A 57671-nucleotide genomic window follows, 5' to 3' on the forward strand; every position below is an offset into this window, starting at 1 on the left:
GGACAACCTGGAAAAGTTCGATCGACGTCGGAATTGGATGTTGAACAAGTTTCAGTCAGGATTGCTTCGGTTTTATAACTGGGTGATCAGGACGGATGCTGATGAACTGATCTGCGTAGATCCGCAAATGCACGGTAATATCAGGCAACTGCTTGAAAGCCAGCATGATGACGCGGTGTTTTCGATGGGTCTCAACCTGTTTGAGGCGCCCAACGACAGCGAGATTGATCGAGACACTTCGGTGTTTGATCAGCGGGATGCGGCAGTGATCTCCGGTCACTACAGCAAAGCATGGGCGGTGAAAGAACCCATTCCTCTTGTGAGGCATGGTGTTGCTATAGCAACCGATGGAAAGCCAACGCATTCATATGCGTTTCCAAAGGGAGTTTATCTGGTTCACCTCAAGTTTTCCTCGATGCAGGAGCTTACTGAGGTTAACGAGACGCGTACTGCACTAGGTCGCACTGACTTGCCGGGTATGCCTGGACTTGCTTGGCAACGAGCAGGCACTCACGCCAAAAAGTTCTTTGAGACAGCTGAAAGCCTGCAGGTTCAACCCTGGAGCAAGGCAGTCAGCGACGCATATGACATCATAACCTCGGATATGAAGTTCAGCGACAATGACGGCGTTATCCGGTCACCCGGCATACACCATATCGCGCGGACAACGCTTCCGGAATGGTTCAAGACAGTTGATGGATCAGATCAGTAAGAGCGCTACGGCGCTTTTACTCGTCCGATCCGGGCGAATTGACATCGTATAGAGAGATACAAGTTACTTTGAGAGCAATCTCAAAGTAACAATCAACACTGTTTGATCGCGCCGAGTGTGGCGATGATCTCAGTTTGGTTCCACTTCGGTGGAAGGTATGTAACCCGGTGCTTCCTCGCTGCGTTACGTATATCCCTGCTGAAACAAACAGAGTTGTCCAAGTCAAGTACACTAACCCGAACAGCACAGTCTGCCTCCCGCACGGATGGTAGACACACGTGACTGTTCAATTGTCAGCATGGTTACAAAACATGCTGGCGGGAAAGTATGCTTTTGATACCAGAAGAATGGATGCATTAAGTTACCAGCTGTGCATCCGCGTTTGACGCAAGTCTTACTTTTTCTGGATCAAATCAAGCGCGAGAAGGGCGTTTGGTGAATGCCTTGGCAGTAAGAGGCGATGAAAGACGTGATACTCTGCGATAAGCCATGAGGAGCTGAGAATAAGCTTTGATCCATGGATCTCTGAATGGGGCAACCCACCTGACAGTTTCATATAATTGGCGCAAGCCAGCTTATATGTCGCTGAAACAGGTACTTTTAGACTGAATACATAGGTTTAAAAGAGCAAACCCGGGGAACTGAAACATCTAAGTACCCGGAGGAAAGGAAATCAATTGATACTCCCCTAGTAGCGGCGAGCGAACGGGGACCAGCCGAGCCATGATTGTGACAAGAACGACCTGGAAAGGTCGGCCATAGTGGGTGACAGCCCCGTATTGGAAGCATGATTGGACGTATTAAGTAGGGCGGAACACGTGAAATTCTGTCTGAAGATCGGAGGACCACCTTCGAAGGCTAAGTACTCCTTACTGACCGATAGTGAACCAGTACCGTGAGGGAAAGGTGAAAAGCACCCCGACGAGGGGAGTGAAACAGCTCCTGAAACCGAACGCCTACAATCAGTTGGAGGGCCCTTGCGGCCTGACAGCGTACCTTTTGTATAATGGGTCATCGACTTGGTCTATCTAGCAAGCTTAAGCCGTTAGGTGTAGGCGCAGCGAAAGCGAGTCTTAATAGGGCGTCGAGTTAGGTGGATCAGACCCGAAACCGAGTGATCTAGGCATGATCAGGCTGAAGGTAAGGTAACACTTACTGGAGGGCCGAACCCACATCTGTTGAAAAAGATCGGGATGAATTGTGCCTAGGGGTGAAAGGCCAATCAAACTCGGAGATAGCTGGTTCTCTGCGAAATCTATTTAGGTAGAGCGTCATCCGAATACCCCGGGGGGTAGAGCACTGGATGGGTAATGGGGCCCCACAGGCTTACTGATCCTAACCAAACTCCGAATACCCGGGAGTACTAGATGGCAGACACACGGCGAATGCTAACGTCCGTCGTGGAGAGGGAAACAACCCTGACCTACAGCTAAGGCCCCCAATTCATGGCTAAGTGGGAAAGCAAGTGGGACGACCAAAACAACCAGGAGGTTGGCTTAGAAGCAGCCATCCTTTAAAGATAGCGTAACAGCTCACTGGTCTAAATAAGTTGTCCTGCGGCGAAGATGTAACGGGGCTCAAGCCATGAGCCGAAGCTTAGGATGCCGTAAGGCATGGTAGCAGAGCGTAGTGTGACATAGTTTCATTCCTCCTTAGCGGGTTCGCCCGCATTGGAGGAGAGAAGCTTTCAGTGAAGCCGGCGCGTGAGCGATCCGGTGGAGAGATCACTAGTGAGAATGATGACATGAGTAGCGACAAAGAGTGTGAGAGACACTCTCGCCGAAAGTCCAAGGGTTCCTGCTTAAAGCTAATCTGAGCAGGGTAAGCCGACCCCTAAGGCGAGGCCGAAAGGCGTAGTCGATGGGAACCAGGTTAATATTCCTGGGCCATGGAGTGGTGACGGATCTCGAAGGTAGTTCATCCTTATCGGATTGAATGGGCTGCTAAGAGGTTCCTGGAAATAGCCCTCCTATAAGATCGTACCCTAAACCGACACAGGTGGACTGGTAGAGAATACCAAGGCGCTTGAGAGAACTATGTTGAAGGAACTCGGCAAAATACCTCCGTAAGTTCGCGAGAAGGAGGCCCGGTTCCTAGGCAACTAGGGGCTGGGGGCACAAACCAGGGGGTGGCGACTGTTTATTAAAAACACAGGGCTCTGCGAAGTCGCAAGACGACGTATAGGGTCTGACGCCTGCCCGGTGCCTGAAGGTTAAAAGGAGAGGTGAGAGCCTTGAATTGAAGCCCAGGTAAACGGCGGCCGTAACTATAACGGTCCTAAGGTAGCGAAATTCCTTGTCGGGTAAGTTCCGACCTGCACGAATGGCGTAACGACTTCCCCGCTGTCTCCAACATAGACTCAGCGAAATTGAATTACCTGTCAAGATGCAGGTTTCCCGCGGTTAGACGGAAAGACCCCGTGCACCTTTACTACAGCTTCACACTGGCATCAGGCCAAGCATGTGCAGGATAGGTGGTGGGCTTTGAAGCAGAGACGCTAGTCTTTGTGGAGCCTCCCTTGAGATACCACCCTTGCTTTGCTTGATGTCTAACCGCGGTCCGTTATCCGGATCCGGGACCCTGTGTGGCGGGTAGTTTGACTGGGGCGGTCGCCTCCTAAAGCGTAACGGAGGCGCGCGAAGGTTGGCTCAGAGCGGTCGGAAATCGCTCGTTGAGTGCAATGGCAGAAGCCAGCCTGACTGCGAGACTGACAAGTCGAGCAGAGTCGAAAGACGGCCATAGTGATCCGGTGGTCCCGAGTGGAAGGGCCATCGCTCAACGGATAAAAGGTACGCCGGGGATAACAGGCTGATACTGCCCAAGAGTCCATATCGACGGCAGTGTTTGGCACCTCGATGTCGGCTCATCTCATCCTGGGGCTGGAGCAGGTCCCAAGGGTACGGCTGTTCGCCGTTTAAAGAGGTACGTGAGCTGGGTTTAGAACGTCGTGAGACAGTTCGGTCCCTATCTTCCGTGGGTGTAGGATACTTGAGAGGAGTTGCCCCTAGTACGAGAGGACCGGGGTGAACGAACCACTGGTGGACCAGTTGTCGTGCCAACGGCAGTGCTGGGTAGCTATGTTCGGACAGGATAACCGCTGAAGGCATCTAAGCGGGAAGCCCCCCTCAAAACAAGGTATCCCTGAGGACCGTGGTAGACCACCACGTCGATAGGCCAGAGATGTAAGCGCAGTAATGCGTTCAGTTGACTGGTACTAATTGTCCGATAGGCTTGATTTGATCCAGTAGAAGCAAGACTTCGAACGATACATCAAGAGCATACACACACAATCAGTCGTACATGACTTGGACTTAGAGGGCTTTTTCGGTTTGGTGGTCATAGCGCAAGCAAAACACCCGGTCCCATCCCGAACCCGGCCGTTAAGTGCTGTAGCGCCGATGGTACTGCGTCTTAAGGCGTGGGAGAGTAGGTCACTGCCAAACCTAAAAAGCCCTTTAATTGTATCTCTCTGACGATGTTTCATAAATCAACCGCCCTTCCGGGGCGGTTTTTTTGTGCGGTGATGTTCGTGTTGGCGGACCATACAAAGTCAATTCTCGTATACGACCCCTGCCCGTTGGCCCTAACGTCGCGGAATGAGGCTGCTTCTAAGGGCGCCGTACATCGACTTCATCAGAGGTCACCAGATACACCTGATTGCGTGCCAACGCGCGGCTTGGTAGGACGCAGAATGACCAAACAGATCATGTGCATCAATTGGGGCACCCGCTATGGTGCGCCATACATCAATCGCCTGTACCAGATGGTCGCGCGCAATATCACGCCGCCCTTCAAATTCGTTTGTTACACCGACATACGCCAGGGCGTTCGGGATGAAGTGATTTGCCATGATTTGCCCCCCATGCCTGGCGAAATGCCCAAAAACACGCGTGGAAAATGGCCCAAGTCACGACTTTGGGCCGAAACCCTGCCGGATTTGGAAGGCCCGGTTCTGTTTCTGGATCTGGATGTGGTGATCACCGGGTCGCTCGACGACTTCTTTTCATTCGGGGCGCCTGAGGATGTGGTGTTGGCGCGAAATGTCGCGAAACCGTTTCACAAGCTGGGCCAGACATCGATCTATCGGATGCCGGTTGGCGCGCTTGCCGATTTGCAACGCGCGTTTGCCGAAGACCCACAAGCCGTTGCGGACACCTACAAATGGGAACAGGTTTTCGTAACAAAAACAGCGCCGAATGGCGTAAAGTTTTGGCCAAAGCGCTGGGTACGCCATTTTCGGATCGAGTGTATCCCTCTGTTTCCATTGAATTACTTTATTGAACCCAGGCTGCCCCGTGACGCGCGTGTGGTTATCTTTGCTGGCGTGCCCAACCCTGCGGATGCGGCCATTGGCCAGTTCTCGGATAGCCTGCCCTATCTTCCACCGCTGCAGCACATTGCCCGCGCGGCGCGCCAAGCCCGCAAGTTTCAGAGCCTTCGTCGCTATGTTTTGCCATCGCAGTGGGTGAGGGCGATCTGGCAAGACACGGCGGATTGACGCCGAACTGGCATTTGTCGTCAAAAATTCACGCTGCGGTTGTTGCCCCGACACAGACTCTGACCATGCTGGACACCTCTGATCACTGAGAGGTCCGCTATGCAAAAGTATTTTCTGACAACCGCACTGTCGCTTTTAGCCTGTTCGGCACTGGCCAAAGACCCAGCTTACATTGGGGCAGTTGAAACGATCCGCGGCAGTGGTGACGGGGCGGATATGGCGCACGGCACTGTGTTTCTGGACGCCAACCGAAATTCGAAGCTGGACCCGGGCGAGACCGGGTTGTCCGGTGTGCCAGTGTCCAACGGGCGCGAAGTGGTCTTGACCGGGGACGATGGGACATATGCGCTGCCGGCCTATGACGATATGAACCTGATGGTGACCAAGCCCGCGGGATACAGCACCCCTGTGAGCGCCGACATGGTTCCGCAATTTGCCTATATTCACAAGGTTGAAGGGTCGCCGGATCTACGCTTTGGCGGGATCGCCCCCACGGGCCCCCTGCCAGAAGCAATCAATTTCCCATTGATTGAGGATGCGGTCGGGCCCGACTTCAACTGTCTCGTCTTCGGCGATGCGCAGGCTTACACCAATCGCGAGATTGGTTATGTCCGTGATACTGCGGGCCAAATGCTGGCAACCAGCGACCTGAGTGATACCGAATGCCTGATCTTTGCCGGGGATGTGATGGGGGATGACTTGTCCCTGTATCCCCGTTTCAAGTCGATCATCGCCGTCGGGCAAACGCCACAATACTTCGTCGGCGGCAACCACGACATCGATTTCGATGCGGAGGATGACAAAGACAGTTTCGATACGTTTCGACGGGAATGGGGCCCTGAGTATTATTCATTCGACATTGGCGATGTGCATTTTGTCGGACTTGATAACGTGCGTTACCCATGCAACGGCGTCGATCCGCATCCGTTTTGTGCCACCGACGAGAACCACACCTACAACGGTGTGATCACGGGGCGGCAGTTGGAATGGCTGGCCAATGATCTGGCGAATGTGCCCGAGGACAAGTTGATCGTCCTGACCGCGCATATTCCGTTCCAGACATTTACCGACAATACGGCGGCGAAGCACCAGACAGATAACCTGGACGAACTGGTGGCCGTGCTGGGGGATCGCCCGGTTTTGGGCTTGGCTGGCCACACCCATACCACTGAAAACATTGAAAAAGGCGAGCACTTTCACGGATGGGAAGAGAACACGAATGTGGGGCCGGCACCGTTTCATCAGATCATCGCGGGCGGTTTGTCTGGCAGCTGGTGGGCGGGTGACCTGAATGCTCAAGGGGTTCCGCACAGCACGCAGCGGCTGGGTAGCCCGCGTGGTTTCTATGAGCTTGCGTTTAATGGGCCGGAATTTGTCGACACCTACCGCACTTTCCACACCCATGCAGAAGACCAGTTTCACGCGTCGTTCAACACGCCTCGGTTTCGGGAGTGGGCAGACCGTTTGCTGACATATCGTGCGCTGTATGATCGGGAATTTGATCAGACACCGCCGGTTGTGCGCCGTGATCTGGGTGACATGTTGATGTTGACCACGGACGATCTGGCCGAGGGCACATGGTTGACCGTCAATGTGTGGAATGGCTCGACATCTTCCGTCGTCTTTGCCGCTCTGAATGGCGGTGAGGCGATGCAAGCCGAGCGGACCCAATCCGGCACGGGTGAAGAGAAACTGGAAGGGGTCGAGTATGCCGACCCGTTCGCGCTGGCCATGCAATCGACGCAAGGTTCGATCGCCGCACGGTCTGTTGATGGTGGGGATGAAACAGCTGGTTTCACCACTTGGCAGGGCACGTCCTGGAGCGGGAAAGCCAATCCGTTTCAAGGTTGGATGCTGACGGACAACAGCAGCCACTTATGGCGCCTGGATATGCCTGCCGATTTGCCTGTGGGTACCCATACCGTCGAAATTACGGTTACCGATCGCCATGATCGCGTCTATCGCGACACGATTGCCTTTGAAGTTGTCGAAGAACTGCCAAACTTGGAATGGCAGGCGGAGTTCTGGGAGTAGCTGCGCGATTTTATGACGGTTTTCTGACAGCAAATGTGGGGGACGGTCTTGCGGTCCCCCGCGACTCGGCGTACATGACCCAAACCAACTGGCGCGGGATGGAGCAGCCCGGTAGCTCGTCAGGCTCATAACCTGAAGGTCGTAGGTTCAAATCCTACTCCCGCAACCAAAACGCCGCCCTTCTGGGCGGCGTTTCCCGTTTGGACCCTTCGCTTGTCTGCTATGCAGCGGGTTGTTGGTCTTCGCCGCGCCCGGCGGCCTTCTGCACAATGTCCGCAAGTTCATTCAGCATTTCGCCCATCGGATTTGACGCGCGCCACGCGAGACCGATGGAGCGTTGTGGGGCCGGCGCGTCAAAGCGATTGATGCAAACAGGTGCTGATCGTGTTTCCACGTCGATTGCCATTTCCGGGATCAACGTGACCCCGATGCCCGCGCCCACCATCTGCACCAATGTGCCTAGCGAACTGCCGTCCAGCCCGCCGCCGGGGCGGTTTGGATTGATGTTGCAGAACGATATGGCCTGATCGCGAAAACAGTGCCCTTCCTCCAGAAGCAAGAGGCGCATTGATGCCAGTGTGTCCAGTTGAACGGGTGTCGCGTTCTGATCGGTGTTCGGGCGGATCAACACCATTTCTTCGGTAAAAAGTGGCGTTTCGACAAGCGCGGGTTCGTCAAGCGGCAGGGCCACAATGGCCGCGTCAAGTTGGCCATCCAGCAATTCGTCCACCAGGCGCGGAGTAACGGTTTCGCGCACGTGCAAGTCGACCTTGGGGTGGGCTTCCGTCAACGCACTTATGAAATTTGGCAGCAGGTAGGGGGCGATCGTGGGAATGATCCCAAGGCGCAACAGGCTCAACCCACGACCGCGGGCGGTTTGGGCCCAGTCCCCCAGCTCGTCCACGGCTTGCAGAATCGGATTGGCGCGTTCTGCGAACTCCTCACCCCGCTGTGTCAGGCGCAGGGCGCGGGGTTGCCGTTCAAACAATTCGACGCCCAGGTTTTCTTCCAACTCGCGAATTTGGACGGAGAGGGCGGGTTGAGAGATGGCGCAGCGGTCGGCCGCACGACCAAAGTGCAGATCCTCGGCCAGTGCCTTGAAGTATCGGAGTTGTCGCAAAGTGATATTCATAGGTTTTAGTTATGGAGATCATTGGAAAATGCAACTTCTACAAATCGTCAGTTGCTTCTAGGTTTGTCTTTGTAAGTGCGATGGTTCACCTGATCATGGGCGAATCGTGCGCATTGGGATGTATCAGCGGAGGGCGGAAATCATTCTGAAGACAAGTCTAGAATGATTCTTAACTTTCCCTAGATCAGACCTTAGCAACGACACGCAACGCAGCAATGAATGGAGACTGACATGGACGGCAACGACATCGGCAAATGCCCGGTGATGCACGGCGCGAGCCTGCACAGCACCTTTGGTGGGCGCACCAACAAGGATTGGTGGCCGAATGCCCTCAAGGTTGAGGTGCTTCACCAGCACGGCGCCCGGACCAATCCAATGGACCCGGATTTCGACTATCGGGACGCCGTCAAAGGGCTCGACTATGATGCGGTCAAGGCGGACTTGCATGCGTTGATGACCGACAGCCAACCCTGGTGGCCCGCGGACTGGGGACATTACGGTGGCTTGATGATCCGCATGGCGTGGCACGCTGCTGGTACGTACCGGATGCAGGACGGACGCGGTGGCGGTTCCGCCGGTGACCAGCGTTTTGCACCGCTGAATTCCTGGCCTGATAACGCGAGCCTGGATAAAGCCCGTCGCCTGCTGTGGCCCATCAAGAAGAAATACGGCAATGCCCTGTCCTGGGCTGACCTGATGCTGCTGGCAGGGAATATTGCCTATGAATCCATGGGCTTGAAAACCTTTGGCTTTGGCTTTGGTCGTGCCGATACATGGGCGCCCGGCATCGATATCAACTGGGGGGAAGAGGCTGAGTGGCTTGCCCCAAGTGAAAACCGGTACGAAGATTTGGACGATCCGTCGACCATGGCGAACCCGCTGGCCGCCGTGCACATGGGTCTGATCTACGTCAACCCAGAAGGTGTGAACGGCAATCCTGACCCAGCTCGTACGGCACTGCATGTTCGCGAAACCTTTGCCCGCATGGCCATGAACGACGAGGAAACGGCGGCGCTGACAGCGGGTGGTCACACCGTCGGCAAGGCGCACGGCAATGGCGATGCAGGTGCATTGGGTGCCGAACCCGAAGGCGCAGGTATCGAAGCGCAGGGCATGGGGTGGATGAACCCCAACCAGACGGACAAGGCCAGCTCGCTTGTCACATCGGGCATTGAAGGCGCATGGACAACGGAACCGACCAAGTTCGACATGGGCTATTTCAAGCTGCTGTTTGGCTATGACTGGGAGCTGACGAAATCACCTGCCGGTGCGAACCAGTGGCAGCCCGTCGACATCAAGGAAGAGGACATGCCTGTTGATGCGTCCGATCCGTCGAAGCGGGTGATGCCCATGATGACTGACGCGGATATGGCGATGAAGGTCGACCCGATCTATCGCGAAATCTCGGAACGGTTCATGGCGGATGAGGCGTACTTCCGCGACACCTTTGCCCGCGCGTGGTTCAAGCTGACCCACCGCGATATGGGGCCGCGCGCCAACTACATCGGTCCCGATGTGCCTGCCGAGGATCTGATCTGGCAAGACCCGATCCCTGCAGGCAACACCGGGTACGATGTGGATGCTGTGAAGGCCAAGATTGCGGCAAGCGGTGTTAGCCACGGTGACCTGATTGCGACGGCTTGGGACAGCGCCCGCACCTACCGTGGGTCGGACAAACGGGGCGGGGCCAATGGCGCGCGCATCCGTCTGGCACCGCAACGCACGTGGGAAGGCAACGAACCCGAGCGTCTGGACGCCGTTTTGGCCGCATTGGAGCCGATTGCAGCGGAAACAGGCGCATCGGTTGCGGACGTCATCGTGCTGGCGGGCAATGTTGCTGTGGAAGCGGCCGCAAAGGCGGCTGGTTTCGATGTGACCGTGCCGTTCACGCCGGGTCGCGGTGATTCAACGGACGCACAGACCGACGCCGACAGCTTTGATGTTCTCGAACCCCATGCGGATGGTTTCCGGAACTTTGCCAAGGCTGACCTTGCAATCAGCGCCGAAGAACTGACGCTGGATCGCGCGCAGCTGATGGGTCTGAATGCGCAGGAAATGACGGCCCTGTTGGGTGGTATGCGTGTGTTGGGCACCAACCATGGCGGCACTTCGCATGGTGTCTTCACCGACCGGGTTGGCCAGTTGACGCAGGACTTCTTCGTCAACCTGACCGACATGGGTTACAGTTGGCACCCGGCGGGCGACGGCAGCTATGAGCTGCGCGACCGCGCAACCGGTGCGATCAAGTACACGGCCACCAGTGCTGACCTGGTCTTTGGCTCAAACTCGATCCTGCGGTCCTATGCTGAGGTGTATGCGCAGGACGACAATGCCGAGAAGTTCGTGAACGACTTTGTCGCCGCATGGACCAAGGTTATGAACAACGACCGGTTCGACCTGCTGTAAGGCATTATAAACCAATGAAGCGCGGGCCCACGTTGGCCCGCGTTTTTCGTTTCAGACATCGAAAAAGATGGTTTCGTCCGGTCCCTGCAGGTGGATGTCGAATTGAAAAGTTGCTGGTGACGCTTCCTTGGCGATCAGGGTTTGCACGCGGTTCTGATGTTCGATGCGCGTCAGCCACGGGTCGTTTGCCACCATCGGATCGTTCGGGAAATAAATCCGCGTTTGCAGTCCGATGTTGATGCCCCGCGCCACGATCCAGAAGGCGATATGCGGCGCCATCATCCGCCCATCGGGGAAGGGAACCGCGCCGGGTTTGATCGTTTCGAATGTCCAGATGCCCGTGTCGTAGTCGCCCGCGGCACGCCCCCAGCCGGTGAAGTTCGGATCACCCGCGCCGCGTGGATCACCGGTTTTGTAAATGCCGTCGGTATCGGCCTGCCAAATCTCGACCAACGCATCCTTGAGCGGTGTGCCCGTGCCGTCGAACACGGTGCCCGTGACGGTGATCCGCTCGCCCTTGGTTTGGTCGTTGACCATGGTCGATCCAAGGTCTTGGTCATAAACGCCTGTGATACCGCAGAAATTCGGCACGCATCCGATATGAACATAAGGCCCCGCTGTCTGCGACGGGCTTTCCTTGAGGGGGGTCAGCTTTTGCATCAGTTCCCCTCCATCCGGTTTTCGAACATGGTCGACCGGCGCCCGCGCAGCACGATGTCGAACGTGTAGGCGCGCGCGTCCATGGGCACCGTGTTGTTCATGTCGAGCGGCGCGATGAGTTGGGCAACAGCCTCCGGGTCGCTGATCGTGCGCACGATGGGGCAAAGCGGGATCAGCGGGTCGCCTTCGAAATACATCTGGGTGATCAGGCGCTGACCAAAGCTGCGCCCGAAGACAGAGAAGTGGATGTGGGCCGGGCGCCAATCGTTCACGCCGTTGGGCCATGGGTAAGCGCCGGGCTTGATTGTGCGGAAGCTGTATTGGCCGTCGGCATCTGTGATCGTGCGCCCGCAGCCGCCAAAGTTCGGGTCGAGCGGTGCGAGGTACCCTTCTTTCGCGTGGCGATAACGTCCTCCCGCGTTGGCTTGCCAGAACTCCAGAAGCGCGCCCGGAACACCACGCCCGTTTTCGTCCAGCACCCGACCGTGCACGATGATGCGCTGACCCAGCGCCATTTCGCCGGGCTTGGCGAAGTTGAGGATCAGGTCGTTGTCGAGTTCGCCCAGCATGTCGTGCGCAAAGACCGGGCCGGTTTCCTCGCTCAGCGTCGTGTTCATCGACAAGAGCGCCTTTTGCGGTGAGCGCACCACGCTTGTCTTGTAGTCGGGCGACAGTGGTTTCGGGTGCCAGGTGCGATCCCGGTGGAAGAGGGGACCGTCGCTCATGTCTCGGCTTCCATTTCGGCAAAGGTCTCCTTGGCAATTTTCAGCGCGCGGTTGGCGCGCGGCACGCCTGCATAGATGGCGACATGCTGGAATGCTTCTGTCACATCCTGTTTGCTGGCTCCCGTCCGCGCCGTGGCGCGGATGTGCATGGGGATTTCATCGAAGTTGCCGGTTGCTGCCAGCAGCGCGAGGGTCAGCATGGACCGTTCCCGCAGGCTGATCGCATCGCTGGCCCAGACGGTGCCCCAGGCCCCTTCGGTGATCAGTTCCTGAAATGGGGCGTCAAAGGGCGTTTTCACTGCTTCGGCCCGGTCCACGTGGGCATCGCCCAGCACGGTCCGGCGCACGCCCATGCCCCTGGCCCATTTATCGTCCATCGAACCCTCCCTTTTCCTTGGTGATAGCATGGGGCAAACGGCGTTGTCGCCTTGACTTTCCACCCCCTGCCCGGTGTATCTGCGCCGATCAAAAACCGCAGCCCCGAAGGGATTCCACCATGCATGCCTACCGCTCTCACTCCTGCGCCGCTCTGACCTCGGCCAATGTGGGTGATACTGTGCGTCTGTCGGGCTGGGTCCACCGGGTGCGCGACCATGGCGGCGTGTTGTTCATCGACCTGCGCGACCACTATGGCGTGACGCAGGTGCTGTGCGACCCCGATAGCCCGGTCTTTGCCGAGGTCGAGAAGGTGCGCAGCGAATGGTGCATCCGTATCGACGGCAACGTGAAAGCGCGGGACGGCAGCCTGATCAATCCCAAGCTGCCCACGGGCGAGATTGAGGTCTATGTCCGCGATATCGAAGTGCTGGGCCATTCGGCAGAGCTGCCGTTGATGGTGTTTGGCGATCAGGAGTACCCGGAAGAAACGCGCCTGGCCTATCGCTATCTCGACCTGCGCCGCGACAAGATGCAGGAGAACATGAAGCTGCGGTCCGACGTCGTGGCGTCGATCCGCAAGCGCATGTGGAACAAGGAATTCCGCGAGTACCAGACGCCGATCATCACCGCGTCCTCGCCCGAAGGGGCGCGTGACTTCCTAGTGCCGTCGCGCCTGCATCCGGGCAAGTTCTATGCTCTGCCGCAGGCCCCGCAGCAGTTCAAGCAGCTGCTGATGGTGTCGGGCTTTGACAAGTATTTCCAGATCGCGCCCTGTTTCCGCGACGAGGACCCGCGCGCCGACCGCTCGCCCACCGACTTCTACCAGCTTGACCTTGAGATGTCCTTTGTCGAGCAGCAGGATGTGTTCGACACCATCGCCCCTGTGCTGGCTGGCGTGTTCGAAGAGTTCGGCGGCGGCAAGAAGGTTGACGCGCCCGAGACATGGGAGCAGATCAGCTACCGTGATGCAGCCCTGTGGTATGGGTCCGACAAGCCCGACCTGCGCAACCCTATTAAAATGCAAGTGGTCTCCGACCACTTCCGCGATTCCGGCTTTGCGATTTTCGCAAAGCTATTGGAGCAAGAAGGCACCGAGATCCGCGCCATTCCAGCGCCCACAGGTGGCAGCCGTAAATTCTGTGACCGGATGAACGCTTATGCGCAAAAAGAGGGTCTGCCCGGGATGGGCTATATCTTCTGGCGTGATCAGGGCGAGGGCATGGAAGCGGCTGGTCCGTTGGCCAAGAACATCGGTCCCGAACGCACCGAAGCAATCCGTCAGCAACTTGGTCTGGGTGTGGGCGACGCGGCCTTCTTCCTTGGTGGCAAGCCGAAGGCGTTCGAAGCCATCGCAGGCCGGGCGCGCAACGTGATTGGCGAGGAACTCAAGCTTATCGACGAAGATCGTTTCGCCTTTGCCTGGATCGTGGATTTCCCGATCTACGAGGCGGATGAGGAAACCGGCAAGGTCGACTTTGAACACAACCCCTTCTCCATGCCGCAGGGCGGGATGGAGGCGCTGCAGGGTGACCCGCTCAAGGTGCTGGGTTTTCAGTATGACCTGGCGTGCAACGGCTATGAGCTGGTGTCGGGGGCGATCCGGAACCACCGGCCCGAGATCATGTTCAAGGCGTTCGAGATCGCAGGCTATGACGAGGCCGAGGTGCGCAAACGCTTTGGTGGTATGGTCAACGCGTTCCAATATGGCGCGCCTCCTCACGGTGGATGTGCTGCGGGCATTGACCGGATCGTGATGCTGCTGGCGGGCGAGCAGAACATCCGCGAAGTGATCTTGTTCCCGATGAACCAGCGGGCCGAAGATCTGATGATGCAGGCACCGTCTGATCCCACCAGTGATCAGCTGATGGAACTGGGTCTGCGCGTTATTCCGCAGGACTAGGCAAGCAATTGCGCAATGACATCCGGTTGCCCCGTGAAAACGTGGGCAACCGATGCTATCTTGGGACCGTGTTCAGAAAGTCCCATGGTGCGTAGACGTGCGTGATTTTGACCCTCAACTTGCCGAAATCCGGTTTGGATTCGGACTGTCACCTGTGCACGGGCCGCCGGAAAGCATTGGGCAAATGCTGGAGGGTTTGTCAGGTCCTGACGTGATGCAAAGCGCGTTTCCCATTGAAAGCTTTGCCAAGTTCAGGTCACGCATGGTCGCGGCGCAGGATCAAAACGAAATTCGGCGCAGAAATCGTGGGACTGAGCTTGCCGCCGCTGCCCGCAAGCAACGAAACGTGCTGAACAAGGAAGCGCGGATAGCCATGTTTGGCTGGCTGGGCCAAACGATGTTGCGGCGCACACATACGCAAACAGCTTTCCGGGAACGGATCGTTGCGTTTTGGGCGGATCACTTTACCGCGCGCGGCAAGCGTGGCGTCATTCGACGAGGGACGTCACCCTATATTGAAGATGCCATTCGTCCGTTTGTTGCCGGGCGATTTGAAGACTTGCTGCAGTCTGCCGTCATGCACCCGCTGATGTTGGACTATCTGGATCAGACCCGTGCCATGGGTCCCACAAGTGCACGCGCAATCAAACGAGGTCCCAAGAAACCGGCTGGCTTGAACGAAAATCTTGCGCGCGAGGTTCTGGAGCTGCACACGCTGGGGGTCGACGGATCGTATACTCAGGAAGACGTGACGCAACTGGCCGAGCTGTTTACCGGTTTGACCTTTGATGCGCGCAACGGTTTCAAGTTTCGAAAAGATTTTGCGGAACCCGGTGCCGAAAACGTACTTGGCGTGGCGTATGGCGAGCAGCCAAATGTGAAATGGGTGCGCGGCGCTTTGTCTGACCTTGCTGCGCATCCGGCCACCGCACGACACTTGGCCTGGAAGCTGGCGGTTCATTTCGTATCAGACACTCCCGATCCCGAATTGATCGACGCGTTGGAGGCGGCATATGTCGAAAGCGACGGCGCGCTGACGCCGGTCTATGAGGCGCTGCTGGGTCATCCAGCGGTATGGCAGCCTACGTTGTCAAACTTCAAACTGCCCATTGATTTTGTGTCATCAGCATTGCGCGCTCTGGCAATCCCCAAGGAATCCTTTGCGGAGCGTGAGGAAAAGTGGATTGGCCGGTTTTTCAGCCAACCCCTGACACGCATGGGGCAGACATGGGAACGCCCGGTTGGACCGGACGGTTGGGCGGAAGAGGATTTCAAATGGATCACGCCGCAAGGGGTTGCTGCCCGGGTATCTTGGGCCATGGCCGTACCTGTTCGTGTGAAAGATCCGCTGCCTGATCCGCGTGACTTTGCTGAAACCGCGTTGGGGCGTTTCGCGGATGATGCGGTCCGATTTGCCGCGGCATCTGCCGAAAGCCGTCCCGAGGCTGTGGGCCTTGTCCTTATGTCCCCAGCGTTCCAGCGCAAATAGGAGATTACGATGTCGTCGTCCTTATCTCGCCGTGACTTTTTGGCCCGCACTGGGGTGATTGGATGTTCCCTGGCCGCCAGTCCGCTGCTGACACCGGTGAGCTTTGCAGCAGCACCCTGGGATACGCGTTTGGTCGTTATCATCCTTCGGGGCGGCATGGACGGGCTGGATGTTGTGCAGCCCTATGGTGATCCCGCCTTTAACACGCTTCGCGGGTCGTTGGCCCTCGGACCCGAGGGCGGTGCCTATGATCTTGATGGCTACTTTGCAATGCATCCAAGCCTTGGGCCGCTGATCCCGATGTGGGAAGCGGGGCAGCTTTCTTTCGTGCATGCTGTTTCGACGCCCTACCGTGACAAACGCAGCCATTTCGATGGTCAGGACCTGTTGGAGGCCGGAACCACAAGCATGGCCGGCGTCCGAGATGGATGGTTGAACCGCATGCTACAGGCAGTCCCCGGCGTGACGTCACAGACCGCCTACGCCGTTGGGCGCAGCGATATGCTGTTGCTTCAGGGACCGGCAGAAGTGGCAAATTGGTCGCCGGATGCGGACCTGAGCCTGAGCCCGCAAGCCGCGCGATTGCTTGAGATTGTAACGGAGTCGGATCCAGCCTTGCATGCCGCTTTGGCCGAAGCCCAGATATTGTCGGAAGTGACCGACGACATACAGAAACGACGCAAGGGCAGCCACGTGCAAATTGCCGAGTTTGCGGCTGCGCGTCTGTCGGACGAAGCGAGGATCGCAGCCTTTTCATTGAACGGGTGGGACACCCACGGTGGGCAACCGCGCTTCATGAACACCGCGTTAACCCGTCTGGCGGAAACACTGCTGACCCTGCGGGGCAAGATGCGCGGGAACACGTGGCGCAAGACAGCGGTTGTTGCGATGACCGAGTTTGGTCGTACAGCGCGCCAGAACGGAACGCTTGGTACAGACCACGGTACGGGCGGGCTGATGATCCTTGCCGGTGGCGCGATCAAAGGTGGGCGTGTTTTTGGTCAATGGCCTGGCTTGGGTGATGGTGATCTGTACCAGGATCGTGATCTGATGCCGACGGGCGATGTCCGCGCGCATGCGGCTTGGGTGATGCAGAGTTTGACGGGGCTGGATCGGAATGTGTTGGAGAGTGCTGTTTTCCCCGGCTTGGACATGGGTAACGATCCGGGCCTGATCCTCTGATCCATGCGTAATGCCACTTGGACTTGGGCGGTTACTTGCATAACGTCCGGCCATGACTGCGATTTACAAAGTGAATGCGGCCCCTGTCCCGGATTGGACACCGCCGCGCGTACCGGATGCGTCAACCATCTTGACCGGCGTCCATGCCAAGCTCGAGCCGTTGCGGGCCGAGCAGCACGCGGCTTTGCTGCACCGTGCATATGTCGGCCATGACCATGTCTGGGACTATTTGCCTTACGGCCCGTTTTCGTCGTCTGCGCAGTATCATCGTTGGGTGCGCGATGCAGAGCAGAATCCGGCCCTGCAGTTTTATGCAGTCTTCAATCTCGCGACCGGCCAATATGAAGGTGTCGCCAGCTTTCTGCGCATTGCACCCGAAGCAGGCAGTATCGAGGTGGGGCACATAAATTTCAGCCCGGCATTGCAAAAGACACGCGCCGCGACCGAGGCGCTGTACCTGATGATGACCTGGGCTTTTGAAGAAGGTTACCGTCGCTTCGAATGGAAATGTGATGCACTGAACCGTGGTTCGCGTGGCGCTGCACAGCGCCTTGGGTTGAGTTACGAAGGCATCTTTCGCCAAGCGACTGTCGTGAAAGGACGCAATCGGGACACCGCCTGGTTTGCCGCCATCGATGCCGAGTGGCCCGCCCTCAAGGAAGCGTTTGGCGCATGGTTGTCAGATACCAACTTCGATGCCGAGGGTATGCAGATCGAACGCCTGTCCGATTTGACCCGGCTTGTGCGTGTGGCTGATGATCCGATGTTAGCGGGCGGGTAGACCGCTCGTCAGATCGCGATCTTTTCTGACAACCTGTCTTGAACCAAACCAGCGATGGCTGCCGTTTCCGATGCGGCGGCATCGCCCCGCGCGCGCTTGGCGGCCAGTGCGTTCGTGGCCTGCAGCAGTTCCGCATCATGTGCGCTGCGCGCGACGCCCCCAAGAAACTGCACAATGTAGTCAAGCGTGCGTGCGTCATGAACGTCTTCCAGTACATCAGCGACATGTACCATGTCGTCGCGATATGCGATCGGGTCTGGTTCAACATCTCCTTCGGGGAGCGTTCGTGGCCCAAGCGGTTGCCTGTCTTCTGGCAAATGCGTCAGAATCGCCTCTTGGAAGTTGGCGAGCGAGACCACGGGCTTTTCCATGAAACCATCCGCCCCAGCCTCCAGCGCGCGGTGCGCGCTGTCGACATCGCCTGAAATGCCGAGGATCACGTCCGGTCGTTGCCCGGCTGTCGCAAGATCCTGGATGAGATCGGCACCGTTCCCGTCCGGCAGTCCCAAATCGATGATCGCGACGGATGGGCGATATACCTGCAAATGCCGTCGGGCCGCGCGCATCGTATCGGCGCGCCTGATGCGCGCACCGCTGCGCAGACAAAGCAATCGCATCGCTTCGCAGGCATAGCGGCTATCCTCGATCACGAGAACAGTCAGCCCCAAGAGCGGGCGCAAGGCGGTTGGGGCCGGGTAACTTGGTTTGAACGGGTCCGTCGTGTCCATCAGATCCTCCAAAAAAGCTCTTGCGACTCATCGTTACGTCGCCATGCCTAACAGCGCGTTAACGTCGCCTTGCGTGCAGCGTGCACGTTGGCGATAAGGGCGCAGTTGCCAGCCAAAGGAGCCTTACAACATGATCGGTCGCCTCAACCACGTTGCCATTGCCGTCCCCGACCTTGAGGCTGCCGCCGCGCAATATCGCAGCGCGCTGGGCGCGAATGTCGGTGAACCGCAAGATGAACCCGACCACGGCGTGACCGTTATTTTCATCGAGCTGCCGAACACCAAGATCGAATTGCTTTATCCCTTGGGTGACAACAGCCCGATCCAAGGTTTCCTGGACAAGAACCCGGCGGGCGGTATCCATCATGTTTGCTACGAAGTGGAAGACATCATCGCGGCCCGCGATCATCTGAAGGCCAGCGGCCTGCGTGTGCTGGGCGATGGCGAGCCCAAGATCGGCGCCCATGGCAAGCCGGTGCTGTTCCTGCATCCAAAAGACATGAACGGCACCCTGACCGAGCTTGAGCAGGTCTGATGGGCATTACATCCGCCCTTGTCCTCTATGCGGTCATCTGGTGGCTGTGCTTCCTGATCGCCCTGCCCGTTAAGGTGCAGACCCAAGGTGATCTGGGCGAAGTTGAGCCGGGCACGCATGCAGGCGCGCCCGAACATCACCATACGCGCCGCAAGGCATGGATCGTGACGTGGGTGGCACTGGTCCTGTGGATCATCATCGCCGGGATCATCCTCTCGGGATGGATCACTCTGGACGATATGAACTTCTTTGACCGGGCGATTGAGCCGCTGTGACCTTATGAAAGATGTGGGTGAATGTTGCGGCCCCGATGATCGGGATCAGCAGGTTCACCAGCGGTACAGATAGTGGGATCGCCATGAGTGTGCCTGCGAGCCAGATCGTTCCGTTATGCGTGCGCCGCAGTTCCTTGGCGCGGGCGCGACCCACGCGGCGCATGGCAGCGAGGGTGAAGTACTCTCGGCCCAGCAAGAACCCGTTCAGGCCCCAAAAGATGAAGGGCGCAGCGGGCGCGAACATCACGTAGAGGATCAGTGCCAATATGTTGGCGCCGATCAGCACGCCCAGGAAGTTCACCGTGTCCACGACTGCATCCCCAAACGGGACGTTCTGTGCCGGTGGCAGGTTGGGGTAATGCCGATCTTCGACCGCCTGCGCGACTTCGTCGAGAAACATGGAAGTTATGGCCGATGCCACTGGCATCATCAGGAAGATCGATAGCACCAGGAACAGGAAGAATGAGCTCCAGGTGATGATGTCGCCAAGCCACGTGATGGTTCCGATCCACGGCAGGGACACACCATCCGCCGTGAGCCAACCGATGAACCAGACAAAGCCAGATGTGGCCGCGACCAGAAGGGCGATTGTCAGGGCAATGCCCAGCAGCAGCACGCGGCGAAAGCGCGGGTCGCTGATCTGGCCAAGGGCTGCGAAGAAGGCGGTCAGGATCATGCGTCGACCCATGTGGTGATGGCTGGTACGTCGGGGCGGGGGCGTTCCGGCGGCGCAGAGGTTTCGGTGCCGATATGAACGAAACCGGCGATCCGTTCGTTATCTGACAGATGGAGCGCGTCGGTCATGAACCCCCGATCATGGCTCGGCCAACCGCTGAGCCAGTTGGCACCCCAACCTGCGGCAAGGGCTGCGTTGAGCAGCGACAGACAAACCGCGCCCGCAGAGTAAGTCATTTCAAGTGCTGGGATTTTCTCAACGGAGCGTGTGACTTCAATGACTGCGACAGCAAGGTGTCCCTGATCGAATTGTGACCGACCTTTGGTGATTTGATCGGGGTCGAGGCCAAGTGCCATGCCGCGTTTTTCGGCCGCCTCGGCCAATCGGGGCATGGCCGCTTTGCCCAGCACGATGAAGCGCCACGGTTCCAGTTTGCCATGATCCGGGGTGCGTGCAGCCGCCGTCAGAAGCTGTTCGAGCGTTGCCCGATCCGGCACCGGTTCCCGCAGTGTCTTGGCGGGGCGGGACCGGCGGGTCAAAAGGAAGTCGAGGGCCGCTTGGTTTCTTGCGGGCATATGTTACGCCTTTTTACATGTTGAGGGTCATGTCGTGGCGATTGGCTGCGACGTCAAGGGGTTAGAGGCCAAGTTGTTGGGCCATATGGTCGATTTCGGCGCGCAGGAAGGCATCGAAGCGTGGTCCCGGCTGACGGTTGTTCAAGGCGCGGGCCATGGGATCGGGGGCGGTGATCTTGCTGCCGGACAGCGCTTCGAGTGTGGCATGGCCGCAGAAGGGGACGTAGATTTCAGAGTATCCGCCCTCGTGGCTGAGGACCAAGTTGCCGTCGCAGATACGTTCCGCCAAGGCTTTGGTCTTCAACGTCATTTCGCGGAAGGTTTCGGCAGTGGCGAGCATCCGGGCGAGGGGGTCCACGGCGGCGGCGTCAAAGCCGCAGGCCACGATGATCAGGTCGGGGTTGAAGGCTTCGATGGCGGGAGCGGCCACACGGTCAATGGCGTGAAGGTAGGTGGTGTGGCCGGTCCCTGCAGGCAGGGGGAGGTTGATGTTCGCACCTTCTCCGTCGCCGGTGCCGCGATCTGCTAAGTATCCTGTTTCTAAAGGATAATTCCCCTCCTGATGGAAGGAGATCGTGAGTACATCGGGCCGGTTATAGAAAATGGATTCCGTGCCATTGCCGTGGTGCACATCCCAGTCCAGAACGGCGACACGCAGGTCGTGGCGTGTGGCCTTGGCCGCCTCGATCGCGATGGCGATGTTGGCCATCAGGCAGAAGCCCATGGGGGTCGCCGCCTCGCAATGATGGCCTGGCGGACGGGCAAGGGCGTAGGCGTTTTCATGGGTGCCTTTCAGCACGGCTTCGACCGCTGCTGTGGTGAGGCCTGCGGCCAGTGCTGCGATCTGGTATCCACCAGTGGCGAAGGGCGCGTGGTGGCCGATCTCGCCCCCTTTTGCATCGGATAAGGCCTTGAATTCGCTCAGGTAGCTGTCGGGGTGTACGCGTAGCAACTGGTCATGTGTCGCGGCGTCAGCCGTGGTGACATGCAGGTCATTTGTCAGACCCGTGACATCCATCAAGTTCTTCATCCGCCGCTTGGTTTCAGGGCTTTCGGGTAGGCCACCGGCGGCGAGCGGCTGCACCAGTCCACCCAATGGAACGGTGAAGGCATAATTGCCGCCGCCGTGCCACATGGTGCGTTCGTCCCAGTAGAATCCAGTGCTCATCTGCGCCCCTCCCTTTGCGGTCGAAGGTGGCGAAGCGGTCCGGGATTGTCCATGCCAGCGTGCGGTCTGTTAACCATGACGTCTGCGCAGGATTGGCGGCGTCCTTGACGGGCGCCTTGTGTCAAAACTGCATGTTTTCCCCGCGAAACTACGACATTTGAGGCGGCCATTTCCGGCGTCCTTTTGCCTGTTTCCGGAGAACTGCGTCATTTGACGGGCAAACTGCGACGTTTCGGTGCGCAGACAGAAAACCACGCTCAGAAACAGTTAACGGGGGTGATTATGCCGCACCTTCGGCCAGCAGTGCGGGTACATCCAACGGGGTGTTGACCATGGCAAGTGCGCCATCGGATGTTCGGGGCCATTCCGCCTCTGGCCGGTCGCGGTACAGCTCGATCCCGTTATCATCGGGGTCACGGATGTAGACGGCTTCGGACACGCCGTGATCAGCGGCTCCGCCCAGTGCCGTGCCGTGATCGAGCACACGGCCCAAGGCCGCCCCAAGCGACGCGCGGTCGGGGAAGAGAAAGGCCACGTGATAGAGGCCCGCCGCCTGTTCGGGTGCTGGGCCTGCGCCGCGCGAGTGCCAGGTGTTCAGACCGATATGGTGATGGTAGCCGCCCGCCGACAGGAATGCGGCCTGATCGCCATAGCGCTGTGTCAGGGTGAAGCCGAGGACATCGCGGTAGAAGGCTATGGACCGTTCGATGTCAGTGACCTTGAGGTGGATATGGCCGACGCTTGTGTCAGCCGGGACTTTGGCGGTCATGATGTGTCTCCTTGTGATCCGAAAGCTAGGGACCGTCAGGTTCAGTGCCTAGGCGCAGTTCCGCACAGCGTTGGTGCGGGGCGGTGGACAGATACGCTTGGACGCCCATAGGCTGAGCATCTGCCAGCGGAGGATGCCATGGATGTTTTGAGGACCGACGATGCCCGGTTTGACGGGTTGCCGGATTTCGACTTTGCCCCGCATTATGTCGATATCGACGATACCGATGGCGGGTCATTGCGTGTCCATTACCTGGACGAAGGGCCGCCCGAGGGTGAGGTTGTGCTGGTCATGCACGGGGAGCCGACCTGGAGTTACCTCTATCGTCACATGATCCCGGTTTTTACCGCTGCAGGTCATCGGGTGTTGGCGCCGGATTTGGTGGGCTTTGGCCGGTCGGACAAGCCCGTACAGCAATCCGATTATACCTATCAACGGCATGTGGAGTGGATGAGCGACTGGCTGCGGCAGGTTAATGCGACCAGGATCACGCTGGTCTGCCAGGACTGGGGCGGGTTGATTGGTTTGCGCCTGTTGGCTGCCATGCCGGAGCGGTTCGCGCGGCTGGTGGTGGCGAATACGGCGCTGCCCACGGGGGATCATCCGATGAGTGATGCGTTCAAGGCGTGGCGTGAATTCTCCCAGACGGTTGATCCGTTCGATGCGGGCCGGATTGTCTATTGCGGGACCGAAACGAAGCTGACGCCGGAAGAGGTCGCGGCCTACAATGCGCCCTTTCCCGATGAGAGCTACAAGGCAGGCGCACGTGTTTTTCCGATGCTGGTCCCGGACGGGCCGGATGACCCAGCGGCGGGGCCGAACCGGGCGGCGTGGGCTGTGCTTGAGACTTTGGAATTGCCCGTCCTGACCGCCTTTGGCGCGCAAGACAAGGTGATGGCCGGGGTTGAGAAGGTGTTTCAGCACAAGATGCCGGGGTCTAAGGGGCAGGCGCATGTCATCTTTGATGGCGCCGGGCACTTCCTGCAGGAGGATGTGGGGCCGGAGCTGGCGCGGGCGGTGGTGACGTTTATGTCGGGGAATGTTTGAGGGATAGCAATGGGTTTGAGATCGCAGCTGTCAATTGAATACATCGCCAGATGTCAGCTTTGAGCCCAAAATGCCGAGTTGCTACGTTACGGCGAATGTCGGCTTTGCAGCACTTTGCGGACCGTTTAGCGAAGCTCGTTTCGAACGCCGAAATTGCGAGATTGATCAGCCTGGCTTGCCGATAAGTCGTCTTGCTACTGCGATAAAAGGATCAGAAACCCAACATCGGCGTATCAGACCAGGGCCGGAATATCGGGTTCGCCATTCAGGAAGCTGCCACGCCAAGCCTACTCAGTCGAACAGTGTCGATGTGGGCGGAGCAGCGAGGTACCTCAAAACCTTTGCCAAGAATTTGCATCAACTGAGGACATCATTAGCATGTGTTTGATTATACAGTGTGCTGTCAGATCTACTGAAATTTTGTCCGGGAGAGTAGCGGTTTTGGCGACCGAATGAGGTTCGGTTTGAGCGTATCCAACGACATCGTGGAAATTTGGGTGTGCCGATCGGTCGCATCATGGTATCATGTAAGTAACCGGTGTTCGACCGGCGTACGATTTGATCGGTCGGCGCCTACCTACTCTCGAGAGGGGGGTCTGCAAATGGTGAAGCCAATCAAAACAATCGGAAATCCCCTTTCTTGGGTGCTGCACGTTCTCGGCGATGCTTCACACTATACTCAGGATGCGGCTCATGAAATTGGTGGTGATCCGCAAGCACACCCAACAGTGAATCAGATCAGCATCGAAGATCTACGGATTGCGCTCAGGAAAGGAGCGGAAGACTTTGGGGCGCTTCGCACGGATGTGCTTTTCATCGTTATTCTCTATCCCATTGTCGGGCTCTGCCTTGCAGCCTTCGCCTTCCAGCGCGAACTACTGCCTTTGCTGTTCCCGCTGATGTCAGGTTTTGCGTTGCTGGGACCGATTGCCGCCGTCGGTCTATACGAGATGAGCCGTTGCCGAGAAAAAGGAGAGCCGGCAGGCTTTCGCGCCGCTCTTGGTGTAATGGGATCACCGGCCATAGCAGCCGTGCTCACGATAGGTCTTGGTCTGGTGTTAATGTTCATAGCCTGGATGTTGACAGCTTATCTGATCTTTACCTTGACCTTGGGGCCAGAGACACCTGCTTCCGCAAGGACGTTCTTTGTGGATGTCTTCACGACCGGTCCTGGGTGGACGATGCTGATCGTCGGTTGCGCAGTGGGGTTTGTCTTTGCGGCAGCTACGCTTGCAATGACCGTTGTCTCGATACCGCTGGCATTGCACCGCCATGTTGGTGTCCCCGTCGCAATCGCGACGTCGTTGGAACTGACGCGAAAGAACCCGGTGACCGTGGCGGTATGGGGGCTTATTGTCGCGACATTCCTTGCCATAGGGACGATACCATTGTTCCTTGGGCTTATCTTCGCTTTCCCGATCCTCGGACATGCGACATGGCACCTATATCGACGGGCGGTAGCCCAATAGGCTGAACGCTCAGGAAAACCGCCCAATGGTGAGCTTTGGAAGTTCATCTAGGAAGGTTGGCACGCATCGTCAATATGGCCGCGAACGCCTCAACACGACGCACCTTTTCTCATTTATTTCAGCGCCTTACATCTGAGGTACCCCAAATTCACGATTTGTGATACAATTTGGCGCAACAGTCGCGACAGATGGCTTCTGTGCCTGTGCGCGGTTGAGCCGAGGAAAGGCGCGTCATGGTCGTCGTAATCGCTCTGGTTGTCGTAGTTGTAGGATCAATCCTGTTCCACCTGCTTAGCCCATGGTGGTGGACCCCTATTGCGTCAAACTGGGGATATATCGACGCGACCCTCGTTATCACCTTCTGGATCACCGGGTTTGTATTCACGGCCGTCATCCTATTCATGGCGTATTGTGTTTGGCGGTTTCGTCACGAACCGGGGCGGGTCGCCGCGTTCGAGCCGGAAAACAGGCGACTGGAAATTTGGCTGACCGTGGTCACAGGGTTGGGAGTGGCCGCGATGCTGGCCCCGGGCCTTGTCGTCTGGAAGCAGTTTGTGACCGTTCCGGATGATGCCACTGAAGTTGAAGTTTTTGCGCAGCAATGGTCGTGGAGTTTTCGCTTGCCTGGTGAGGATGGCCGTCTGGGGACGTCGGATGCAGCTTTGGTCGGTCCGGATAATCCTCTTGGGATCAGTCCATTCGACCGCTTTGGGCAGGACGATATCATCATTGAATCAGACGATTTGTACCTTCCGATTGGGAAACCGGTGAAGATGGTTCTTCGGTCGGTCGATGTTCTTCACAATTTCTACGTGCCCGAGTTTCGCGCCAAGATGGATATGGTGCCCGGGATGGTCACCTACTTCTGGTTCACGCCGACGCGGATCGGTGAGTTCGAGGTTTTATGTGCAGAACTGTGCGGTGTCGGTCACGGCCACATGCGCGGCTTCGTGCAAATCCAAGAGGAGACAGATTATCAAGCCTGGCTGCAGGAGCAGCGAACCTTTGCAGAGCTTTGGGAGGAAAGAAGGGTTAGGACCGCGAGCAGCGACCCTGAACAATAGAAACTTTCAAAGTTGCTCCGCCGCCCGACAAGCCAAGCCGTTTCGGCTAGGAGGAGCATAAATGGCCAATATCCCCTATCGGCCCGATGAACAGGTCCCGCCGGCAGAAGTGCCGGACGTCCATCCACCGCATCCGCACACGTGGATCGGGCGGTGGGTGTTCTCGCAAGATGCGAAATACATCGCAATCCAGTACTCAGCCACTGCGATCGCGATAGGGTTGGTGGCCTTGGTCCTGTCCTGGCTGGTGCGCCTGCAACTGGGGTTTCCGGACGTTTTTTCATTCTCGGCCGAGGCCTATTATCAGTTCATCACCATGCATGGGATGATCATGGTGATCTACTTGCTGACCGCGATCTTTCTTGGCGGCTTTGGCAACTACCTGATCCCGCTAATGGTCGGGGCCCGTGACATGGTGTTCCCTTTCGTGAACATGCTGAGCTACTGGGTTTACCTTTTGGCCGTTCTGGTGCTGGTCGCGAGTTTCTTTGTGCCCGGCGGGCCCACGGGGGCGGGCTGGACGCTTTACCCACCACAGGCGATCCTGAGCGGGACACCGGGTGGACAGGATGCAGGCATCATTCTGATGCTGCTTTCACTGATCCTCTTTATTATCGGCTTCACGATGGGCGGTCTGAACTACGTCGTGACAGTTCTTCAGGCACGGACCCGTGGCATGACCTTGATGCGGATGCCGCTGACAGTTTGGGGCATCTTCACCGCGACGGTCATGGCATTGCTCGCATTCCCGGCTTTGTTTGTTGCTTGTGTGATGATGTTGTTCGACCGCCTGCTTGGCACAAGTTTCTTTATGCCAACGCTTGTCGAAATGGGTGAGCAGCTGTCTTACGGAGGCGGTAGCCCGATCGTGTTCCAGCATCTGTTCTGGTTCTTCGGCCACCCCGAAGTCTACATCGTGGCACTCCCGGCCTTTGGTATCGTGTCGGACTTGATCAGTGTACATGCTCGTAAGAATGTGTTCGGATACCGGATGATGGTCTGGGCCATCGTTATCATCGGTGCACTGTCCTTCATCGTCTGGGCGCATCACATGTATGTCTCGGGGATGCATCCGTATTTCGGTTTCTTCTTCGCAACGACGACGCTGATCATCGCGGTGCCAACTGCGATCAAGGTCTACAATTGGCTGTTAACGCTTTGGCGCGGTGACATTCATCTGACATTGCCCATGCTCTTTGCCCTCAGTTTCGTGGTCACTTTTGTCAACGGCGGTCTTACTGGTCTCTTCCTCGGAAATGTGGTGGTTGATGTGCCGCTGTCTGACACCATGTTTGTCGTCGCGCACTTTCATATGGTGATGGGGGTTGCGCCGCTGATGGTCATTTTTGGCGCAATTTATCACTGGCACCCCCTGATGACCGGTCGCATGTTGAACGAGGCCATGGGGCAAATACATTTCTGGGTCACATTTATCGGAACCTACGCGATCTTTTTCCCGATGCATTACGTTGGTCTGGTCGGTGTGCCACGGCGCTACCCCGAGATTGGTGATCCAGCATTCATCACGACGCCAGTGGACGGGCTGAACGCATTCATCAGCATTGCCGCCTTCATCGTCGGCGCAGCGCAAATCCTGTTTCTGTTCAATATTGCATGGAGCGCACGTAACGGTCGGGACGCTGGTGGCAATCCCTGGCGTGCAGCATCACTTGAATGGCAGACACCGCAAACACCTCCGCGCCACGGCAACTGGGCTGATGACCTTCCCGTCGTGTATCGCTGGGCCTACGACTACAGCGTGCCCGGCGCACCAGAAGATTTCATTGCGCAGGACGATCCGTGGGTGCAGCAAACGGCACCAACATGACCGTCATACTCGCCTTTTTGGTAACGATCATTGCGCTGGCATTCTGGTGGCTGCTCCAACAAGGTGTGATGTCCAAGCCCTGGCTTGAAACAGGCCCCATGGAGGAAGCGGCAGGCAGGTCCGGCTTTCCAGTCGAGCGTCTCGGGCTTGGCGTGTTCCTTGTTGTGATCGGATCGCTTTTCGCCCTTTTCGGCAGCGCGTTTATCATGCGGATGGATCTGGAAATCTGGCCCTCGTTGACCCTGCCACCGGTTGTCTGGATCAATACCGCCCTGTTGGTGGTGGCAAGCATTTTCCTGCGGCTGGCGACGCGTCGCAGCGATACGCGTCGGCTAACGCGGGACACGACCATTGCCGGATTGGCGACCGGCGGTTTTTTGGTTGGACAACTCCTCGCGTGGCGAGAGTTGCAGGTGGTGGGAGATGGCCTCACGTCCGGCCCCGCAGCAAGCTTCTTCTACATGCTGAGCGGTCTGCATGGACTGCATATCCTCGGCGGCATCCTCGCACTTGGTGTGTTGATAGCGCGCAGTGGAGGCGACCCAGACCGGACCAAACTTAACGTGGGTCTTTGTGCCACATATTGGGACTTCCTTCTGGTCGTGTGGATTGGGCTGCTGCTTCTATTCATGGGACTGGCCAACCAGTTGCTCGACATCTGTCGCACCATTCTAACGTGAGGGAACACTATGGCTGAGAGCACTCTGCAAACGGACCGCCCAGAAGGCCTCGACGGGTTTGTACGGGACTGGAGCTCTGACCAGCGCACGTTCAAGCGGGTGTCTTGGGGCAAGGCGATGATGTGGATTTTTCTGCTAAGCGATACGTTTGTCTTCAGCATCTTTCTGATCGGGTACATGTCGGCCCGCATGTCCACCAAATCTGACTGGCCCAATACCAGCGAAGTGTTTTCATTGCATGTGGGCGGCGCGGACCTGCCACTTCTTCTGATTGCGATCATGACTTTCGTGCTGATTTCATCAAGCGGGACAATGGCGATGGCCGTGAGGTGCGGTTATGCCCGCGCACGCAAGGCGACAGCCGGGCTCATGTATCTTACTGCACTTCTGGGCGCGACCTTTGTCGGCATGCAGGTTTTCGAATGGACGAAGCTGATCCAGGAAGGTGTCCGCCCCTGGGGCAACCCCTTCGGTGCAGAACAGTTCGGCGCCAGTTTTTTCATGATAACCGGTTTTCACGGTACACACGTTTCGATTGGCGTGCTGTTCCTGATCATCATCGCGACCAAGATCTGGCGAGGTGAGTTCGACCGGCCCGGCCGAACGTGGCTAAAATCGGACGCCGGCGACTATGAGGCGGTCGAGATCATGGGGCTCTATTGGCACTTCGTTGATTTGGTTTGGGTCTTCATCTTTGCGTTTTTCTATCTTTGGTAAGGAACGGTCATGACAGACACGACAACGCTTAAGCCACCAACAGCTCACGTCGAGGGGCAGCAACATCCTCTCAAACTCTACTTCCTTGTTTGGGGGCTGCTCTTCGTTCTCAGCGCTTTCTCTTACTTTGTCGACTATGTTGGCTTGCAGGGGCTGCTGCGCTGGTCCTTGATTATTGTCTTCATGCTCTTGAAGGCGGGTCTGATCGTCGCCGTTTTCATGCACATAGCGTGGGAACGTCTGGCCCTTGCCTATGCTATCCTGCTGCCGCCGTTGGCCGTGTTGGCCTTCCTTGCGGTCATGACTTTCGAGTCGGACTACACCCTTTCAACCCGGATATCCGTTTTCTCCGGGCCCTGAGGCGGGCCGATCGGATCAACAGTTCAGAGGCGTCAGTCTCCTCTTCAAATGCCTCCGGACCGCAACAGCCACCGGACGGCTGCGTCGACAAGGAGTGCGGTGAAGACGGCGTAAAGGTAAATGATCGAGAAGACAAAAAGTGACTTTGCCGGCGCGCGCGATACATCAATCGGTGTTCGAAGGAGCAGCCACGCGCGGCGCAGAAATTCAATGCCCAACGCTGTTGCAAGTATGCCGTACAATGGTCCCGCCATGCCCACGAACGACGGTGCAGCACCAATGGGGGAAAGCACAATAGTGTAGGCAAAAATCTGTCTTTTGGTCGCAGCCTCACCCGCCACGACAGGTAGCATCGGTATCCGGGCGGCCGCATAATCGGTCGACTTGAGCAGGGCGAGAGCCCAAAAGTGTGGCGGCGTCCAAAGGAAAATGATCAGAAACAGCAGCCATGGTTCCCAGTCCAGCGAACCCGAAATTGCGGTCCATCCGATCACCGGCGGCAAAGCGCCCGCAGCACCACCAATCACGATGTTTTGCGGAGTAACGAACTTGAGCCACATCGTATAAAAGACGCTGTAAAAGATGATTGTTGCCGCCAGCAGACCTGCGGAAAGCGGGTTGGCGTAGAAGCCGAGCACGATGACGGAGATCGTGGCGAGTCCCATACCGAAAACGAGCGCTTCGGTGGACGAAACCACCCCAGCTGGCAAAGGCCGGTTCGAAGTCCGTGCCATCTTTGCGTCAATGGGTGCGTCATACCACATGTTCAGCGCCCCGGCGGCGCCGGCACCTATTGCGATCGCCGAAATCGAAATGACAGCTCTGCCAAAAGATAAATCCCCCGAGGCCAAAGCCATGCCGACAAGTGCCGTGAAGATCGCAAGCGACATGACTCTTGGCTTTGTAAGCGCGATGAAGTGGGCCGCCCGACTGAACCTGAACTTAAGCACAGTACGTGCAAAAAAGCCGTCCGCGATCGGCATTTAATCGCTCCTCCCGAGGCACTTCATCTTAACGCATCAGTGGCCCAGCGGCAATTTTCTTGATCCAGTCGTCCGCAGCGCAAACCAATAGGGGGCTTTCGATAGTGATGCGACGATGCACCGCGCTGATTCCAAAGTGTTCTTCGATGGTAGCGCTCGATAGGGAAGCGTCATCAAGCAGACGTTGGCGCAAATGCGGCGAATGGCAGCTAAGTCCCGCACTGCGGACATTTCGCACCGTTGATGCGGTTCTGTCAGCTTCCGACCATCCCCACGATCTCGTAGGTTTTCTTTAGGATCGGTTGCGTGATCTCGCGCGCTTGTTCTGCGCCGTGGGCCAGCAACCTGTCGATCTCGGTGACGTCACCCATCAGCCGCGTCATCTCGGACGCGATGGGACTGAGTTTTTCGACCGCGAGTTCTGCCAGCGCCGGTTTGAATGTGCCGAATTGGGCGCCGCCGTGATCGGTCAGCACCTGCTCGACGCTCATGTCGGCCAGAGCGGCGTAGATGTTCACGAGGTTGCGTGCCTCGGGGCGGTCGTCGAGCCCTTTGTACTCTGAGGGCAGAGCCTCGGGGTCTGTCTTGGCCTTGCGGATTTTTTTGGCAATCGTGTCAGCGTCGTCCGTCATGTTGATGCGGGAGGCGTCCGAGGGATCGGATTTCGACATCTTCTTGGACCCGTCCCGCAGGCTCATTACACGTGTGGCCGCCCCTTTGATCACCGGCTCGGTGAGGGGGAAGAAATCGACGCCGTAGTCGTGGTTGAACTTGGCGGCGATGTCGCGCGTCAGTTCAAGGTGCTGCTTTTGGTCGTCGCCCACGGGCACATGGGTGGCGTGGTAGATCAGGATGTCTGCCGCCATTAGGGCCGGGTAGCCGAAGAGACCAAGCGAAGCGTTCTGGGCGTTCTTGCCTGCCTTGTCCTTGAACTGCGTCATGCGTTGCATCCAGCCCATGCGGGCCACGCAGTTGAAGACCCAGCCAAGCTGGGCGTGTTCAGGGACCTGGGACTGGTTGATGAGGATGGACCGTTCGGGGTCCACGCCTGCCGCGATGTATGCGGCGGCCAGTTCGCGGGTCTTGGCCGCCAGTTCGGCGGGGTCCTGCCAAACCGTGATCGCGTGCAGGTCGACCATGCAATAGACCGTCTCGTACGTGCCTTCGTTCTGCATCTCGACATAGCGTTTGAGCGCGCCGAGGTAGTTGCCCAGCGTCAGGCCGCCCGAAGGCTGCATGCCCGAGAACACGCGAGGTGTGAATTGGCTGTCTGACATCGGCTTACCTCTGGGCAAATTTGCATGGTTGGCTTACCCATGGCTAAAACAAAGTTCAAGCAGGCAGGCCCCTATGTCCGAGCATCATGATCCAAGCCCCGTCAACCCATTGCCTCCGGCCGTTTGGCTGCTTTTTCTGGCGGTGGCCTTGCCCGAGCTGGCGTTTTCGCTGGGTGAAGCGAACCTGATCGGTGGACCAGGGGCGGTTGGGTGGCGGTTGCAAGCCTTGAATGACTACAGCTTTTCAGGTGAGGCGTTCGATTACATGCTGAGCAACGGCATCCTGTTGCCCGAGCATTTGCTGCGGTTCCTGACCTATCCCTTTGTGCATGGCACCTTTACCTCGACCCTGTTTGCCGGAGTCATCCTGCTGGCCATGGGCAAGATGGTGGGCGAGGTGATGGGCGGCTGGGCGGTTATCCTACTGTTTGTCCTGTGCGGTGTCTTTGGTGCGCTTGTCTTTGGCCTGCTTACGGATCAGGCGTGGCTGATCGGAGCCTATCCTTCGGTTTACGGTCTGATCGGTGTTTTCACCTTTCTGCTGTGGCAGAAGCTGGCCGCGACCGGTGGGCCGCAGGCGCGTGCCTTTACCCTGATCGGGGTGTTGATGGGCTTGCAGCTGCTGTTCGGCATGTTCTTTCAGGTCGGTTATGCCTGGGTGGCGGAGCTGTCGGGGTTTTGCGCGGGCTTTGCCCTAACTGCTTTTGTAATGCCAGGCGGTTGGGCGCGCGTGCTGACAACCCTGCGCCGCCGCTAGCTGCGCCGTACGGCCCCCCGAATGTCCGACAGCTTCAGCGCACCGATGGCGTGGGCCACGCCGAAATAGCTGCCTGCCCCCAGCGTGATCAGCGCCAGTAGCGCGATGTAGCGTACCCCGTCCGTGCCAAGCGCGGGCTTCAGAAGGCTGGCAAAGACCCCCAGAACGATCCCCATCACCAGCGATGCAATGATGATACGCGGCAGGCGCTGGCGATAGCGGGTATCGACCCGCACAACGTCCCCCATGCCGCGCAGACCGATGTAGAGCAGGCCCAGCATGGCCCAGCCCGCCACCGTCGTGGCAACAGCAGGTGCGATCCAACCGATCGTGGGGGACAAACCGACGGCGATGGCGGCATTGATGACCATTGCCACAAGTGCGAAGTGGAAGGGCCGCTTGGTGTCGCCCCGGGCGAAGTATTGGGGTTGCAGCACCTTTTGCAGTACGAAGGCGGGAAGGCCCGCACCATAGATGGCGACGGCCACGGCAATAGCGGCGGCGTCGTCCGCGCCTGTAGCCCCGCGTTGAAACAGGACCGATGTAAGCGGCAGGGGGATCACCACCAGCGCCACTGCGCTGGGCAGGGTCAGCGCCATGGAAAATTCGGTTGCGCGGGAATAGGCGGTGCGTGCGCCATCATTGTCATCTGCCTTGAGCCTGCGGGACAGGTCCGGCAGCAACACGATGCCGACGGCAATGCCCACGACCCCAAGCGGCAGTTGATAGAGCCGGTCAGCGGCGAACAACCAACTGACCGCGTTGTCATAGGTCGAGGCGACAAGCTGGCCGACGACAAGGTTCACCTGCATCACACCGGTGGCCAGCGCTGCGGGTATCGCGGTGCGCACCATCAGGCTCATGTCCGGTGTCCAGCGGGGGCGCCCGAGGCGCAGGGCGAAGCCTGCCTGAGCCGCCGCCCCCCATGTCAGCGCCAGTTGCGCGATGCCGGCAAGGGGGATGGTCCAGACCAGCCAGGTGATCGCTGTACCGCCCGTCGCCCAAGCGAGCGTCATGGCGCCGATCACCATGATGTTCAGCAGGACGGGCGCGGCTGCGGCGACCGCGAAGCGACCCGTGGCGTTCAGCACGCCGGAAAACAGCGCCGAGAGCGACATGAAAAAGATGTAGGGAAAGACGATGCGACCAAAGCCTGTGGCAAGGTCGAACCGTTCTTGTCCGAACCCGCCTGCGGTGGCCCACACAAGCGCGGGCATGAAGATCATTGCGAGCGCAGTCAGGATCAATGTGACCAACGCCAGTCCGTTCAAAGCGTCCCGGCCAAAGCGCGCCGCGTCCTCGTCCCCTTCGAGCTTTGAAGAGAACATCGGAACAAAGGCCGCGTTGAACGCCCCTTCGGCAAAGAAACGGCGGAACATGTTGGGCAGGCGGAAGGCGGCGACGAAGGCATCCATCAGCGGGCCGGGACCGATCAGCGACAGGATCATGATCTCGCGCACGAAGCCCAAGATGCGGGAAAGCAGCGTCCAGACCCCGACGGTCAGAAAGCCGCTGATGAGGCGGATCGGTTTCATTTGGAATTGGGTAGCTTGTGGTGCGCGCGGGCGCAATGGTCGGGCTTGGGGCGCGTGGTTTTAAGAAGTTGCCGGAAAAGGCTTTTCGAGCTCAAAATGCAGCCCCGTACCCCGTGCGGCGCCTATAGTTCCTGGAGGTTCCGGACAGGCACCCAACCACTTGAACCGCTTGCCGCTCTGCACAGTACCCATCCATTCAGTTCATGAATGGCGTCTAAGACCTCGCCCTTGCGACACGTTAGTTCGATCGCCGAAAAGTCGGCGATGGCGTAGGTTTTCCCAGCAACTCTCCTTACCAGGTTGTCTGGTATCCAACCTTCTTTACCAGATTGGTTTTTTGCCCAAAGCCAAACATGTCCATCCCAATTGTCTGTCTTGCCCGACAGCCAAAACTCTTCGTCGGCCTTTAGCACAATTGGGTCTTCGTATGCTGCATCCCAGTCTTCAATAACGCGAAACCTTGGCATCGGCCTCCCTCCAGTTCAAAGCGCATCTTTTGCAATTTATACCCTAGACATCTTCAAGAGTGGCGAACGGCGGCAAAGGTCCGCTAAGCGATTATGTGATCACACTGATCAGACACCCATTCCGCCCGACTTGAAACAATCGTTTTTCGCCTTGCTGTTGCCTGTCAAAGCGCTTTGAATGGTGATGCACATCTCTAATCGAAGGCAGAACCAATGGCAGACGGACAGGACTGGTGGCGCGGGTCGGTGACCTATCAGATTTATCCCCGGTCCTTCATGGACGCGGACGGGGATGGGATTGGGGATATCAAGGGCATCATGGACCGCTTGGATCATGTGGCGTCCCTGGGCGTCGATGCGATCTGGTTGAGCCCGGTGTTTCCGTCGCCTATGGCCGACATGGGGTATGACGTGTCGGACTACCTCGACATCGATCCGACTTTTGGCACCTTGGCGCAGTTCGACGAGATGGTGGCAAAGGCGCATGGCCTTGGTTTGAAGGTCATCATTGATCAGGTGCTGAGCCACGCGTCGGATCAGCATGCCTTGTTCACCGAGAGCCGTCAGAGCCGCGACAACCCCAAGGCAGATTGGTTCATCTGGGCCGATCCGAACCCCGATGGCACCCCGCCCAACAACTGGCTGTCGATCTTTGGTGGTCCTGCCTGGACCTGGGATGCACGTCGTCGGCAGTACTACATGCACAACTTCCTGAAAGAGCAGCCGGATTGGAATTTCCATAACCGGGAGGTGCAGGATTACCTGCTGGACTGCGTCCGCTTCTGGCTGGATCGGGGGGTCGACGGTTTCCGGCTCGATACCGTGAACTTCTATTTCCACGACCATCTGTTACGCGACAATGCGGCCAACCCGTCCGACTGGGCGCAGGAGGCCGTGCGCCCGTTCGAGATGCAGTACACGCTGTTTTCCAAGAACCGGCCCGAGAACATCGCGTTCTTGGAGCGGCTGCGCGCGCTTCTGGATGAATACAATGATCGCACCATGGTGGGTGAGGTGGGCGACAGCCATCATTCCATCGACATCATGGGGCAGTACACGTCCGGTCAGCGCCTGCACATGGCCTACAGCTTTGAAATGCTGGGGCCGGATTTCAGCCCCAAGCATTTTCGCGAGCGGATTGAGGCGTTCTTTCGGGATGCACCCGAAGGCTGGCCCTGCTGGGCGTTTTCAAACCATGACGTGCCGCGCCATGTGGGCCGGTGGCTGGAGCATGGGGTGGATCAGGATGCCGTGGCCAAGCAGGCGGCGGCGCTGCTTTTGAGTTTCGAAGGGTCTATCTGCATCTATCAGGGTGAGGAGCTGGGGCAGGTCGATACTGTTCTGAGTTTTGACGAGTTGACCGATCCCGAGGGCATCAACTTTTGGCCCGAGAAGACAGGGCGCGACGGGTGCCGGACGCCGATGGTGTGGGAGGCTGATGCGCCCAATGCGGGCTTTTCACAGGCCAACCGCACATGGCTGCCGGTCAAGGAGCCGCAAGCTGCGCGTGCCGTGTCGACGCAGGGGGAGAATAGCGTGCTTGCGTTTTATCGCGAGATGCTGGCCTTGCGCCGCGGGTCGGACGATTTGCGGGCAGGCAAGACGGTGTTTCTTGATCTGCCGGAACCCGTGCTAGGGTTCATGCGGGGGGAGAACATGATGTGCCTGTATAACCTGTCGCCTGATCCTGTGAGTGTGGATGTGCCCCATGTGGTGACGTCCCTTTTGGACCAGTCCGCTGAGGTCGATGGCGCGCGCGTGACACTGGGTGGAAGCGGGTTTCTGATCGGGCGCATCGCTTGATGGGTGGGGCGGACACGACCAGTTTGCCGCCCCATTTGACCCAAGGGGATGTCGATGCGCTGCTTGGCGGGCGCCATGACCGCCCCTTTGACATGCTTGGTGTTCACAAGACCGGACGCTTCGCATGGTGTGTCGCTCTGGTGCCGGACGCGACCGCCGTTGTGGCGACGGTGGGGCGCAAGAAGGTTCCGCTGGAACGCATTGAGGGGCCGCTTTTTGCGGCACAGGTGCCGAATTCCAAGTCCGCGCATCGCTTGACGGCCACGTTTGCGGACGGGGCGGAATGGGCGTTCGAGGACCCCTATCGCTTTGGCCCTGTCCTGACGGAGAAGGATCAGCACCTGATGGGCGAGGGCACGCACCGCCAGCTGTGGCAGGCGCTCGGGGCGCATGTGACCGACGTGGATGGCGTGGCAGGCACGCATTTTGCTGTCTGGGCACCTAATGCGGCGCGCGTGTCTGTCGTGGGGGATTTCAATATCTGGGACGGGCGCCGACATCCGATGCGGCGTGTGGGCGAGACCGGCGTGTGGGAGATTTTCCTGCCCGGTCTGAGTGATGGTGATCTGTATAAATACGAGATCGCGCCACAGGACGGCGCGCCGTTCCTCAAGGCCGATCCGGTGGGCTTTGGGGCGCAGCATCCGCCCGAAACCTCCTCGGTCGTGCGGGATATTTCGGGCTATGGCTGGGATGATGATGGCTGGATGGAGGAGCGCGGTGTCGCCCAACAGCGGGACAAGCCGATCTCGGTTTACGAGGTGCATCTGGGGTCTTGGCGTCACACGGCGGACGGGCGGCGGCTGAGCTACCGCGAGCTGGCGACGGAGCTTGTCGATTACGCCGTCTGGATGGGCTTCACCCATCTGGAGTTTCTGCCGATCAGCGAGTTTCCCTTTGACGGGTCGTGGGGGTATCAGCCTTTGGGTCTGTATGCCCCGACGATCCGCTTTGGTCCGCCGCATGAGTTCCGCGATCTGGTGGAAGCCGCGCACAAGGCAGGGCTGGGCGTGATCCTTGATTGGGTGCCGGGCCACTTCCCGTCGGATGCCCATGGGTTGGCGCAGTTCGATGGCACGCATCTGTACGAACATGCCGACCCGCGCGAGGGGTTTCATCAGGACTGGAACACGCTGATCTACAATTACGGGCGGCGCGAGGTGAAGAACCACCTGACCGCCAACGCCCTTTACTGGTTCAAGGAATACCATATCGACGGGCTGCGCGTGGATGCCGTCGCGTCGATGCTCTACCGCGATTACTCGCGCGCCGACGGCGAATGGGTGCCCAACAAGGATGGCGGGCGCGAGAATTACGAGGCCATCGATTTCCTCAAGGAGATGAACACCCTCTGCTATGGCGAAGTGGACGGGATCATGACCGTCGCCGAGGAAAGCACGGCCTTTCCCGGTGTGTCCACGCCTGTGGACGCGGGTGGTTTGGGCTTTGGTTACAAGTGGAACATGGGGTGGATGAACGACACCCTGCGTTACATCGAAAAGGACCCGGTGCATCGCAAATACGATCATCACCTGATGACTGCCCCGATTGATTATTCATTCTCGGAAAACTTTGTCCTGCCGATCAGCCATGACGAGGTGGTGCATGGCAAGGGGTCGATGATCGGCAAGATGCCGGGGAACGAGTGGGAGAAATTTGCCAACCTGCGCGCCTATTACGGGTTCATGTGGGGGCATCCCGGCAAGAAGCTGTTGTTCATGGGTTGCGAGTTTGGCCAGTGGGCCGAATGGAACCACGATGCGGCTCTGGATTGGGATGCGCTGCATGGGGATCAGCAGCGCGGGTTGCAGGCGTTGGTGCGCGATCTGAACCACCTTTACCGCGACACGCCTGCGCTGCATCGGCGCGATTGTGATCCGTCGGGTTTTGCATGGATCGCCAATGATCCTGATCAGTCGCTGACTGCTTTTGTGCGGCGGGGCGAGGACGGTGACGCGCCTGTTGTCGTTGTGTGCAATTTCACTCCGGTCGTGCGTCAATGGCGCATTGGCGTGCCGGTTCCGGGCCTTTGGGAGGAGGTTCTGAACACTGATGCGGCGGCCTATGGTGGTGGCGACCGCGGCAATGGTGGTGCGGTCCAAAGCCAGAGTGGCGACTGGGACGGGCTGCCGGATTTCGTGGATGTTACCGTGCCGCCTTTGGCGACGGTGGTGTTCCGACACAAATATTAGGGGAGGAAACGATATGGCGGACATGACACGGCTGTCCCAGAGGTCGATGGCATTCGTGCTGGCGGGCGGGCGCGGATCGCGGTTGAAGGAATTGACCGACCGGCGGGTGAAACCTGCGGTGTACTTCGGTGGCAAGACGCGGATCGTCGATTTCGCCCTGTCGAATGCGGTCAACTCCGGCATCCGCCGCATGGCCGTGGCCACGCAGTACAAGGCGCATTCGTTGATCCGCCATTGCCAGCGCGGCTGGAACTTTTTCCGGGCGGAGCGGAACGAGTTTCTGGATATTCTGCCTGCCTCACAGCGTGTGTCCGAGGAGATGTGGTATCGTGGCACCGCCGACGCGGTCACTCAGAACATTGATATCGTTGATAGTTATGGCATCGAATACATCGTTGTCCTTGCAGGTGACCACATCTACAAGATGGATTACGAGATCATGCTGCGCCAGCATGTGGAGCAGGGCGCGGATGTGACAGTCGGCTGCCTGACCGTTCCGCGCGCGGATGCGTCCGCCTTTGGTGTGATGGCGGTGGATGCGCACAGCCAGATCACGTCCTTTCTGGAAAAGCCCGCCGATCCGCCCAGCACGCCTGAGGACCCGACCAAGGCGTTGGCGTCGATGGGGATTTACGTTTTCAATTGGAAGTATCTGCGCGAGTTGCTGATTGCCGATGCCGCCGATCCGAATTCGAGCCATGATTTCGGCAATGACCTGATCCCCGAGATCGTGAAGGGCGGCAAGGCCGTCGCGCATCGCTTTGACGATTCTTGTGTCCGGGGCGAGGGCGCGCCGAGTTACTGGCGGGATGTGGGGACGCTTGATGCGTTCTGGGAGGCGAATATCGACCTGACCGATTTCACGCCCGAGCTGGACTTGTGGGATCAGAACTGGCCCATCTGGACCTATTCCGAAAGCGTGCCACCCGCGAAGTTCATCCATGATGAGAAGGACCGGCGCGGGGTGGCGATCTCGTCCATGGTGTCGGGCGGCTGCATCATCTCGGGGACCGAGGTGCGCAATTCGCTGCTGTTCACGCAGGTCCACACCAATTCCTATGCCGTGCTGGATCATTCGGTTGTTTTGCCCAATGTGGTCATCAACCGGTCAGCCCGGTTGCGCAAATGTGTGATTGATCGGGGGGTTGAGATTCCCACCGGGTTGGTTGTGGGCGAGGACCCCGTGGAGGATGCCAAGTTCTTCCGCGTGTCGGAAAAGGGCACTACGCTGATCACCAAGGATATGGTGGAGGCATGGAAGGCCGCGCAATGATCAAGGTTCTGTCTGTTGCGTCTGAATGTGCCCCGCTGGTCAAGACCGGCGGGCTGGCTGACGTGGCGGGGGCTTTGCCCGGTGCATTGGCGCCTTTGGATGTCGAGATGCGGACGTTGTTGCCGGGGTATCCGGCCGTGATTAAGGCGTTGACGGGTGCCCAATGCGTTGCGGAAATAAGTGGTCTTTTTGGTGGGGCGGGGCGGCTTTTGTCGGGCAAGGCGGCGGGGCTGAGCCTGTTTGTGCTGGATGCGCCGCATCTGTTTGACCGGGGTGCCGGGATTTACCTGAACGATGATGGCGTGGACTGGCCTGACAACCCCGAGCGTTTTGCTGCGCTGAGCCGGGTTGCGGCGGATATTGCGGGTGGAACACTGGGGCAGTGGCGACCTGATCTGGTGCATTGCCATGATTGGCAGGCGGGGTTGGTGTCTTACTACCTGAAGCGTGACGGAATTTCAGTGCCGAGCGTCCTGACCATCCACAACATTGCCTTTCAGGGGCTGGTGCCGATGGCACGCGCCAAGGCGCTGGGCATTGCCAAGGCCGATCAGGCACGCGAGGGGGTCGAATACTGGGGGCAGATTTCGGCGTTGAAGGCGGGTCTGGTCTGGGCCGATCGGCTAACCACCGTGTCCCCCACCTATGCCCGCGAGTTGATGACGCCCGAGTTTGGCATGGGGTTGGACGGCGTGTTGCAGACCCGCAAGGCCGACCTGTCTGGCATTCTGAACGGCATTGATCTGGAGGTCTGGTCGCCTGGGGTCGATACGCACATTCATCAGTACAAGACCCCGCGCGGGAAGGCTGCGAACAAGGTGGCTTTGCGTGACGAGTTCGGGTTGCCGGAGGCCGAGGGCCCGCTATGCGTGGTGGTGTCGCGTCTGACCGAGCAGAAGGGGCTGGACCTGCTCTTGGACGCCTTGCCTGCGCTGCTTGACCGGGGCGGGCAGTTGGCGCTGTTGGGCTCTGGCGATCCGGCGTTGGAGAAGGCGTTTGCCGGGTATGACCACCCGCATGTTGCGGCGCGGATTGGATATGACGAGGCGTTGTCGCACAGGATGATGGCGGGCGGCGATGCGATTCTTGTGCCGTCGCGGTTCGAGCCTTGTGGGCTGACCCAGCTTTATGGCCTGCAATACGGCACCTTGCCCGTTGTGGCGCTGACCGGCGGGTTGGCGGATACGGTGATCCCGGCCACGCCCGCGACCATGGCCAAAGAGGTCGCGACCGGCCTGCAGTTTCATCCGGTGACGGCGGACGCCCTCTCAAACGCGTTGATGCAGCTTTGCGACCTTTTCGCCGCGCCCAAGCTGTGGTCAAAGATGCAGCGAAACGCGATGGCGCAGCCCGTGGGGTGGGCGCCGTCGGTTGCGGCCTATGCCGCGCTGTATGACGACCTGATGAAGGCTGCTGAATGACACCATTCCAACTGAGCGCGGGCCGCCCGCACCCTCTGGGGGCCACGTTCGACGGTGAAGGCGTGAACTTTGCCGTGTTTTCTCAGCACGCGACCCGCGTGGTGTTGTGCCTGTGTGACGATCAGGGGCGCGAGGTGTACCTTGTCGATCTGGCCGAGCGCGAGGGCCATATCTGGCACGGCTATATCGCTGGGCTGCGCCCCGGTCAGCAATATGGCTACCGCGTCCATGGACCTTATGCACCCGAGGAAGGTCACCGCTTCAACCCGTACAAGCTGTTGATGGACCCCTATGCCAAGCGGTTGGCGGGGCAGGTGCAGTGGCACGATGCGCTTTACGGCTACGAGATCGGGCATGCTGACAAGGACCTGAGTTTCGACACCCGTGACAGCGCGGAATACATGCCACGGTCTGTTGTGGTCGATCCGGCGTTTACATGGGGGCGGAGCGAACGCCTGCGCCTTGATACACCGTGGTCCGATACGGTGATCTACGAGGCGCATGTCAAAGGGCTGACGGCGCAACGCAAGGATGTAAACCATGCGGGTCGGTTCCTTGGCATGGCGTCGGACCAGATGCTGGACCATCTGACTGATCTGGGGGTGACGGCGATTGAGTTGATGCCCGCGCAGGCCGCTGTCGATGACCGGTTCCTTGTGGACAAGGGGCTGAGCAACTACTGGGGCTACATGACCTACGGGTTCTTTGCGCCCGAGCCGGAGTATCTGAGCAACCACGACATTTCCGAGTTCCAGCAGATGGTGGCGCGGTTCCACGCTGCCGGGATCGAGGTGATCCTCGACGTGGTTTACAACCACACTGCCGAGGGTGATCAGCGCGGCCCCACCCTGTCTTTCCGGGGTTTTGACAACGCGAGCTATTACCGGCTGACCGATGATCCGCGATACTATGTGAACGATACGGGTTGCGGCAATACGCTGGATCTGGATCATCCCTTTGTTCTGCGCATGGTGATGGACAGCTTGCGCTATTGGGTTGAGGTCATGCATGTGGACGGGTTCCGCTTTGACCTTGCCTCGACCCTTGCGCGCACCTCGGGCGGCTTTGACCGGGACGGGCCGTTCTGCCGTGCGATCCGGCAAGACCCGGTGTTGAACAAGGTCAAGATGATTGCGGAGCCTTGGGATGTCGGACCCGGCGGCTACCAACTGGGGGCCTTTCCGTCGCCCTTTACCGAGTGGAACGACAAGTATCGCGACAACGTGCGCAAGTTCTGGCGCGGGGATGCCTGCATCACCCGCAAGCTGGCGGGGCATGTGACTGGATCTGCCCTGCGCTTTGACCATGACGGGCGGCCTGCCACGTCGTCGATCAACTTTGTGACCGCCCATGACGGTTTCACGCTGATGGACACGGTCAGCTACAATGAAAAACACAACGCCGCGAATGGCGAAGGCAACCGCGACGGGCATGATCACAATTGTTCGGACAATTGCGGGGTCGAGGGGCCGACGGATGACCCGGCAATCATGGCCCTGCGCGCCCAACGGCGGCGCAACATGCTGGCCACCCTGATGCTGAGCCAGGGCACGCCGATGATTTTGGCGGGCGACGAGCTGGGCAATAGCCAAGGCGGCAACAACAACGCCTATTGTCAGGACAACGAGATTGGCTGGGTCAACTGGGACGAGGCTGATCCGGATTTCCTGGCCTTCTGTCGCCAGATCATCGCGTTTCGCAAATCTAGCCCCATCCTGCGCCAGAAGCGGTTCCTGCATGCGGGCAAGCGGGCCGTCGATGGCAAGCCGGACGTATTCTGGCGTAAGGCCGACGGCACCGCGATGGCGGAAGAGGATTGGCAACGGCCCGAGTTGAAATTCCTTGGGGTCGAGATGCGCATGGCGCGTGGCACGCCCGCCTATGAGCCGCGTCTTGGCGCCATTTACATCCTGTTCAATGCAGGCAGCAAAACCCGGGCAACACTGCCCGAGGCCTTGCCGGGCCACCGCTGGCAGCGTGTCATCGACACGTCGGGTCAAGTGGGCGGGGCTGTGCGCGCCGGGGCAGTCACCATTGCGCCGAACAGCGTCGTTGCGCTTGAGCTCTGCCCTATTGGCGGCAGACCCGTTGGCGCATCTGCATTTCAGAAAAGAAAGATTGAAGCATGAACATTCAGACTATTCAGACCGCGCCAATCGACGGCCAGAAACCCGGCACCAGCGGCTTGCGCAAGAAGACGGCGGTGTTCATGCGGCCGGGGTATCTTGAGAATTACACGCAGGCCATTTTCGATGGTGTTGGGGGCATTGCGGGCAAGACTTTGGTTGTCGGCGGTGACGGGCGGTATTTCAACGACGTTGCCATTGGGACCATCCTGCGCATGGCCGCCGCCAACGGCGCTGCCAAGTGCATCGTCGGGCAGGGCGGGCTGTTGTCCACGCCCGCGGCCTCGCACCTGATCCGCAAGCGTGGCGCTGATGGTGGGCTGATCCTGTCAGCCAGTCACAATCCCGGCGGGCCGGATGCGGATTTTGGCCTAAAGTACAACGGTCCGAACGGTGGTCCTGCGACCGAAGGGGTGACCGAGAAGATCTTTGCCCGGACGACGGAGATTGACGCCTATCACATTCTTGAAGGCGGCGCGGTGGACCTGAACGCGCTGGGCGACAGCCAGTTGGGTGATATGCGGATCGAGATTGTCGACCCGGTTGCCGACTATGCCGAGTTGATGGGGAGCCTGTTTGACTTCGATGCCATTGCGGCCCTGTTTCGCCGTGGTTTCCGCATGTGTTTTGACGCGATGCACGCTGTCACAGGGCCTTACGCGCATGAGATCCTTGAGAAGCGTCTGGGCGCGCCTGCGGGCACGGTGATGAATGGCGTCCCTAGCCCGGATTTTGGTGGCGGGCACCCTGACCCGAACCCGGTCTGGGCCAAGGCGCTGATGGATGTGATGTATGCCAAGGATGCACCTGATTTCGGCGCGGCGTCGGATGGCGATGGGGACCGCAACATGATTGTCGGACGGCGGTGCTATGTCAGCCCGTCGGATAGTTTGGCGCTGCTGGCAGACAAGGCCGATCTGGCACCCGGCTATTCGGGTGGTCTGGCTGGGGTGGCGCGGTCCATGCCGACCTCTGCCGCTGCAGATCGCGTTGCCGAGGCCAAGGGCATGGCGCATTTCGAGACACCCACCGGTTGGAAGTTCTTTGGCAACCTGCTGGATGCGGACAAGGTGACATTGTGTGGTGAAGAAAGCGCGGGCACCGGATCAAACCATGTGCGCGAGAAGGACGGTCTATGGGCCGTTCTGTTGTGGCTGAACATTCTGGCCGCCACGGGTAAGTCCGTATCTGATCTGATGGCGGCACATTGGGCGAGCTATGGGCGCAACTACTATTCGCGCCATGATTACGAGGCGGTGGACAGCGCGGCGGCGAATGATCTGATTGCCAATCTGCGCGCCCGTTTGGGTGATTTGGCTGGGCAGAGTGCTGGTGGGCTGACGGTCTCGGGCGCGGACGAGTTTTCCTATGACGATCCGGTCGATGGCTCCACGTCCCGTGGTCAAGGCATCCGCATCTATTTTGAAGGGGGCGGGCGTGTGGTGTTCCGCCTGTCTGGTACTGGCACCGATGGAGCGACGCTGCGGGTGTATCTGGAGCAGTTGGAAACTGCGCCGGATGCGCTGGATCAGGACCCGCAAGAGGCCTTGGCAGGCATCATCGCAGCCGCAGACGCGCTGGCCGGGATCAAGGCGCGCACCGGACGCGATGGCCCCGACGTCATCACCTGATGATCTGCCGGACGTTCATGCGGGTGGCTGACGCCTATTGCGCTGCTCGCTCGACCCCTTCGACGATTGCCGCGCGCAGTTTCTTTTCAAGCGTCTTTTGCTTGGCCTCGGAGTAGTATTTCAGGCCGAACATGTCCTTCACATAGAAGGTGTCCACCACCTGTTCGCCATAGGTCGCGATGACCGCGTTGGCGATGTAGACATTCGATGCGGCAAGCGTGCGTGTGAGATCGTGCAGCAGACCGGGACGATCGCGCGTGTCGACCTCGATGATGGTGTAGATGTCGGACCCTTCGTTGTCGAAGGTGATGTGCGTGGGCACCCTGAATGCCTTTTCGCGCTTCTTGACCTTGTCGCGATCCTTGATCGCGTCGCGGGTGATCACCTCGCCCGCAAGCGTGCGCGCGATCATCTTGCGCAGGCGGGGCAGGCGGCTGGCCTCGTAGGGGTTGCCGTCGGCGTCCTGTATCCAGAATGCATCGGTCACGTAGCCGTCGGAGGTGGTGTAGCTGCGCGCATCCACGACGTTGGCCCCCACAAGCGCGAGCGCCCCGGTCAGTCGGGCAAAGATGCCGGGATGATCGGGCATGACGAAGCACGCGCGCGTGGCGTCGCGGTCGTCGTCGGGATGCAGGTCCATGGCGATCTCGTTCTCGTCGATGTCGCGCAAGAGCCTGGCAAAGACGACGTGGGCCGTAACGTGAAGGCCCTGCCAATAGGGATCGTAGTGCCGGGCGGTTTCGGTTTGCAGCTCTTTGCGCGGCCACTCCGCCAACTCGGCCCGCAGCGCCTTTTTCGCCTCTGCTCCTCGGCCTTCGCGGGTCAACGCCTCCATTCCGTCTTCAAGCGCGCGGCGCGTCTGGCGGTAGAGGGCGCGGATCAGCACGGCCTTCCAGTTGTTCCAGGTGGTGGGGCCAACGCCGCGGATGTCGCACACTGTCAGCACACAGAGCAGGTCCAGCCGTTTGACAGTCTGCACTGCCTTGGCAAAGTCGCGCACGGTGCGCGGGTCGGCGATGTCGCGTTTCTGGGCCATGTCGGACATCAGCAGGTGGTAGCGCACCAGCCATTCGACCGTGTCCACATCGTCCTGTTTCAGGCCCAGCCGTGGTGCGATCTTGCGGACCATCTGCGCGCCGAGGATCGAGTGATCTTCGGGCCGTCCCTTGCCGATGTCGTGCAGCAGGAGCGCGACATAGAGAACCTTGCGGTTCACACCTTCCTTGAGGATCGAGGAGGCGACGGGCAGGTCCTCTTCCAGCTCATCGCGCTCAATCATGGCCAGCTGCGCGATGCACTGGATGATATGTTCATCCACCGTGTAGGAGTGGTACATGTTGAACTGCATCATCGCGACGATGGGTTCAAATTCGGGGATAAAGGCGGCCAGTACGCCCAATTCGTTCATCCGCCGCAGGGCGCGTTCCGGGTTGCCGTGTTTCAGCAGCAAATCAAGAAAAATGCGCTGTGCCTCGGGTGTGGTGCGCATGTCATCGTCGATCAGGTGCAGGTTCGACTTGATGATCCGCATCGCATCGGGGTGGATCAGCATGCCTGTGCGCAGCGCTTCTTCGAAGATGCGGAGAAGGTTCAGCTTGTTATCCAGAAAAACGGCATCATCGGCGATTGCGATCCGGTTATGGATCACCTCGTAACCGGGCTTGACGCGTGGCTTGCGTTTGAACAATCGCTCCAGCAGCGGTTCGGCTTTGATATGCGTGGCCTCAAGCTTGGTCAGGAAGATGCGCGTCAGGTCGCCCACCTCGGTTGCATGCAGGAAATAGTCCTGCATGAACCATTCCACGGCCCGCCTTCCGTCTTTGTCGTCATAGCCCATGTCTTCGGCCACGGCGACCTGTAGGTCAAAGGTCAGCTGTTCTGTGGCCCGACCCGAGATTAGGTGCATATGGCAGCGCGTGGCCCACAGGAAATCCTCAGCCGCGACAAATGCGTCGAACTCGTCATCCGTGAACAGGCCCAACGGCACAAGGTCTGCCGCGTCCTGCACCTTGTGGATGTACTTGCCGATCCAGAACAGCGATTGCAGGTCGCGCAGCCCGCCTTTGCCCTCTTTCACATTGGGTTCGACCACATAGCGTTGTCCTTGACGCACATGTCGCGCGTCCCGTTCGGCCAGCTTGGCTTCGATAAAGTCGCGTTCGGTTCCGTCGAACAGATCGGTCCGCAGCTTGGTGTCCAGCTCCTTGGCCAGCGCGGCGTCACCAAAGAGAAAGCGGTGTTCCAGCATGGCGGTGCGGATCGTGAAATCCTCGGTCCCGAGCCGCAGGCAGTCCCGCACCGTGCGGCTGGAATGGCCCACTTTCAGCTTGAGGTCCCACAGGATGTAGAGCGTGGTTTCGATCACGCTTTCGGCCCAGGGGGTGATTTTGTAGGGCGTCAGAAACAACAGATCCACGTCCGAGAACGGGGCCATTTCGCCGCGCCCATAGCCGCCTACGGCCAGCAGCGCCAGCCGTTCGCCATTGGTGGGGGTTGGGTTCGGATGCATCAGCGTCTGTGCCGTGCGCAGGGCTGCATAGACCAGGCAGTCGGTCAGGAACGTATAGGCCTGCGTGGTGGGGCGCGATGAAAACGGGTTCGCACGGAAGGCTGCCGAGATTGCCGCCCGCCCTGCTTTTTGCGCGTCCTTCAGGTGCGCGACAATCGCGGCACGCTCGGGTTTGGTGCCCAGAAGCGTATCGAAAGCGCCGCCATCGAAAATTTCGGTGGCGGCGCAGATCAGGTGTTGGTCAGGCGTCGTGGGGGCCTGAAAGGCGGTATCGCTCACTACGCTCTCCGTGGTGGCCGTTGGGCCGGATCAGAAGCCTGCGCTGCCGAACCCGCGCGGGGCTGCGTCAATCACAACAACCTTGTTGTCGCGGACGGTTGCAATTGCAAGTCCCCGTTCGTTGGTGCCGTCCGGGCGCAAACGGAAGATGCCCGACGCGCCCTGGAAGCCCGACCCTTGGGTCAGCGCTGCACCGGTTAGCGCGCCCGAGTTGCCTTGTGCCGCAAGGGCCCCAATGGCCGCGATCCCGTCAAAGGCGAGTCCGGCGACCGGATGAGGTGCGTTTCCATATGCAGCTTGGTATTGTGCTTGAAAGGCTGAAGATCGTGCTGGATCCGGTAGCGCGAACCAGCCACCCTGTACGCCTGGTAATTCCAGTGTTTGCGGGGGCAGGTCCCAGCGCGTGATACCAACATACTGCGTCGCGGTCGGATTGATGCCCGCCTCTGGCAATAGTTGCGACAAGAGGGGCAGACCCGCCGCCGGTGTTGCCGTCATGAACACGGCGTTTGCAGCCGAGTTGTCGACGGCGGATTTGACCCTTGGCACCGCCGCAACCAGTCCTTGCTGGGACAGCGGGTAGTCCACTGTGCCTACAAGTGTTGCTCCGCTGCGTGAAATCGCTTGTTGGATGGCATTGCGACCGATCTGGCCAGCGACGTCTTGTGCATGAACTACAACGACCCGGTCTTTGCCCTGACGGGCGGCATAGGTAACGAGCCGGTTTGCAATGTTTTCAAAGGTTGATCCGAGCACGAAGACATTGCCGCCCGCGATCGAGGTGTTGTTGGAAAACGCCAGAACATTCACGTTTTGCGGTGCGACAGCCACACCCGCAGCGTTCGCCGCATCTGCATAGAGTGGGCCGATTATGATCTGTGCGCCGTCATTCACGGCTTGTGCAGCCTGGCTGGCGGCGGTGCCTGCATTGCCCGCGGTGCCATAGACTCGCAGGTCGATCTGCACACCTTGCAGGTCACGCATCGCAAGGCGCGCCGCGTTTTCCAGATTGTTTGCCAGCAGCTCGTCACTGGCCTGACCCGATCCACGCGGCACGAGCAACGCCACCGGAACCGGCTGCGACGTGTCAATCCGTGGCCCGCCGGTCGATCCGCCAAGGCCACCCAGAGCGGCCGGATCGCAGGCGGCCAGTGCAAGGGCGGCCAAGGGCACGATCACCCGCCGCGCCGCCTTGCGCAGAGTCTTGAAAAACGCAAACATATACTGTCACTCCCTAGGTGCGGGGCATGACATTGGCCTGCCCGGTCATTGGGGGCAGATAATAAACGTCAGGAAAGGCGGGTCCAGCGTTGAATCATGTCAAGGTGCCCTTGTCCGCGGGCCTGTGGTTCGTGGGCGTGCCGATTGGGACGGCCCGGGATATCACTTTACGGGCGCTTGATGTGCTTGCCTCTGCGGATGTGCTCGTGGCCGAGGACACGCGGTCCTTGCGCAAGTTGATGGATATCCACGGCGTGCCTCTGGACGGGCGCCGGATCGAGGCATTGCATGAGCATTCAAAGGATACGCAGGTGACGCGGCTGGTTGCGCGTGCCGCCGGTGGCGAAAGCGTGGCGTACGCATCCGAGGCTGGAATGCCCCTGATTGCTGACCCTGGTTTCGAACTTGGGCGCGCAGCACGGGCCGCAGGTGTGGCAGTGACATGCGCCCCTGGGCCGTCGGCCGTGCTGACCGCGCTGGTGATCGGTGGATTGCCGACCGATGCCTTCCATTTTGGCGGGTTCCTGCCCGCATCCCGTTCTGCACGGCAGAAGGCGCTGCAAGGTTTGTCCGACATACAGGCAACACTTGTGCTGTACGAATCGCCCAAACGTGTGGCGGCGCTGCTGGCAGACGCGGTCGAGGTTCTGGGGGCGGACCGGCAAGCCAGTGTCTGTCGGGAACTGACAAAAAAGTTCGAAGAGGTGCAAAACGGCACGTTGGAAGAGCTGGCGCAGACATTCCAGAGCGCAACGCCAAAGGGCGAGATTGTCGTGCTGATTGGCCGTGCTGAGACGGTGGCTGTTAAGGAAAAAGACATTGATGGTGCGCTAAGCTCGGCGCTGAATGATATGTCTGTGAAGGATGCGGCGGCTTTCGTGGCGGAAACACTGGGTGTGCCACGCAGGCGTGTCTATCAGCGCGCATTGGAATTGGCGCGCGACAGCCAATGATGTGAAAGGTGACGCATGGCGCGGCACGAGCGATGTTTTGATAGAGGCCACCCGGTCGATACTCGGGTGGCGCGCGGGCACATGTCGTATCATGCGGGCATGGCAGCCGAGCAGATCGTTGCGCGTGCCTACATCGCAGCTGGATACAGGTTGGTCGCCGAACGCTGGCGCGGACGGCGCGGTGAAATCGATCTGATCTTCTCGACGGCCATCGGGATCGTCATGGTCGAAGTGAAAACAAGTAAATTCTTTGCCTCCGCCGCTGCGCATCTGACCCCGGCGCAGGTCAAACGCCTGTGTGCCACGGCAGACGAATATCTCGCGACCCTCTCTGATGGGTCTCTGACGGATGTACGGTTTGATGTTGCATTGGTCGATCAGACGGGCGCTGTCGAATTTCTTGAAAACGCGTTTGCGGGGTATGTCTGACGCCGTGCGCAGGGCGTTCTGCGACTATGCACAACAGCTTGCCATTGCGTGATCGCCTTTGCTGCGCCATCTAAAGGCGCAGACTATTGCGGAGTTGCGCCATGAAGATTGCCTTTCAGATGGACCCGATCGGGGCCGTGGACATCAATGCGGACAGCAGTTTTCGCCTGGCGGAAGAGGCGCAGGCCCGTGGCCATACCTTGTTTTTCTACTCCCCTGATCACCTTGCCTATCAGGAAGGACGTATAACTGCCCGCGGCCATGACTTCACTGTCCAGCGGGTGCAGGGAGAACATGCGCAGTTTGGCCTCGAGCGGGAAGTAGACCTGGCCGATTTCGATGTCATTTGGCTGCGGCAGGATCCGCCCTTCGACATGCACTACATCACATCGACCCATTTGCTGGATCGTCTGAAAGGGCAGGCACTGGTGGTGAATGATCCGTTCTGGGTCCGGAACTATCCCGAAAAGCTATTGGTTCTTGATTTTCCAGATCTCACCCCGCCGACGACGATTGCCCGCGATCTGGACACGATCAAGGCGTTCAAGGCCAAGCATGGCGACGTGATCCTGAAGCCGCTCTACGGCAATGGTGGTGCGGGCGTGTTCCGGCTGGATGCCAATGACCGTAACCTCACCTCGTTGCACGAGTTGTTCACCGGGTTCAGTCGCGAGCCGCTGATTGTGCAAAAATTCCTGCCCGATGTATCGAATGGCGACAAGCGCGTGATCCTGGTCGATGGCGAGGCTGTGGGCGCCATTAACCGTGTGCCTGCTGCGGGCGAGACCCGGTCGAACATGCACGTGGGCGGACGGCCTGAAAAGATCGGCCTGACGGATCGCGATCTTGAGATTTGCGCGGCCATCGGTCCCTTGCTGAAAGAGAAGGGGCAGGTCTTTGTCGGTATTGATGTGATCGGCGACTACCTGACCGAGATCAACGTGACCTCGCCCACGGGCATCCAGGAACTGGAACGGTTTGATGGCGTGAATATTGCCGAGAAGATCTGGCAGGCCATTGAGGCAAAAACCGGATGAGCTTGCTTCGGCCGCTTCTCAACACCTATCTGCGCCTGACCGAAAAGCCGCACATGCAGAACGCGTCCGGTCCGGACGCCTTGCGCCGCAGCCTTGAGACCAAGGCGCGCCTGCTTTTTCATCGACCTATGTCCATGCGCCTGAGGCGTGGGGCGTTGGCGGGGGAAGATGCCCTTTGGGCGACACCGCGACGGGGGCCCGAGCCGCAAACGACGGTCTTGTACTTCCATGGTGGTGGGTTTGTGTTCGGATCGCCACAAACACATGGTGCCATGGCCGCCGCCCTTGCCAAGCGGGCGGCAGCGCGGGCGGTTTTGCCGCGTTACCCATTGGCCCCGGAGCATCCGTTTCCTGCCGCGCTTGATCATGCGATTGCTGCCTATCGTGAGTGCCGCGCGCAGGGTGGTCCCGTGATCGTTGGAGGTGACAGTGCCGGTGGAGGCTTGGCCCTGTCATTGCTTGCGCATTTGCTGATTGAGGGCGAGTCGACCCCTGACGCGGTTTTCGCATTCTCTCCGCTGACGGACCTGACCTTTTCCGGAGCGAGTATTCGCGACAACGCGAAGACAGATGTTGTTTTGCCAGCCGAACGGGCAACTGAAATGTTACAGATGTATCTGAACGGAGCAGATGCCACCAATCCGCTAGCCAGCCCGTTGTTTGCTGACTTTGCCAATGCGCCGCCGGTTTGGATCACGGCAGGGGATACCGAAATCCTGCTGGATGACAGCCGTCGGATCGTTGAGCGGATGCGGGGGCAGGGTGTCGATGTGACTTATGTTGAGGAACACGACTTGCCGCACGTTTGGCCCCTCTTCCACAACACGCTGCCCGAAGCGCGGCGCACCTTGAATGCCTTGGCCGCGTGGATCAGGGTTCAGGCCGGGGCGAGCGCCGGAACCCGGTAGCTGACCGCTTCGGCCACGTGCGGTTTACGAACGTCTGGCGACTCGTCGAGGTCGGCAATTGTCCGAGCCACCCGCAATACGCGGTGATAGCCACGCGCCGACAAGCCAAACCGGTCAGCGACCTTGGTGAGCAGTTTGCGCCCCTCCGCGTCGGGGGCAGCGTAATCGTCCAGTGCGGCGCCACTCAGGTCCGCATTGCTGCGCATCCCCGTATCGGACAAGCGTGTGCTTTGCAGCTGTCGTGCTGCATTGACCCGCGCAGCAACCGTGGCAGAACTGTCGCCCGACGCGGGCAGGTCGAGATCCGTGTAGGTGACTGGAGGCACGTCGACCCGCAGATCAAACCGGTCCATCAGCGGGCCGGAAATGCGCCCCATATAGTCCTCCCCGCAGGCAGGTGCGCGGCCACAGGCGCGGGATGCGTCCGACAGGTAGCCGCATTTGCAGGGGTTCGCGGCAGCTACCAGCATGAACCGGCAGGGGTATTTGATGTGATTGTTGGCGCGGGCGACCATGACCTCGCCCGTCTCAATCGGTTGGCGCAGGGTTTCGAGGACGGTGCGCGGAAATTCAGGGAATTCGTCCATGAATAGCACGCCGTTATGGGCCAGTGATACTTCGCCCGGTTTGGCCCCGCGCCCGCCGCCGATGATTGCGGCCATGGAGGCGGTGTGATGCGGTTCCCGAAACGGGCGGTCCATGGAAATGCCGCCTGCGTCCAGCAATCCGGCCAGCGAGTGGATCATCGAGGTTTCGAGCGCTTCCATCGCCGACAGCGGTGGCAAGATGCCCGGTAGGCGTGCGGCCAGCATGGACTTGCCAGACCCGGGCGTGCCGACCATCAGGAAATGGTGTCGCCCGGCGGCAGCCACCTCCATCGCCCGCTTGGCGCGTTCTTGTCCTTTGACATCGCGCAGGTCGGGCAGGCCGGTGCCGCTGGCGATCCGGCCAGCCTTTGCCGGTTCCAGCGTGACCTGACCCGTGTAGTGCCGGACCACGTCGCCAAGGGATGTGGCGGCAATGACCTTGGTTGCGTCAACCCATGCGGCTTCGGCCCCCGACCCCGCAGGGCACAGCAACCCGCGGTCCTGTTCGGCAGCGGCCATGGCAGCGGGCAGCGCGCCCAGAACGGGGACGAGGGTGCCGTCCAGCGACAGCTCTCCAAGCGCAACGGTGCCTTCAACCGTATCCTCGGGCAGGATGCCAAGGGCGGCGAGCAGCGCCAGCGCAATCGGTAGGTCGAAATGCGACCCTTCCTTGGGCAGGTCGGCGGGCGACATGTTGATCGTGATCCGTTTCGACGGCAGCGCGATGGACATGGCTGTCAGGGCCGCGCGGACCCGGTCGCGCGCTTCGGACACGGCCTTGTCCGGCAGTCCTACGATGGAAAAGGCAGGCAGACCCGGTGTCATGGCGCATTGCACCTCGACCTCGCGCGCGTCGACCCCCTGAAATGCAACCGTATAGGCCCGTGCGACCATAACCATCTCCCTCACTCTTGGTTAACGATTACGGGGGCTTGGTTTACGATTGGTTAAAGTTTGGTTGCTGGTGGGATCATGTTGCGTCTGGTACAATAGAGCATGATGCGAGGCTTGCGCGAACTGATTGAACGGCAGATCCAGAAGGCCCGCCTTGAGGGTCAGCTGGATCGACTAGAGGGCGAAGGCAAACCCCTGCCTGACCGCCCCGAAGACACGTTTGTGGACACTGGCGATGCTGTCGGGTTCCGGATGATGGCACAGGCCGGTGTTGTCCCCGAAGAGATAGAGATCAAACAGGCCCTGGCAGAGCAGCGTGCGCAACTGGCGCGCCTGACAGATCCGGTGGCACGCAAGGACGCGATGGCGGAGCTTGCGCGGTTGGAGCTGCGTTACAACATCGCCCGCGAAGCCCGCCAACGCTTCATGCGCTAGGCCAATCCGTCGTCGGCAAACCCATATCGTAAGGGAACGGGTCATAAACCGTCTTTAGCCCCTCTGCTCGCCACGCTTTGAATGCCGGATCTGCCAGCGTGGTCATGCAGTAAGTGCGCGCCATGTCGGATACAGGCAGGTCGTAGCCCACGATCCGGGCGCACACCGGCGCATAGAAAACGTCAGCCAGCGAATAGGTGCCAAACAGCCACGGACCGTCTGTTTTAAAGCTGGCGGCATGGGTCCAGAGGGTTTCGATCCGGTCCAGATCGGTGCGGACCGCCTCCGACACCTCGAACTCTGTGTTCACATGTTGCAGCTGCATGGCGCAGGCGCCGCGCAGGGCGGAGAAGCCCGACGCCATCTCGGCACAGAGCCACCGGGCGGTGGCGCGCGCGGTGGGGTCTTTGGGCCACAGGCCGGCGTCGGGGTTCTGTTCGGCCAATGTCTCTGCCATGGCGATGCTTTCGCCCACCACCGTTCCGTCCGGCAATTTCAATGTGGGCACCAGCCGGGCAGGGGCCAGCGCTGCCAGGTCGTCCACCATGGTGCCCGAGTACAGTCCAATCATGTGGGTGCGGTAGGGCAGGCCGAATTTCTCTAGCATGAGCCAACCGCGCAGTGACCAGCTCGAAAAAGTGCGGTCGCCGATATAGAGGTCATAAGTCATGCGCTCAGGCTAGGCGGAGGGGCGTGCCTTTGCCCAACGGTGATTTGTGGGGTGTCGCATCACGGGGTGTGATTGATGGTTTCCGCCTGCCCGGTTGCGCGGTTGAGGCTGGTCACGGACAGTGGGTCGATCTTGTGGCCCAACACATCATGCGCGGTGATGCCCAACACAGCCTGTACCTGGGTCAGGATCACACCAAAATGCGCCACGGCGATGATATGGCGGTCGGGATGTGTTGCTTCGATGCGACGGACTGCCATGGCCACGCGGGCGGCGGAGGCGTTCCAGCTTTCACCTCCGGGGGGCGCGTGATCTCCGGGTGTTTCCCAATAGGCGCGGCTCAGATCCGGGTGCCAATCGGCCACGGTTGAAAAATGCACACCGTCCCATGTGCCGAAGTGAAATTCGCGCAGGGCCGGGTCATGAGGCAGGCGCGTGCGCGTGCCTTGGAGGGCTGTTGCGGTGTTGATCGATCGGGTCAGGTCGGATGAGATGACAAGTGCATCGTCCGGTAGGTGCGCTGCCAGTCGGGCAATGGCGCCCGTGTCGCCCAGGTCGGCGTCGACATCCCGCCAGCCCGTGAATGTTTTCTGATGAGTCGGGCCGTGCCGCACCCAGTGCCAAGTGGTCATGGTGCATCCCCCTTGCGGAGTTGCGGTAGGCCCGCCAGCACGTGCCATACTGTGTCCGCCTGCGCGGCCAAGGCGATGTTCAGACGCCCTTGTGCTTCGCGAAATCGACGGGCCAGCGCGTTCTCGGGGACAATCCCCTGACCCACCTCGTTCGACACGACAACGACCGGCGCAGGGCAATCGGCAAGTGCAGCCAGTAGGGAAGTCTGGGCCGCGCCAATATCCGCCTCGTCCATCATTAGGTTGGTCAGCCACATGGTGGCGCAATCCAACAACACGGACTGATCCGGGGTTGCGCCACGCAACCCATCCTCGACGCCGTCGGCCGCGTTGATTGTCGTCCATTCCGCCCCGCGCCGCGCTTTGTGCAGATCGACCTTGGCCTGCATCTCTTCATCCCAGATGCGCGATGTCGCCAAGTAGATCGGCGTTAACCCACTGTTAAGGATCAGAGATTCCGCCCATTGCGACTTTCCTGAAGCCGCGCCTCCTAGAACGAGTGTCGTGTTGGGCAACATTTTTTCGTCTCACGAGTGAACCAATCGCGGGTTCGACCCGTATCTATATCAAGTGCGCAAAACAAGCATAACCATCCAGGGGGATGACTACATGGCATTGGATAATGTTCGGGACATGTCTCTATCGCGCACGGCGATGAAAGCCGAGTTGCTGGATGCAGAGACAGAATTGCGGCTTGCATATGCCTGGCGAGACGAGCGGGACGAGGCGGCGCTTCACCGTCTGATCACGGCCTATATGCGGCTGGCCATCTCGATGGCGTCGAAGTTCAAACGCTACGGCGCGCCGATGAACGATTTGATCCAGGAAGCGGGCCTTGGCCTGATGAAGGCGGCGGACAAGTTTGACCCGGACCGTGGTGTGCGGTTTTCGACATATGCCGTCTGGTGGATTAAGGCATCGATTCAGGATTACGTGATGCGCAATTGGTCCATGGTGCGGACGGGTTCGACATCCTCGCAAAAATCCCTCTTCTTCAACATGCGCCGTGTGCAGGCCCGGCTTGAACGCGAAAGCGCCGCGGCAGGCGAGACATTGGACAAACACCAGCTGCGCCAGATGATCTCGACCGAGATTGGCGTGCCCCTGCATGATGTTGAAATGATGGAAGGGCGCCTGTCGGGTTCCGACTATTCGCTGAATGCGACCCAATCCGTCGATGACGAAGGGCGGGAATGGATCGATGCGCTTGAGGATGACAGCGCGCAGGCCGCGGAAACGGTCGAGCATTCGCACGACACCCAACAGCTGCGGGAATGGTTGCTGACTGCGCTGAATGGTCTGAACGAACGCGAACGCTTTATCGTGCGCGAACGCAAGCTGCGCGAAGACCCCCGGACGCTGGAGAGCCTTGGCAACGAACTAAGCCTGTCGAAAGAGCGCGTGCGCCAGCTTGAGGCGGCGGCGTTCACAAAGATGCGCAAGGCACTGGAAAACCAAAGCCGCGAGGTCCATCATTTCCTCGTATGAGGGCCTCGATAACACGCATCATTCTTGCCGCCGTCGCGACCTTGTCGACGGCGGCATTTCTATTGGCGGCAACGGATTGGTCTGATTTCTCCGGTGAGGTGCTGATCATGGGCGAAGTCCACGACAACCCGCAGCACCATGCCGAACAGGCAAGTGCGGTGCGGATCATCCAGCCCAAAGCTGTCGTCTTCGAAATGCTGACGCCGGATGAGGCGCAGGTGTTGGCAGACGTGCCCCGCGATCCTGACGCAATGCGCGACGCAACCGGCAGCGTCCAATGGTCCAATATCGCGGACTACGCAGATGTTCTGGCGGCAAGCCCTGTGATCGTCGGTGCGGCCCTGTCACGCGAGGACATGCGCGCTGCCTTCAGTTC

The 57671-nt window shown here is 59.3% G+C and carries 50 protein-coding genes, 1 tRNA gene and 2 rRNA genes (2 of these 53 running past the window's edge); 34 read left to right on the forward strand and 19 right to left on the reverse strand.

Annotated elements, in window-relative coordinates:
- From Q1A51_RS20330 to Q1A51_RS20355, 6 genes are all read left to right on the forward strand, one after another.
- Positions 1-712, forward strand: the 3' portion of a protein-coding gene (locus Q1A51_RS20330) for a glycosyltransferase family 2 protein (RefSeq protein WP_299671498.1). It extends 170 nt beyond the left edge of the window; 712 of the gene's 882 nt are visible here — the last part of the coding sequence; the start codon falls outside the window, past its left edge; the stop codon is at positions 710-712.
- Between the two features lie 411 nt (positions 713-1123).
- Positions 1124-3951, forward strand: a 23S ribosomal RNA gene (locus Q1A51_RS20335).
- Between the two features lie 89 nt (positions 3952-4040).
- Positions 4041-4155: ribosomal RNA gene (gene rrf, locus Q1A51_RS20340) — 5S ribosomal RNA — on the forward strand.
- Positions 4156-4403: 248 nt separating this feature from the next.
- Positions 4404-5210, forward strand: coding sequence for a glycosyl transferase (locus Q1A51_RS20345; RefSeq protein ID WP_299601754.1), 807 nt, complete (start codon positions 4404-4406; stop codon positions 5208-5210).
- A gap of 99 nt (positions 5211-5309) precedes the next feature.
- Positions 5310-7244, forward strand: coding sequence for a calcineurin-like phosphoesterase C-terminal domain-containing protein (locus Q1A51_RS20350; RefSeq protein WP_299601756.1), 1935 nt, complete (start codon positions 5310-5312; stop codon positions 7242-7244).
- A gap of 92 nt (positions 7245-7336) precedes the next feature.
- Positions 7337-7413 (forward strand) — tRNA-Met (locus tag Q1A51_RS20355).
- A 51-nt stretch (positions 7414-7464) separates the two neighbouring features.
- Here the strand turns inward: Q1A51_RS20355 and Q1A51_RS20360 are convergent.
- Positions 7465-8376, reverse strand: coding sequence for a hydrogen peroxide-inducible genes activator (locus tag Q1A51_RS20360; RefSeq protein ID WP_299601759.1), 912 nt, complete (start codon positions 8374-8376; stop codon positions 7465-7467).
- 231 nt (positions 8377-8607) lie between these two features.
- Here Q1A51_RS20360 and katG point away from each other — a divergent pair, with 231 nt between their 5' ends.
- Complete coding sequence (gene katG / locus Q1A51_RS20365; RefSeq protein ID WP_299601762.1) at positions 8608-10782, forward strand: catalase/peroxidase HPI; 2175 nt, start codon at positions 8608-8610, stop codon at positions 10780-10782.
- 51 nt (positions 10783-10833) lie between these two features.
- On the opposite strand, the gene pcaG is transcribed toward katG, so the two are convergent.
- The 3 genes from pcaG to pcaC are packed head-to-tail and all read right to left on the reverse strand — an operon-like array spanning position 10834 to position 12544.
- Entirely contained in the window at positions 10834-11442 is a 609-nt protein-coding gene (gene pcaG, locus Q1A51_RS20370; RefSeq protein ID WP_299601765.1) for a protocatechuate 3,4-dioxygenase subunit alpha, read from the reverse strand.
- A complete protein-coding gene (gene pcaH / locus Q1A51_RS20375; RefSeq protein WP_299601767.1) occupies positions 11442-12167 on the reverse strand; it encodes a protocatechuate 3,4-dioxygenase subunit beta in 726 nt (241 codons plus the stop codon). The genes pcaG and pcaH overlap by 1 nt, the downstream gene beginning before the upstream one ends.
- Positions 12164-12544: a 4-carboxymuconolactone decarboxylase gene (gene pcaC / locus Q1A51_RS20380; protein WP_299208340.1), complete on the reverse strand. Its 381-nt coding sequence runs from the start codon at positions 12542-12544 to the stop codon at positions 12164-12166. The genes pcaH and pcaC overlap by 4 nt, the downstream gene beginning before the upstream one ends.
- 119 nt (positions 12545-12663) lie before the next feature.
- On the opposite strand from pcaC, the gene aspS reads away from it, so the two are divergent.
- The 4 genes from aspS to Q1A51_RS20400 all read left to right on the forward strand — a co-directional run bounded on the left by aspS (position 12664) and on the right by Q1A51_RS20400 (position 17897).
- Complete coding sequence (gene aspS, locus Q1A51_RS20385; protein WP_299601770.1) at positions 12664-14445, forward strand: aspartate--tRNA ligase; 1782 nt, start codon at positions 12664-12666, stop codon at positions 14443-14445.
- A gap of 97 nt (positions 14446-14542) precedes the next feature.
- Entirely contained in the window at positions 14543-15934 is a 1392-nt protein-coding gene (locus tag Q1A51_RS20390; RefSeq protein WP_299601773.1) for a DUF1800 domain-containing protein, read from the forward strand.
- Positions 15935-15943: 9 nt separating this feature from the next.
- Positions 15944-17116, forward strand: a complete 1173-nt coding sequence (locus tag Q1A51_RS20395) for a DUF1501 domain-containing protein (protein ID WP_299601776.1) — start codon at positions 15944-15946, stop codon at positions 17114-17116.
- Between the two features lie 52 nt (positions 17117-17168).
- A complete protein-coding gene (locus Q1A51_RS20400) occupies positions 17169-17897 on the forward strand; it encodes a GNAT family protein (protein WP_299601779.1) in 729 nt (242 codons plus the stop codon).
- Positions 17898-17905: 8 nt separating this feature from the next.
- Here the strand turns inward: Q1A51_RS20400 and Q1A51_RS20405 are convergent, their stop codons facing one another.
- Complete coding sequence (locus tag Q1A51_RS20405; RefSeq protein ID WP_299208345.1) at positions 17906-18625, reverse strand: response regulator; 720 nt, start codon at positions 18623-18625, stop codon at positions 17906-17908.
- Between the two features lie 130 nt (positions 18626-18755).
- Here Q1A51_RS20405 and mce point away from each other — a divergent pair, with 130 nt between their 5' ends.
- Together mce and Q1A51_RS20415 are read left to right on the forward strand one after the other, a co-directional pair.
- On the forward strand, positions 18756-19160 hold the full coding sequence (mce, locus tag Q1A51_RS20410; RefSeq protein WP_299208346.1) for a methylmalonyl-CoA epimerase: 405 nt from the start codon (positions 18756-18758) through the stop codon (positions 19158-19160).
- A complete protein-coding gene (locus Q1A51_RS20415) occupies positions 19160-19435 on the forward strand; it encodes a DUF1467 family protein (protein WP_299601784.1) in 276 nt (91 codons plus the stop codon). Before mce ends, Q1A51_RS20415 begins: the two co-directional genes overlap by 1 nt.
- Here Q1A51_RS20415 and Q1A51_RS20420 read toward each other — a convergent pair.
- From Q1A51_RS20420 to Q1A51_RS20435, 4 genes are all read right to left on the reverse strand, one after another.
- Positions 19386-20111: an EI24 domain-containing protein gene (locus Q1A51_RS20420; protein ID WP_299601788.1), complete on the reverse strand. Its 726-nt coding sequence runs from the start codon at positions 20109-20111 to the stop codon at positions 19386-19388. The genes Q1A51_RS20415 and Q1A51_RS20420 overlap by 50 nt on opposite strands.
- Complete coding sequence (locus Q1A51_RS20425; protein ID WP_299601792.1) at positions 20108-20686, reverse strand: nitroreductase family protein; 579 nt, start codon at positions 20684-20686, stop codon at positions 20108-20110. The genes Q1A51_RS20420 and Q1A51_RS20425 overlap by 4 nt, the downstream gene beginning before the upstream one ends.
- Positions 20687-20747: 61 nt before the next feature.
- Positions 20748-21854, reverse strand: coding sequence for a class II histone deacetylase (locus tag Q1A51_RS20430; protein ID WP_299601795.1), 1107 nt, complete (start codon positions 21852-21854; stop codon positions 20748-20750).
- 280 nt (positions 21855-22134) lie between these two features.
- Complete coding sequence (locus Q1A51_RS20435) at positions 22135-22623, reverse strand: VOC family protein (protein WP_299601798.1); 489 nt, start codon at positions 22621-22623, stop codon at positions 22135-22137.
- A 138-nt stretch (positions 22624-22761) separates the two neighbouring features.
- Between Q1A51_RS20435 and Q1A51_RS20440 the strand changes: the two genes are divergently transcribed.
- From Q1A51_RS20440 to Q1A51_RS20470, 7 genes are all read left to right on the forward strand, one after another.
- A complete protein-coding gene (locus Q1A51_RS20440; RefSeq protein WP_299601801.1) occupies positions 22762-23670 on the forward strand; it encodes a haloalkane dehalogenase in 909 nt (302 codons plus the stop codon).
- A gap of 602 nt (positions 23671-24272) precedes the next feature.
- Positions 24273-25139 carry a DUF2189 domain-containing protein gene (locus tag Q1A51_RS20445; RefSeq protein WP_299601804.1) on the forward strand — a complete coding sequence of 289 codons (867 nt, stop codon included), beginning with the start codon at positions 24273-24275 and terminating at the stop codon, positions 25137-25139.
- Between the two features lie 233 nt (positions 25140-25372).
- Positions 25373-26203, forward strand: a complete 831-nt coding sequence (locus Q1A51_RS20450) for a cytochrome c oxidase subunit II (protein ID WP_299601807.1) — start codon at positions 25373-25375, stop codon at positions 26201-26203.
- A gap of 61 nt (positions 26204-26264) precedes the next feature.
- A complete protein-coding gene (locus Q1A51_RS20455) occupies positions 26265-28031 on the forward strand; it encodes a cbb3-type cytochrome c oxidase subunit I (protein ID WP_299601810.1) in 1767 nt (588 codons plus the stop codon).
- Positions 28028-28711, forward strand: a complete 684-nt coding sequence (locus tag Q1A51_RS20460; protein WP_299601813.1) for a hypothetical protein — start codon at positions 28028-28030, stop codon at positions 28709-28711. The genes Q1A51_RS20455 and Q1A51_RS20460 overlap by 4 nt, the downstream gene beginning before the upstream one ends.
- Positions 28712-28720: 9 nt before the next feature.
- Positions 28721-29428 (forward strand): heme-copper oxidase subunit III family protein, encoded by a 708-nt coding sequence (locus Q1A51_RS20465; protein ID WP_299601816.1) that lies wholly within the window; start codon positions 28721-28723, stop codon positions 29426-29428.
- A 9-nt stretch (positions 29429-29437) separates the two neighbouring features.
- The gene (locus Q1A51_RS20470; RefSeq protein WP_299601819.1) at positions 29438-29788 is read left to right on the forward strand and encodes a cytochrome C oxidase subunit IV family protein; all 351 of its coding nucleotides are present in this window, start codon (positions 29438-29440) and stop codon (positions 29786-29788) included.
- A 44-nt stretch (positions 29789-29832) separates the two neighbouring features.
- Here the strand turns inward: Q1A51_RS20470 and Q1A51_RS20475 are convergent, their stop codons facing one another.
- On the reverse strand, positions 29833-30771 hold the full coding sequence (locus Q1A51_RS20475; protein WP_299601822.1) for a heme o synthase: 939 nt from the start codon (positions 30769-30771) through the stop codon (positions 29833-29835).
- Between the two features lie 254 nt (positions 30772-31025).
- Positions 31026-32048, reverse strand: a complete 1023-nt coding sequence (gene trpS, locus Q1A51_RS20480) for a tryptophan--tRNA ligase (protein WP_299601826.1) — start codon at positions 32046-32048, stop codon at positions 31026-31028.
- Positions 32049-32121: 73 nt separating this feature from the next.
- Between trpS and Q1A51_RS20485 the strand changes: the two genes are divergently transcribed.
- Entirely contained in the window at positions 32122-32805 is a 684-nt protein-coding gene (locus Q1A51_RS20485) for a rhomboid family intramembrane serine protease (protein ID WP_299208355.1), read from the forward strand.
- On the opposite strand, the gene murJ is transcribed toward Q1A51_RS20485, so the two are convergent.
- Together murJ and Q1A51_RS20495 are read right to left on the reverse strand one after the other, a co-directional pair.
- Positions 32802-34340 carry a murein biosynthesis integral membrane protein MurJ gene (gene murJ, locus Q1A51_RS20490; protein WP_299601830.1) on the reverse strand — a complete coding sequence of 513 codons (1539 nt, stop codon included), beginning with the start codon at positions 34338-34340 and terminating at the stop codon, positions 32802-32804. The two genes, Q1A51_RS20485 and murJ, sit on opposite strands and share 4 nt — an antisense overlap.
- A gap of 122 nt (positions 34341-34462) precedes the next feature.
- A complete protein-coding gene (locus Q1A51_RS20495) occupies positions 34463-34807 on the reverse strand; it encodes an SH3 domain-containing protein (protein ID WP_299601833.1) in 345 nt (114 codons plus the stop codon).
- Positions 34808-35020: 213 nt separating this feature from the next.
- Here Q1A51_RS20495 and Q1A51_RS20500 point away from each other — a divergent pair, with 213 nt between their 5' ends.
- The 6 genes from Q1A51_RS20500 to Q1A51_RS20525 are packed head-to-tail and all read left to right on the forward strand — an operon-like array spanning position 35021 to position 45253.
- On the forward strand, positions 35021-36610 hold the full coding sequence (locus tag Q1A51_RS20500; RefSeq protein ID WP_299601836.1) for an alpha-amylase family glycosyl hydrolase: 1590 nt from the start codon (positions 35021-35023) through the stop codon (positions 36608-36610).
- Positions 36610-38802 (forward strand): 1,4-alpha-glucan branching protein GlgB, encoded by a 2193-nt coding sequence (glgB, locus tag Q1A51_RS20505; RefSeq protein ID WP_299601839.1) that lies wholly within the window; start codon positions 36610-36612, stop codon positions 38800-38802. The genes Q1A51_RS20500 and glgB overlap by 1 nt, the downstream gene beginning before the upstream one ends.
- A 22-nt stretch (positions 38803-38824) precedes the next feature.
- Positions 38825-40075, forward strand: coding sequence for a glucose-1-phosphate adenylyltransferase (glgC, locus tag Q1A51_RS20510; RefSeq protein WP_299602799.1), 1251 nt, complete (start codon positions 38825-38827; stop codon positions 40073-40075).
- Positions 40057-41496, forward strand: coding sequence for a glycogen synthase GlgA (gene glgA / locus Q1A51_RS20515; protein WP_299601842.1), 1440 nt, complete (start codon positions 40057-40059; stop codon positions 41494-41496). The genes glgC and glgA overlap by 19 nt, the downstream gene beginning before the upstream one ends.
- Positions 41493-43625, forward strand: coding sequence for a glycogen debranching protein GlgX (glgX, locus tag Q1A51_RS20520; RefSeq protein ID WP_299601846.1), 2133 nt, complete (start codon positions 41493-41495; stop codon positions 43623-43625). The genes glgA and glgX overlap by 4 nt, the downstream gene beginning before the upstream one ends.
- Positions 43622-45253, forward strand: a complete 1632-nt coding sequence (locus Q1A51_RS20525) for an alpha-D-glucose phosphate-specific phosphoglucomutase (RefSeq protein ID WP_299601849.1) — start codon at positions 43622-43624, stop codon at positions 45251-45253. Before glgX ends, Q1A51_RS20525 begins: the two co-directional genes overlap by 4 nt.
- A gap of 34 nt (positions 45254-45287) precedes the next feature.
- Here the strand turns inward: Q1A51_RS20525 and Q1A51_RS20530 are convergent, their stop codons facing one another.
- Together Q1A51_RS20530 and Q1A51_RS20535 are read right to left on the reverse strand one after the other, a co-directional pair.
- Positions 45288-47945 carry a [protein-PII] uridylyltransferase gene (locus Q1A51_RS20530; RefSeq protein WP_299602803.1) on the reverse strand — a complete coding sequence of 886 codons (2658 nt, stop codon included), beginning with the start codon at positions 47943-47945 and terminating at the stop codon, positions 45288-45290.
- A gap of 126 nt (positions 47946-48071) precedes the next feature.
- Complete coding sequence (locus Q1A51_RS20535; RefSeq protein WP_299601851.1) at positions 48072-49262, reverse strand: penicillin-binding protein activator; 1191 nt, start codon at positions 49260-49262, stop codon at positions 48072-48074.
- An 89-nt stretch (positions 49263-49351) separates the two neighbouring features.
- Here Q1A51_RS20535 and rsmI point away from each other — a divergent pair, with 89 nt between their 5' ends.
- The 4 genes from rsmI to Q1A51_RS20555 all read left to right on the forward strand — a co-directional run bounded on the left by rsmI (position 49352) and on the right by Q1A51_RS20555 (position 52589).
- Positions 49352-50215 (forward strand): 16S rRNA (cytidine(1402)-2'-O)-methyltransferase, encoded by an 864-nt coding sequence (rsmI, locus tag Q1A51_RS20540; protein ID WP_299601853.1) that lies wholly within the window; start codon positions 49352-49354, stop codon positions 50213-50215.
- An 81-nt stretch (positions 50216-50296) separates the two neighbouring features.
- A complete protein-coding gene (locus Q1A51_RS20545) occupies positions 50297-50644 on the forward strand; it encodes a YraN family protein (protein WP_299601856.1) in 348 nt (115 codons plus the stop codon).
- A gap of 101 nt (positions 50645-50745) precedes the next feature.
- Positions 50746-51681, forward strand: a complete 936-nt coding sequence (gene gshB, locus Q1A51_RS20550) for a glutathione synthase (protein WP_299208369.1) — start codon at positions 50746-50748, stop codon at positions 51679-51681.
- Positions 51678-52589 (forward strand): alpha/beta hydrolase, encoded by a 912-nt coding sequence (locus Q1A51_RS20555; protein ID WP_299601859.1) that lies wholly within the window; start codon positions 51678-51680, stop codon positions 52587-52589. Before gshB ends, Q1A51_RS20555 begins: the two co-directional genes overlap by 4 nt.
- Here Q1A51_RS20555 and Q1A51_RS20560 read toward each other — a convergent pair.
- Positions 52559-54070 (reverse strand): YifB family Mg chelatase-like AAA ATPase, encoded by a 1512-nt coding sequence (locus tag Q1A51_RS20560; protein ID WP_299601861.1) that lies wholly within the window; start codon positions 54068-54070, stop codon positions 52559-52561. The two genes, Q1A51_RS20555 and Q1A51_RS20560, sit on opposite strands and share 31 nt — an antisense overlap.
- A gap of 102 nt (positions 54071-54172) precedes the next feature.
- Between Q1A51_RS20560 and Q1A51_RS20565 the strand changes: the two genes are divergently transcribed.
- Positions 54173-54505: a DUF1992 domain-containing protein gene (locus Q1A51_RS20565; protein ID WP_299601864.1), complete on the forward strand. Its 333-nt coding sequence runs from the start codon at positions 54173-54175 to the stop codon at positions 54503-54505.
- Here the strand turns inward: Q1A51_RS20565 and Q1A51_RS20570 are convergent.
- The 3 genes from Q1A51_RS20570 to cobU are packed head-to-tail and all read right to left on the reverse strand — an operon-like array spanning position 54495 to position 56325.
- Positions 54495-55175, reverse strand: a complete 681-nt coding sequence (locus tag Q1A51_RS20570; RefSeq protein WP_299601867.1) for a glutathione S-transferase — start codon at positions 55173-55175, stop codon at positions 54495-54497. The genes Q1A51_RS20565 and Q1A51_RS20570 overlap by 11 nt on opposite strands.
- A gap of 59 nt (positions 55176-55234) precedes the next feature.
- Complete coding sequence (locus Q1A51_RS20575) at positions 55235-55807, reverse strand: histidine phosphatase family protein (RefSeq protein ID WP_299601869.1); 573 nt, start codon at positions 55805-55807, stop codon at positions 55235-55237.
- Positions 55804-56325, reverse strand: a complete 522-nt coding sequence (gene cobU / locus Q1A51_RS20580) for a bifunctional adenosylcobinamide kinase/adenosylcobinamide-phosphate guanylyltransferase (RefSeq protein WP_299601872.1) — start codon at positions 56323-56325, stop codon at positions 55804-55806. The genes Q1A51_RS20575 and cobU overlap by 4 nt, the downstream gene beginning before the upstream one ends.
- Before the next feature lie 91 nt (positions 56326-56416).
- Between cobU and Q1A51_RS20585 the strand changes: the two genes are divergently transcribed.
- Positions 56417-57295 (forward strand): RNA polymerase factor sigma-32, encoded by an 879-nt coding sequence (locus Q1A51_RS20585; RefSeq protein ID WP_299208382.1) that lies wholly within the window; start codon positions 56417-56419, stop codon positions 57293-57295.
- Positions 57292-57671, forward strand: partial view of a ChaN family lipoprotein gene (locus Q1A51_RS20590; protein WP_299601876.1) — the 5' end (the start) only. Its footprint extends 418 nt past the window's final position; the window shows 380 of its 798 coding nt (coding positions 1-380); its start codon is at positions 57292-57294; its stop codon lies beyond the right edge, outside the window. The genes Q1A51_RS20585 and Q1A51_RS20590 overlap by 4 nt, the downstream gene beginning before the upstream one ends.

This window comes from uncultured Tateyamaria sp. (genome assembly GCF_947496075.1).
Taxonomy (GTDB): domain Bacteria; phylum Pseudomonadota; class Alphaproteobacteria; order Rhodobacterales; family Rhodobacteraceae; genus Tateyamaria.

Bases quoted from the DNA above. Each gene is read 5' to 3' on its own strand.
- Q1A51_RS20345 (WP_299601754.1), top strand. From the start codon at position 4,404: ATGACCAAACAGATCATGTGCATCAATTGGGGCACCCGCTATGGTGCG.
- Q1A51_RS20350 (WP_299601756.1), top strand. From the start codon at position 5,310: ATGCAAAAGTATTTTCTGACAACCGCACTGTCGCTTTTAGCCTGTTCG.
- Q1A51_RS20360 (WP_299601759.1), bottom strand. From the start codon at position 8,376: ATGAATATCACTTTGCGACAACTCCGATACTTCAAGGCACTGGCCGAG.
- katG (WP_299601762.1), top strand. From the start codon at position 8,608: ATGGACGGCAACGACATCGGCAAATGCCCGGTGATGCACGGCGCGAGC.
- pcaG (WP_299601765.1), bottom strand. From the start codon at position 11,442: ATGCAAAAGCTGACCCCCCTCAAGGAAAGCCCGTCGCAGACAGCGGGG.
- pcaH (WP_299601767.1), bottom strand. From the start codon at position 12,167: ATGAGCGACGGTCCCCTCTTCCACCGGGATCGCACCTGGCACCCGAAA.
- pcaC (WP_299208340.1), bottom strand. From the start codon at position 12,544: ATGGACGATAAATGGGCCAGGGGCATGGGCGTGCGCCGGACCGTGCTG.
- aspS (WP_299601770.1), top strand. From the start codon at position 12,664: ATGCATGCCTACCGCTCTCACTCCTGCGCCGCTCTGACCTCGGCCAAT.
- Q1A51_RS20395 (WP_299601776.1), top strand. From the start codon at position 15,944: ATGTCGTCGTCCTTATCTCGCCGTGACTTTTTGGCCCGCACTGGGGTG.
- Q1A51_RS20400 (WP_299601779.1), top strand. From the start codon at position 17,169: ATGACTGCGATTTACAAAGTGAATGCGGCCCCTGTCCCGGATTGGACA.
- Q1A51_RS20405 (WP_299208345.1), bottom strand. From the start codon at position 18,625: ATGGACACGACGGACCCGTTCAAACCAAGTTACCCGGCCCCAACCGCC.
- mce (WP_299208346.1), top strand. From the start codon at position 18,756: ATGATCGGTCGCCTCAACCACGTTGCCATTGCCGTCCCCGACCTTGAG.
- Q1A51_RS20415 (WP_299601784.1), top strand. From the start codon at position 19,160: ATGGGCATTACATCCGCCCTTGTCCTCTATGCGGTCATCTGGTGGCTG.
- Q1A51_RS20420 (WP_299601788.1), bottom strand. From the start codon at position 20,111: ATGATCCTGACCGCCTTCTTCGCAGCCCTTGGCCAGATCAGCGACCCG.
- Q1A51_RS20425 (WP_299601792.1), bottom strand. From the start codon at position 20,686: ATGCCCGCAAGAAACCAAGCGGCCCTCGACTTCCTTTTGACCCGCCGG.
- Q1A51_RS20430 (WP_299601795.1), bottom strand. From the start codon at position 21,854: ATGAGCACTGGATTCTACTGGGACGAACGCACCATGTGGCACGGCGGC.
- Q1A51_RS20435 (WP_299601798.1), bottom strand. From the start codon at position 22,623: ATGACCGCCAAAGTCCCGGCTGACACAAGCGTCGGCCATATCCACCTC.
- Q1A51_RS20440 (WP_299601801.1), top strand. From the start codon at position 22,762: ATGGATGTTTTGAGGACCGACGATGCCCGGTTTGACGGGTTGCCGGAT.
- Q1A51_RS20445 (WP_299601804.1), top strand. From the start codon at position 24,273: ATGGTGAAGCCAATCAAAACAATCGGAAATCCCCTTTCTTGGGTGCTG.
- Q1A51_RS20450 (WP_299601807.1), top strand. From the start codon at position 25,373: ATGGTCGTCGTAATCGCTCTGGTTGTCGTAGTTGTAGGATCAATCCTG.
- Q1A51_RS20455 (WP_299601810.1), top strand. From the start codon at position 26,265: ATGGCCAATATCCCCTATCGGCCCGATGAACAGGTCCCGCCGGCAGAA.
- Q1A51_RS20460 (WP_299601813.1), top strand. From the start codon at position 28,028: ATGACCGTCATACTCGCCTTTTTGGTAACGATCATTGCGCTGGCATTC.
- Q1A51_RS20465 (WP_299601816.1), top strand. From the start codon at position 28,721: ATGGCTGAGAGCACTCTGCAAACGGACCGCCCAGAAGGCCTCGACGGG.
- Q1A51_RS20470 (WP_299601819.1), top strand. From the start codon at position 29,438: ATGACAGACACGACAACGCTTAAGCCACCAACAGCTCACGTCGAGGGG.
- Q1A51_RS20475 (WP_299601822.1), bottom strand. From the start codon at position 30,771: ATGCCGATCGCGGACGGCTTTTTTGCACGTACTGTGCTTAAGTTCAGG.
- trpS (WP_299601826.1), bottom strand. From the start codon at position 32,048: ATGTCAGACAGCCAATTCACACCTCGCGTGTTCTCGGGCATGCAGCCT.
- Q1A51_RS20485 (WP_299208355.1), top strand. From the start codon at position 32,122: ATGTCCGAGCATCATGATCCAAGCCCCGTCAACCCATTGCCTCCGGCC.
- murJ (WP_299601830.1), bottom strand. From the start codon at position 34,340: ATGAAACCGATCCGCCTCATCAGCGGCTTTCTGACCGTCGGGGTCTGG.
- Q1A51_RS20495 (WP_299601833.1), bottom strand. From the start codon at position 34,807: ATGCCAAGGTTTCGCGTTATTGAAGACTGGGATGCAGCATACGAAGAC.
- Q1A51_RS20500 (WP_299601836.1), top strand. From the start codon at position 35,021: ATGGCAGACGGACAGGACTGGTGGCGCGGGTCGGTGACCTATCAGATT.
- glgB (WP_299601839.1), top strand. From the start codon at position 36,610: ATGGGTGGGGCGGACACGACCAGTTTGCCGCCCCATTTGACCCAAGGG.
- glgC (WP_299602799.1), top strand. From the start codon at position 38,825: ATGACACGGCTGTCCCAGAGGTCGATGGCATTCGTGCTGGCGGGCGGG.
- glgA (WP_299601842.1), top strand. From the start codon at position 40,057: ATGGAAGGCCGCGCAATGATCAAGGTTCTGTCTGTTGCGTCTGAATGT.
- glgX (WP_299601846.1), top strand. From the start codon at position 41,493: ATGACACCATTCCAACTGAGCGCGGGCCGCCCGCACCCTCTGGGGGCC.
- Q1A51_RS20525 (WP_299601849.1), top strand. From the start codon at position 43,622: ATGAACATTCAGACTATTCAGACCGCGCCAATCGACGGCCAGAAACCC.
- Q1A51_RS20535 (WP_299601851.1), bottom strand. From the start codon at position 49,262: ATGTTTGCGTTTTTCAAGACTCTGCGCAAGGCGGCGCGGCGGGTGATC.
- Q1A51_RS20545 (WP_299601856.1), top strand. From the start codon at position 50,297: ATGTCGTATCATGCGGGCATGGCAGCCGAGCAGATCGTTGCGCGTGCC.
- gshB (WP_299208369.1), top strand. From the start codon at position 50,746: ATGAAGATTGCCTTTCAGATGGACCCGATCGGGGCCGTGGACATCAAT.
- Q1A51_RS20555 (WP_299601859.1), top strand. From the start codon at position 51,678: ATGAGCTTGCTTCGGCCGCTTCTCAACACCTATCTGCGCCTGACCGAA.
- Q1A51_RS20560 (WP_299601861.1), bottom strand. From the start codon at position 54,070: ATGGTCGCACGGGCCTATACGGTTGCATTTCAGGGGGTCGACGCGCGC.
- Q1A51_RS20565 (WP_299601864.1), top strand. From the start codon at position 54,173: ATGATGCGAGGCTTGCGCGAACTGATTGAACGGCAGATCCAGAAGGCC.
- Q1A51_RS20570 (WP_299601867.1), bottom strand. From the start codon at position 55,175: ATGACTTATGACCTCTATATCGGCGACCGCACTTTTTCGAGCTGGTCA.
- Q1A51_RS20575 (WP_299601869.1), bottom strand. From the start codon at position 55,807: ATGACCACTTGGCACTGGGTGCGGCACGGCCCGACTCATCAGAAAACA.
- cobU (WP_299601872.1), bottom strand. From the start codon at position 56,325: ATGTTGCCCAACACGACACTCGTTCTAGGAGGCGCGGCTTCAGGAAAG.
- Q1A51_RS20585 (WP_299208382.1), top strand. From the start codon at position 56,417: ATGGCATTGGATAATGTTCGGGACATGTCTCTATCGCGCACGGCGATG.